Here is a 55,778-nt window from a genome sequence, read left to right as displayed (position 1 = left end):
GAAACACGCCGGCGCGGTCCCATTCGCCGCTGCGCGGAGCCAGCTCGCGCTGGGCGAAGGCGCGCAGCGTGCGCACCAGCGTCTCCTGCTCCGGCTCGAGGGCAAAGTCCAGCGCCACCTCAACGCCCCTCCGCGCGCGCCGCCGCGGTCGCCGCCGCCGCGCCGTTCTCGAGAATGCTGCGCGCGATGTAGGAGGGCTCAACCGCCGCACGGGCGGCGAGGAGCTCGGCCTTGAGCGCTTGGGCCTCGGCCGCGAAGGCCGGGGCGCCGCCGTCCAGCACGAAGTCCACGAGGTGAAGGGCGCGCTGCGGCTCCCCCGCTCCGGCGCGCTCCCGCGCCCGCGTCAGCAGCGCGCGCTCGCCGGCCAGGCCGACCACGTCCGCCGCGATCTCGGTCGCCGGCGCGGGGAAGAGATGCGCGGCATTGCCGTCGAACCAGCCGTGATAGCGGCGGAGTATCCCGTGCACGATGAAGGTCGGACAGCCGTAGGTCGGCGCGAGATAGGGCCGGGCGGCGAGATCGGGCGGCAGCGCGGTGACCTCGCGCAGGATCGCTTCCGGCCACATGCCCGCGTTGAGCCGACGCACCACCTCCCCGTGGAGCCAGCGGAGCGCCCGCGCCGTGTCGAGACAAGCTTCGCGCACGGTGTCTTCACCGATCAAACCCGGCCCGTGCCCGGGGGCCATGGCCACGGGCGCCTTCGCGGCAATGGCCTCGAGCGCCGCCGCCCACTCCACCTCGTAGCGCTGCACCTTGAACGGGTTGCCGATGTTCGGGCAGGACCAGAGGAAGAGATCCCCCGCGCAGGCCACGCGCCGCTCCGGGATCCACACCCAGGTGGCGTCGTCGGTCTCGCCCTTGGCGTGCGCAAGCTCGAGGGTCAGCCCACCCACGCGAAGCTCCAACCGGTCGCGATAGGTCAGGTCCGGATAGTGAAACCGCTCGGGCGCGATGATCCGCCGCCCGGCCGGCACGCGGAACTGGATACGATTGATGTGCTCGGTGTAGCCGGCCATCTCGCGATAGCGGTCGAAGCGCGCGGGCACCGCCTCGTGCGCGACGAGCACCGGGCGCGGCCGCCCGCGCCGCTCGGCCTCATCGAGCAGCGCCCAGACGCCGAACGCGTGGTCCAGATGCCCGTGCGTATAGATCACGTAGCGAATCGGGGCGTCCGAGAGGCTGCGGATCATCTCGAGGAGACGCGGCCCGCGCGCGTGCACGCAGGTATCGACGACGATCAGCCCGTCGCCGGCGTCGATGCAGGTCGCGTTGCCGAACAGCGGGAGAAGGTGCACGCCCTCGGCCAGGCGCTCGGGCGCGTCCTTCGTGTGAAAGATCCCGTCCACCGCGGCATCGTGTCACGCGCCCGTGCAGGCGTCAACTTGACCGCCGGAAGCACTCCGGCTAAGGTCGGCCCACGATGACGCGGCTCCGCGCGGGCGCGCTCGCCGGCCTGGGCCTTGTGGTGGCGCTGGGCGCCACGCTGGGCCAGGCGCCCACGCCGAGCGATGAGCCGGGCGCCAGCCTCGTCGTGCACATCCCGGACGCGATCGCCATGCTGGTGGTCGGGCTGCTCGCGCTGTCCATGGTGCTGTTCTTCTCGCTGCAGCGGCGGCCCCGCCCCGTCGACGATTCGCTCGAGCTCCTGCGGGAGGCGCGCCCGCAACGCCGCGCCGCCCTGGTCGCGCTGCCGTTCGTGCTGCTCCTCACCATCCTCGCCTGCTACACGTGGGCGCGCTGGACGCCCGGCGGCCCTCACCCGCTGGAGGCGCCGCTGGCCGCGCTCGCGGGGCTCCTGGATCTCCTGGCCCATGCGCGCAAGCCGCCCACCTCGGTGCCCATCTACGACTACGCGCTCGGGCTCCTCATTCTCCTCGTGTCGCTCGCCACCTGCGTGCTGATGCTGTTCGTCGTCTTCGCCGAGCGCCTGCTCCGCTGGCGCACGCGGGGCCGGCGCGAGGCGAGCCCGCTCGTCGCCGCCGTCGACGAGAGCCTGGAGGACCTGCGCGCGCAGCGCGACGTGCGGGCCGCGATCATCGGTGCCTACCGGCGCTTCGAGGTGGCGCTGGCGGCGGCGCGCATGCCCCGCGCGGCCTGGCAGACGCCGGCCGAGTTCATGCGCGCGGCCCTCACCCAGGTGGCGGTGCCGGCGCCCGCGGTTCGGCGCCTCACCGCATTGTTCGAGCTCGCGCGATTCAGCGACCGGCCGCTGGGCACGGACGCGCGCGACGATGCGTGCGACTGTCTCGACGCGGTGCGCGCCGCCCTCGATACCGAGCCTCCCCTTCACGCGGAGCCACCCCGTGCGCGCTGATCGCGACGCGCTGATCGTCGCGGTGCGCTGCGCGGTGCTGGGTGGGATCGTGCTGCTGCTCTCGGTGCCCGTCTACGTCTACCTCGAGTCGCCCTGGCGAGCGGTCGTTCCCCGCCTGGCCGCGGCGGGCGTGCTCGGCATCGTGCTGCTCGAGCTGCGCGCGGCCCTCGCGCAGCGCTTCGCGCGCCACGAGGCCTCGGCCCTCGACGCGGCCCGCGTCCCCGCCCCCGGCGACGATGCCACCTCACTGCGTCTGCGCGAGACGGCGGCGGGCCTGCGCGCCGCCCGCCGCAGCCGACGCCACTTCGAGCAGGTCCTCTGGCCGCGCCTCCAGGCGCTCTCGACGCGGCCGCTCACGCCACCGCCCAGCCGCCGCGGCCGCGGCCCGAGCCTGGGCGGGCTGCGCGCCGTCATCGCGGCGCTCGAGTCCCAGCGATGAAGATCGCCGCCGTCGCCGAGCGGGCCCGCGAAGTGGTGGCGACCCTCGGCCGCATAATCGTGGGGAAGGATGAGGTGCTCGAGCGCATCGTCGCCGGAGTGCTCGCCAATGGCCATGTCCTCATCGAGGACTTTCCGGGGCTGGCCAAGACCCTGATCGCGCGCCTGCTCGCCCAGGCGCTGGACCTCGGCTTTCGCCGCATCCAGTTCACGCCGGACCTCCTGCCCAGCGACATCACCGGGAGCTTCCTCTACGACCAGGGCGCGGGGCGCTTCGAGTTCCGACCGGGCCCCGTGTTCACGAACCTGCTGCTCGCCGACGAGATCAATCGCGCCACCCCGAAGACCCAGGCCGCCCTGCTCGAGGCCATGCAGGAGGCCCAGGTCACCGTGGAGGGGCAGTCCTTCCCCCTGACGCTCCCGTTCCTGGTCATCGCCACCCAGAACCCCATCGAGCTCGAGGGCACGTATCCCCTTCCCGAAGCCCAGCTCGATCGCTTCCTCATGCGGGTCGCCGTCGGCTATCCCGCGCCGGAGGCGGAGCACGAGATCCTGCGGGGCCGGCGCGAGCGTCGGACCGATGCGGCCAGCGTGCCCACGCTGGTGAGCCGCGCCGAGCTCCTCGCGATGCAGGAGGCCCTCGAGGATGTGTTCGTGAGCGAGGCGATCGAGCGCTACATCGTGGCCCTGGCCCAGGCCACGCGCGCCGACGCCCGCGTGGCCCTTGGCGCCTCCCCGCGCGGCACCCTCGCGCTGCTCAAGCTCGCCCGCGCCGAGGCGGCGCTGCGCGGTCGCGAGTTCGTACTGCCCGACGACGTGAAGGCGATGGCGGAGCCCGCCCTCGCCCACCGCCTCGTGCTGCGTCCCGAGCTCTGGGTCTCGCGTATCACGCCGGCGCAGGTGGTGGAGGGCCTGCTCCAGCAGGTACCCACGCCCACCGCCGAGCCGTCGTGAGCTGGCGCCCGACCGCCCTCAACCTCTCGCTGGTCACCCTGCTGGGCTGGGCGCTGCTCCTCGGCGTGCTGAGTGGCCGCGCCGAGCTGATCGTGGCCGCGGTGCCGCTGGTGGTCGCGCTCGCCGCCGGGCGTCGCGCGCGGCCGGCGGCCGGCGACTGGCAGGTGACCCGCCGCATCTCGCGGGATCGCCTGGTCGAGGGCGAGCGCGTGACCGTCACGGTGACACTCCGCGCGCCCGGCCCGCGGGAGATGGTCGAGCTCTACCAACCGCTGCCGCCCCACGTCTCAGTCGCGGGCGGACACCATCACGCCTTCGTGGCGGCGGGCGAGGATCGCGAGGTGCGCTGGTCCTTCGAGCTGGGCTGCGCGGGCCGCCAGCGGCTACGCCTCGGCGACCTACACCTCCGGCGCTGGGAGCCGCTGGGGCTCGCCGCCGCCGAGGCCGTGCACCGGGAGATCTCCGAGGTCTCCGTGTATCCGCACGTCACCCCTCTCCGCCGTCCTCCCAGCCCCGGACGCACCCAGACCTATGTGGGCCACCACGTCTCGCCCGCGCAGGGCGAGGGCATCGAGCCCGGCGACATCCGGCCCTTCGTGCCCGGCGATCAGGTGCGCCACGTCAACTGGCGGGCGACGCTGCGGCTCGGCGCGCTGCACGTGACCCAGCACCATCGCGAGCGCAGCGCCGACGTGGTGCTCCTGCTCGACACCCTCGCTGACGTGGGCCCTGCCGGCGACTCCGCCGTCGATCGGGCGGTGCGCGGCGCGGCGAGCCTGGCCGCGGCCTACCTCGGCCGGAAGGACCGAGTGGGGCTCATCGAGTACGGCGGCATCCTGCGCCAGGTGCGGCCGGCGTCGGGGCGCGCCCACTGGGAGCGGCTGCTCGACACGCTGGCGCGCGCCTCGGTGGTGTTCACCTACGTGGCGCGCGACCTCGAGCGCATCCCGCCGCGCGTGCTCCCGCCCGAGGCGCTCGTGATCGCGCTGAGCCCGCTGCTCGACGGGCGCTTCCTGGGCGCGGCGGCCGACCTCACGGCACGGGGTTTCGAGCTGATCCTCGTCGCGGTGTCGCCAATCGCTGCGGCCCGCGCGCTCGTCGGGGGCGGCGCCGTGACCGACCTGGCGGCCCGCCTCTGGGCCCTCGAGCGCCGTGCGGAGCTGGATCAGCTCCGGGCGCGCGGCCTCACGATCATCGACTGGGATGGCGTCGAGCCCCTGGAGGCCGCGCTCGCCGTCTGGCATCGGCCGCGCCAGCGCCGGGTGCGGGCATGACCGCGTCGCTCGCCGCCACCGGGCTCATGGTCCTGCTCGCGGGCGTCGGGCCCGCCCTCTCTCCGTGGCCCGGCGTGAGCGCGCTGGGCATCGCCGCCGTCCTCGTCGGGGGCGCGGGCACGCTGGCGGGCATCGTGCCGCTGGCTACGGCGGGCGGCGCCCTCGCGTTGATGGCCTACGCGCTCGCGCTCGGGCTGGCGCAGCCGGCATCCCATCCGCTCGCCGGCGCCGTGCTCGGAGCCGGCCTCGTGCTGCTGCTGGCCCTCACCCATCTCGCGGCGCGCACCCGTGGCGCCGCCGTCGAGCCGGCGGTGGCGCGCCTGCTGCTGCGGCACGGGGCGCCCGTGCTGGCGGTCGGGGCGCTCGCGGCGGCCGCGCTCGTCGTCGCGGGCGCGCTCGTGGCGGTCGCGCTCCGCGGCGCCTCCCTGCCCGCGGTCGTGGCCACGGCCACGCTGGGCGCGGTGGCCGCGGTGGCCGGCGTGATCGCGCTCGTGACCTCGGCCGGGCGGCCCGCGCCTTGACTTGATCGGGGGCCCCGGCTAGGCTCGTCCCACCGCCTCGCCCATGCGAATCATGGCTGTCCGCGCCTCCTGGCTCCGCGCCCCGATCCCTGCCGCCGCCGCCCACGTCAGCGACTTCGGCCGGAACGATTCGTTCAACATGTGCCTGGTCGAGATCGACACCGACGCGGGCATCACCGGGCTGGGCGAGGCCAAGGCTGCCGTCGGCAATCTTGGCAACTATGCCGCGATCGTGACGCTGATCCGGGAGGAGTTCGCCCCGTTGCTGATCGGCCGCGATCCACGCGACATCACCGGCGCCTGGGATCTCCTCTACAACGGCACGCGCGCCCATTATGCCGCCCGTGAGGGGCGCACCTTTCCCACGATCGGCCGCCGCGGCGTCACGCTGTCGGCGGTGTCGGGTGTCGACATTGCGCTCTGGGACATTCTCGGCCGCTCGCTGGACGTGCCGCTCTGGCGACTCATGGGCGGGCGGTATCGCGATCGCGTCCCCGCCTACGCCTCGGGGGGCTGGGCCCCCGTCGGCGGCATCGGCAAGCAGATGCTCCAGTACGTCGAGCGCGGCCACCGCGCCGTGAAGATGCGCGTGGGGCTCCAGGACGCGAGCGTGGACGACTCCGCGGCCCGTGTCGCCGAGGCGCGCGAGACTCTCGGACCCGGCGTGGGCATCATGGTGGACGCCCACGGCACCTGGAGCGTGCGCGAGGCCCAGCGCTTCGCCCGGAAGGTGGAGGCCTACGATCTCGCGTGGCTCGAGGAGCCGGTGTCGCCCGACAACCTCGCCGGCCAGGCCGAGGTGCGCGCCGTCACCGACATCCCGATCGCCGCCGGCGAGAGCGAGCAGACACGCTTCGCCTTCCGCGAGATGCTCGACGCGCGCGCCGTCGACGTCCTGCAGCCGGATCCCGCCATCGCCGGGGGGATCACCGAGGTGCGGACGATCGCAGCGCTGGCCGCGAGTCAGGGGCTCACGGTCGCCCCGCATCTCTGGGGCTCGGCCATCCTGTTCGCCACCGGCCTGCACCTTTGCGTCTCCACGCCGTGCGCGACCATCCTCGAGTTCTCACGCGGCCACAACCCCCTCCTCAACGACCTGGTCGAGGAGGAGATTGCGTTCGAGGACGGGCACGTTCTCGCCCCGAGGGGGCCCGGCCTCGGCCTCACGCTCCGGCGTGACTTCGTCGAGCGCGTCCGGGTGGCGGTCTGAGCAGGGCGATGGCCGGTCCGCGCATCCTCGTGACCGGGATGAGCGGACTCATCGGCGGCGCGCTGCGCCGGCGCCTGGAAGGCCGCTACGCACTTCGGGCGTTGAATCGACGGGAGCTGGCCGGAGTCGAGTGCCATTGCGGGGACATCGCCGACCTGGAGCAGATCCAGCCGGCCTTCCGGGACGTGGAGATCGTGGTGCACCTGGCCGCGGCGGCGGGCGGCGGCGTGCCGTGGGAGCGTATCCAGCGCGACAATCTCGTGGGCACGTACCACGTCTTCGAGGCCGCGCGCCGCGCGGGGGTGCGACGCGTGATCTTCGCCTCCAGCGGCGCCACCGTCACGGGCTACGAGCTCGAGGAGCCCTACGCGGCCCTCGTCGGCGGGAAGTACGACGGACTCACCACCTGGCCCATGCTCACCCACGAGACGCCGGTACGGCCGGCCGCGCTCTACGGTGTCAGCAAGGTGTACGGCGAGGCGCTGGGCCGGCAGTACGCGGACGAGCACGGCCTGTCGGTGCTCTCGATCCGCATCGGGCGAGTCAAGGCGGAGGACCGCCCGACCACCCCGCGCGACTTCTCCGTCTGGCTCAGCCAGAGGGACGTGGTCCAGATCCTCGAGCGCGCCATCGAGGCGCCCGCCGCGCTCCGCCACGGCATCTTCTTCGCCGTCTCGGACAATCGCTGGAGCTATCGCGACCTCGAGCACGCCCGCCGGGTGCTGGGCTTCGTGCCCCAGGATCGCGCCGAGGACCATCGCTGATGCCCGTCGTCCGCTCCTATCTCGCCGATTTTGCGGAAACGCTTCGCGACAAGGCGGCCGTGATCGACGACCGGCCCGGCGCGCCCGTCACCACCTGGACCTGGGCCGAGCTGAACCGGCAGGCCAATCAGCTCGCCCACGTGCTGCTGGGCTTGGGCGTCAAGCCGGGCGAGAAGGTGGTCTGGTGCGGGCCGAACTCGCCGGGCGTGCTGCGCGTGGTCCACGCGCTGCCCAAGATCGGCGCGGTGATGGTGCCGCTCAACTACCGCTTCACCGCGGACGAGGCCGCCTACGTCATCGGGAACTCGGACGCGACAGTGGTGTACGCCGACGCCGAGCAGGCGGATCTCCTCGCGCGGATCCGCCACGCCGTGCCGCACGTGCGCCACATCGTCGTCTTCGGCGGCCCGGCGGGGCCGGGCATGCTGTCGAGTGACGCGCTGCTCGCGCGCGCGGCGGATGCCGAGCCCGAGGTGGACGTGCCCCCCGGCACGCCCGCGAGCATGCTCTACACCTCCGGCACCACCGGCCGGCCCAAGGGCGCGGTGCGGCTGCCCACCGACCCGAGCCAGGCCCGGCCCCTGCTGGAGGTGTGCGGCAACCGGCCCGAGGACATCTACATCACCACCGGGCCGCTGTATCACTCCGGCCCGCTCGGCTACATGGGCCTGGGCCAGCGGCTGGGCAACACGGTCGTCCTCCAGCGGCGCTTCGACCCGGAGGACTGGCTGCGTCTGGTGGCGACGTATCGCGTCAGCATGACGTTCTCCGCGCCCGCGCCGATCCGGATGATCTGCGCCCTCCCGGACGACGTGAAGCGCCGGTACGACCTGTCGAGCATGAAGCGCATGGTGGCCAATGCGGCCCCGTGGTCGATGGCCCTCAAGGAGGCCTACATGCGCGACTTCGGCGAGGACTCCCTGTGGGAGGTGTACGGCTCCACCGAGCTGGGCGTGGACACCGTGCTGGCGCCCGGCGATCACCGCAAGCGGCCGGGCTCCTGCGGGCGCGCGCTGCCGAGCGTGGAGATCCGCCTCTACGGCGAGGACGGCCGCGAGATCCTCGAGCCCGACGTGCCCGGCGAGGTGTTCGTGAAGAGCCCCAACACCTTCGTCGGCTACTACAAGGCGGAGTCCGCCACCACCGCCGCGCGGCGTGGCGACTTCGCCTCGGTGGGCGACGTCGCCTACCGCGACGCCGACGGCTTCTACTACATCTGCGATCGCAAGAGCGACATGATCATCTCGGGTGGGATGAACATCTACCCCGCTGAGATCGAGGCCGTCCTCGAGCGGCACCCCGACATCGCGGACGTGGCGGTATTCGGCGTCCCCAGCGACGAGTGGGGGGAAAGTGTCCACGCGGTGGTGGTCGCGCGCCCCGGACGCGCGGTCGCCCCGGAGGATGTCATGACGTTCGCGCGCAAGGACCTGGCCGGCTACAAGACGCCGCGCTCGGTGACCTTCGCCGCGGAGATCCCGCGCACCGGCTCCGGGAAGATACTCAAGCGCGTCCTGCGCGAGCCCTTCTGGCAAGGGCGACGCGCGCGGGTGTCGTGAAAGGAGCCTCCATGAAGCGTCTGATCTTCTCTGCCCTCGCCCTGTCGTTGCTCGCCACGCCCGCGCTCGCGCAGGACACTCCGCGCATGGGCGGCGTGCTCAAGGCGGCCATGATCGGCGAGCCGCCGTCGCTGGACCTGCACTGGACCACCGCGGTCATCACCCAGCAGATCACGTGGCACATCTACGAGACGCTCTACACGTACGACAAGAACCTGCAGCCGATCCCCATGCTCGCGGAGAGCCACACCGTGACGGACGGCGGGCGGCGCTACACCATCACGCTCAGGAAGAACGTCAAGTTCCACAACGGCAAGGAGATGACCTCGGCCGACGTGGTGCCCTCGCTCCAGCGGTGGGGGAAGATGTCCACCACCGGCAAGGCCCTCTGGAAGAGCGTGGAGGCGGTGGAGGCCAAGGACCCCTACACCGTGGTCATCCACCTCAAGGAGCCGTCGGGCTCCCTCCTCTTCGGGCTCGGCAGCCCGAACAACGGCGCCGCCATCTATCCCAAGGACGTCATGGCCGCCGCCGGCGAGGGCCAGATCAAGGAGTTCATCGGCACCGGCCCCTACCGGTTCATCGAGCACAAGCCCGATCGCCACATCAAGCTGGCCCGCTTCAAGGAGTACGCGGCGCGGAGCGAGCCCGCCGACGGGGGCTACGGCGGCAAGCGGGTGGCCTACTTCGACGAGATTCTCTTCATTCCGGTGCCCGACGAGGCGGTGCGGCTAGCTGGCGTCGAGACCGGGGAGTACCACTACGCGCAGACCATCAAGGCCGACCAGTACGACCGGGTGAAGTCCCTGCCCGCGCTGGAGCCGCAGGTGGTGAAGCCCTACGGCTGGATCACCGCCGTCCCCAATCACAAGCAGGGCGTGATGGCCAACAAGAAGGTGCGCCAGGCCTTCCTCGCCGCGCTCGACATGGAGCCGATCATGTCGGCGGCCATCGGCAACAAGGCGTTCTACCGGCTCGAGGGCGCGCTCTTCTATCCCGAGCAGGCGGCCTTCCACAGCACGTCGGGGGTGACCGGCTACAGCCAGAAAAATCCCACCAAAGCCAAGGCCCTGCTCGCCGAGGCGGGCTACAAGGGCGAGCCGGTGCGCTGGATCACGACGAAGGAGTACGACTGGATGTACAACGCCGCGCTCGTCGCCAAGCAGCAGATGGAGGCGGCGGGCTTCGTGGTGGACCTCCAGGTGCTGGACTGGGCCACGCTGGTGCAGCGCCGCAACAAGCCCGAGCTCTACGACATCTTCTCGACCGGCTTCACGCTGGGCGCCGATCCCGCGATCGCCACGTCGATCCAGTGCAACTGGCCGGGCTGGTGGTGCAACGAGGAGAAGGAGCGCCTGGTCGCGGAGATGCTCAAGGAGACCGATCCCAAGAAGCGGAAGGCCCAGATCGAGCGCGTCCAGGCCATCTTCTACGACGACGTCGGCCGCGTGAAGTTCGGCGACTACTTCACGTTCCAGGTGACGCGCAAGGAGCTACGCGGCTTCCGCCCCCAGCCCTTCCTCTACTTCTGGAACTCGTGGCTGGCCAAATAAAGTAAGTGACCGTCTACGTCATCCGTCGCCTCATCGCGGTCATCCCCGTGATGCTCGTCGTGGCGACGGTGTCGTTCGTCCTCATCCGCCTGGCCCCCGGCGATCCGGCCAGCGTGATCGCCGGGCCCTATGCGAGCGCCGAGGACATCGCGCAGATGCAGCGGGCGCTGGGGCTCGATCAGCCCCTGCCCGTGCAGCTCGTGAAGTGGTGGGGCCGGCTCGCCCGGGGCAACCTGGGCGACTCGATCTTCCTCCGTCGCCCGGTGATCGAGGCGATTCTCGAGCGCCTGGAGCCCACGCTCCTCCTCACCGCGTGGTCCATGCTCGTCGCGGTGCTGGTCGGGATCCCGGTCGGCGTGATCTCGGCCCGGCATCACAACACGGTGCTGGACCAGTCCTTCATGGCCCTGGCCCTCCTCGGCCTCTCGGTGCCGAACTTCCTCCTCGGCCTGCTCATGATCCTCTGCTTCGGCGTCTGGCTCGGCTGGCTGCCCGTGGCGGGCTACGCCGCGCTGGAGACCGGGCTCTGGCCCAATCTCCGCTCCCTCATCATGCCCGCGCTCGCCCTCGGGCTCGTGCAGTCCGCCCTCATCGCCCGCATCACACGCTCGAGCATGCTCGATGTGCTCCGCGAGCAATATATCCTCTCCGGGCGTTCAAAGGGCCTCTCCGAGCGAACGGTCATCTACAAGCACGCGCTGAAGAACGCCATCATTCCCACGCTCACTGTCATCGGCATCACCTTCGCCCTCCTGGTGGGCGGCGCGGTGGTGATCGAGACCGTGTTCAACATCCCGGGGCTCGGCCGCCTCATCATCTCCGCGGTGCTCCGTCGCGACTATCCCGTGGTCCAGGGGGTGGTGCTGCTGATCGCCGTCACCTACACCGCCATCAATCTCCTCGTGGATCTCGCCTATCTGGCGATCGATCCGCGGATTCGCTTCCGCTAGTCATGCCCGCCACCGGCGAGGTGAAATGGCTCGGCGTCCGCGCCTTCCTGCGCCGCCGCAGCGCGGTGCTGGGGGCCGCGCTGGTGGTGATCAATGTGCTGATCGCCCTCGGCGCCACGCCCATCGCGGGGGTCGATCCCCAGGCCCTGGACGTGAAGGCGCGTCTGGCCCCTCCGACCGTCCAGCACTGGTTCGGCACCGACCACGTGGGGCGGGACGCATGGAGCCGTGTGATCTACGGCGCGCGCCTCTCCATGATCGTGGGCGGGTCGGTGGTCGCGCTGTCGTTCGCGGGCGGCGTGCTGTTCGGTGTGCTCGGCGGCTACTTCCGCGGCCTCGACAACGTGCTGATGCGGATGATGGACGGCCTCATGGCCTTCCCCGGCATCATCCTCGCCATCGCGATGATGGCTTCCCTCGGCCCGAGCGTGCTCAACGTGATCGTGGCGCTGGGCGTGGTGTACGTGCCGCGCGTGGCCCGCATCGTGCGCGGCTCGGTGCTGGTGATCCGCGAGACGCCCTATGTCGAGGCGGCGCGTGCGCTCGGCATCGGTGACGGCCGCATCATCGCGCGGCACGTGCTCCCCAACTGCATGTCGCCGGTGATCGTGCAGGGCACCTTCATCTTCGCGGCGGCGGTGCTCGGCGAGGCCGCGCTATCGTTCCTGGGCGTGGGCGTGCCGCCCCAGATCCCGTCCTGGGGCAATGTGCTCGCGGAAGGCCGCTCCTATCTCCAGCAGGCGCCGTGGCTCACCCTCTTCCCCGGCGCCGCCATCATGGCGAGCATTCTCGGGCTGAACCTCTTCGGGGACGGCCTCCGCGATCTCCTCGACCCCAAGCTGCGCGGCGTGCAGGGCAGCGGCCGCGAGAGCTGAGCCCCCCCGCCTAGCGTCCGCCCCACTCGCCGAGGCACGCGAGCGCGTCGGCCCGCCCCTGCTCCAGCGCCCGGCTCATTGCCGGGCCGTCGAAGTCCAGCGGCCGGAGCCGCAGCGGCGCAGTGGGCACGAGGACCTGCACGTCCACCGCCGGATACTTGAGACGCGCCAGCTCCACGTCCCGCCGGATCTGATGGACCATCGCGGTCTCGAAGGCCTCCTCGAGCACGCGGGCGAGCGTGGTCGACGGCGGCCCGCTCTCGCCGGCGGCGTAGCTCAGCACCACGATCACACGGGGCGGCGGCGTGGGGCCGTCGAGCGCCTCCAGCACGGGCGCGCGGGCCACCAGGCCGCCGTCCACCAGCACCGCACCTCCGACGGGAACGGGCGGGAACAGCCCCGGCACCGCCGAGGCGGCGAGGAGCGCGTCGACGGTGACGGTGCGGTTGTCGAACACGCGCACCGCCCGCCGCTCGAGGTCGGTGGCGACGACGCGCAGCGCCACCGGCGAGGCACGGATCCGGTCCAGGTCCACCGCGCTCGCGATGAGCTGACGCAACGGCGCGGGATCGAGCAGCGAGCCCGCACCGTCGAGCGCGAGCAGGGTCAGCCACCCGGGCAGGAGCCCCGCGAAGAACACGCCGGGTCGCAGCGCGTAGACCTGCTCGCGCGTCACGCCGCGCCACAGCGCCTCGAGGCGATCGAGCCGGCCGTCGGCGAGCGCGGCGGCGGTCAGGGCGCCCGCCGAGGAGCCGGCGGCGACCCGGACGGGCACACTGCGAGCGGCGAGGCCGAGCACCACCCCCGCCTCGTAGGCACCCTTGGCGCCGCCGCCGGAGAGCACGAGCGCGGCGGGCGTCTCGGGCGGGAGCCCCGACGGCATGCACTGGGCGCCCGCGCGTGCGGGCCACAGCGCCGCGAGGGCGATCAGCACCACCGCGGCCCCGCCGCGCCCCGGCGCGCTCATGCGCCGGCTTAGGGGGATGCGGCGCGCCGCGCGCGCCACTCGACAACGATGGACTCCACGTCGAGCGGCGCCATCTGCGTGGCGGGCCCTTCGGCAATCTGGCTGTTCACCCGGGCAATCTCGGCGTTGAGCCCGGCGACGTGTGCCCGCACATCGTCCTCGCGGCGCGCCGCCCACGCCGCGTCGAGGCCGGCCTCCACCTTTCTCAGGAGGTCGAGGGCGGGAGGCAGGATGGAGAGCTTCTCCCGCTTGAGGAGCTTCTTCACCCACCAGTCGGGATCGTAGGGATCGGTGATGCCGGGGATCGGCTGCCCCGCCCCTTCGAGGTGCGCGAACTCGCCGGCCTGCTCGGCCTCGTGGATCATCTCCTCGACCCAGTCGCGATAGCTCTTGCCCGGCGGCTTCTCCTTGGGCATGGGCGATAGTCTACCCGCGCCCGGAGCTTCCGGGTATGCTCGCCGCATGACCCCTCCGGAGACCGACTGGAGCGCCTTTGATCGCATCCGCCACGGCCGCCGTCGCGAGCAGGTCGCCAGCTTCGTCGACTTCCTCCGCCGCGACAGCGTGAGCCAGGAGCCCGAGCGTGTCCGCCTCTGCGCCGACTGGCTCGCCCGCCGCATGGATGCGCTGGGGCTCCATCCGCAGGTGCTCGAGACCGGCGGGAACCCCGCGGTCTTCGGCGAGCGGCGCGTGCCCGGGGCCACGCGCACGCTGCTCCTCTACTGCCACTACGACACCAAGCCGATCCCGCTCGACGGGTGGCTTCAGCCCTCGCCGGTCGAGCCCGTGTTCCGCGCCGGCCTCGCCGAGGCGGGCGCGGCCATCGTCCCCTTCGAGGCGGTGCCCACGGACGCCCTCGCCACCCATCGCGTGTACGCGCGCGGCGCCTCCGACGACAAGGGGCCCATCTGGTGTCATCTGGAAGCGCTCGCCTGCATGGACGCGGCTGGGCTCGCGCCCCGGGTGAACGTGAAGCTCATCTTCGACGGCGAGGAGGAGATCGGGAGCCCGTTCTTCGGCGACTTCACCGAGAAGCATCGCGAGCTGCTGGCCGCCGACCTAGTCCTCGTCACCGACGGGCCCAAGCATGACAGTGGCCGGCCCACCCTCTCGGGCGGGGCCCGGGGGAACATGAAGCTCGAGCTCGAGATCGAGGCCGCCCGCCGCGATGTGCACTCGGGGAACTTCGTGGTACCCAACGCGGCGTGGCGGCTCAACGGTCTCCTCTCCTCCATGGCCACACCCGACGGCACGCCGCTGATCGAAGGGCTGGAGGAGGACGTGCAGCTCCCCAGCGCGGCGGAGCGTGCGCTCATGGCGGACATCCCCGTGGACTTCGCCGCCCTCGAGAAGGATCTCGGCGTGAAGGCCCCCGCGGATCTGCTGGACCGGCTGATGTTCCATCCCACGCTCACGATCCGGGGACTTCACTCGGGCTTTCTCGGCAAGGAGGCCAACACGATCATTCCTCACCGGGCCACCGTGCTCCTGGACGTGCGCCTGGTGAAGAACCAGACGGTGGCGCGCGTGTACGAGCGCATCGTCGCCCACATCCGCGCCCAGGGCTTCACCGTGCTGGAGTCGCCGGATGAGCCGCTACTGGACGCATTGCGTGGAAACACTGTTCGAATAGTCAGCAAGGGTGGCTACGATCCCGCGAAGACACCGCTGGATCTGTCGGTGTGCCGCGAGGTCATCGCCGCGGTCGAGCGCGCGCACGAGGGGGAGCGCGCCCTGCTCCTGCCCACCCTCGGCGGCAGCGTGCCCCTCTTCGCGTTCACCGACATCCTGAAGCTGCCGACCCTCGTCGTCCCTTACGCCAACGCCAACAACCGCCAGCACAGTCCCAACGAGCACCTCAGGCTCGACCACCTCTTCCAGGGGATACGGACGACGGCGGGGCTGCTGCGCGATCTCGGGTAGCGGCCAGCCACGCCGTTGCCTCGTCGCGCAGCCGCGCTCGCTCCGTGGCGGGCAGGCCCGCGGGATCGAAGCGGTAGCGATAGTGCAGGGTGACCAGTCGCGCCAGCACCGCACGCGACTCGGCGACGGGCGGGAGATCCTCCACGCGCCGCAGCCACTGGGCCGGCGGCTCGGCGGGCCGTCGCCCGAGCCCCAGCTCGGTGAGGCGTGCTTCCACCTGATAGAACTCGGAGTCCGTTCCCGCGCGCGTGCGCGGACTCTCCGGCGCGGGCCGCGTCGCCTCGGCGCGTCGCCGGCGGCGCACGAAGAAGAGCCGCCAGATCAGGATGAGCGTCAGCGGAACGAGGAGCCAGCCGAGCCACGTGGTGACGCCGGCGCGACGCTCGCCGTAGCGCCAGCGGTCGAAGCCGTACCCCGCCCAGGCGAAGAGGTCCGACAGCGGCTGCCACCAGGACGCGTGCTGCCCTTCCAGCTCGCCCCAGCCGGGCGGCGTGGTGTCGAGGTCGCGCCAGGCGCCGTCGAGCCACACGAGCGCCCAGGAGTGGGCGTGGCGGGCGCGCACCACCCAGGCGCCCTCGAGCGGGCTCCACTCCTGCACGGAGTAGCCCGTCGCGTACCGAGCGGGAATGCCGGCCGCCCGCAAGAGCAGCACGGTGGCAGTCGCGAAGTACTCGCAGTGCCCGATGCGCGAGCGGCGCAGGAAATCCTCCAGCACGGACACGTCGGCCTCCGGCTTCGGCCGCTCGAGCGAATAGCGGAAGCTTTCGCGAAAGTATCGGTGCAGCGACGCCACCACCGCCTCGGGCGGCTTCCCCACGAGTCCCAGATCGCTCGCCAGCCGCGCGACGGCGGGCCCGTCCACGATGGGGAGCTGCACATCGGGGGCGCCCGGCGCCCCGTCGAGGTGAGATCGCTCGCCGACCAGCGCGGTGTAGGTGATCAGCCCCAATCCCTCGTCCACCTTCACCGCCCCCAGGCGATTCCGCTCGACGCGCACGGCCGCGAGCCGGTCGATCTCGTAGGGGTCGGCGGGTAGCGCCAACACACCGCGGCCGCGCCGGAGGGATGCGGACACGGTGACACGCGCGCGCGGGGGTCCCCCCGCGCCGAGACGCCACGTCGTGCCGTTTCCCTCCGGCGATACCGGGGCGAAGCCCGCGTCCACCGCCAGCCACGACGGCGTGGCGAACACGTTGTAGCTGGCCTCGCGCAGGAGCAGCGGCGGCCGCGCGCCCTCGCCGGGCTCGACGCGCAGCAGGATCCGGTCGGAGAGCTTGAGCCGCCCGATCGAGCCGATGGCCGTGCTGCTCCGGAACGGATCGGTGTCGCGGCGCATCCACTCCGCCAACCACTCGAGCGCCGTGGCCTCCACCGCCCGCTGCGCGCGATGTAGCCCCACGTGCCCCGCCCAGCCCGCCGCCGCCACCATGAGCAGCAGTGCCGCCCACGTCGCGGGCGGCACGCCCGGCGTCCGCACCCGCCAGAGCGCGACCGCGGCCATCGCGACCGCGCCCAGGTAAAAGCCCTCGCCCCGCACGTTGGCGGCGCTCGCGGCGAGAATGCAGATCACCAGATAGGGGTACCGGAGATCCAGCGTGCGCGGGGCGGGCGTGCCGTCGGCGTCGGCCTTCTTCCGCTGGCTCCAGAGGAAGATGCGCACGTCGACGCCGGGCGTTGTGCTGTAGACCTGGGCTGCGATGAGGGGGAACACCATCAACGGGAACCACTGGAAGATGAGAGCCAGCACGCGGGGAGCGTCCGTGGTCGCCCCGAGATAGACCACGAGGCCGACGAAGATCACCGAGCAGAGATCCGACACCCGGTTGAAGTCCGCGCGCGCCAGGTCCCAGCGCCACGGCAGCAGCCGCGCCCCCTCCAGCAGCGCCGCCATCACACACGCCGCCGGCCAGAGCCCCGTCTGCCAGCCCCAAAACACCAAACCTCCAGCGAGCAAAAGACCCGGAGGAGCACTGGCGACGCGAGCGGAGCCAGTGGCTGTGGGGGGGTCTGAGGGAGGAGCGGAGTTCGCTTCCCCCCAGCCCGAATAATCAGAAATCGGCCGCGCGCTCACACGGGTTGACTTCACAGACGCGCCAGCCCTTCCGCAATTCTGCCGACCTCGAGCCAGTGCGGCGCGAGGGCGTGGTCAGTCGCGCTCGGCACGGGCGGCACGCCGTGCGGCGTGATCACGAGGGTCAGCGTGGGGACGCCCGCGCCGCGAAGGGCTTCCACGAAGGCGCGGCGCTCCGCGTCCCAGGCGAGCAGCACGAGAATGGCGCCGGAGAGCGCGCCGTGCCGCTCGAGCACCGCGCCGCGGAGCGCGGCGAAGGGCTTGCCCACGCAGGGCTCGACGCCGGCCAGGATCTCCAGCATGCGGTCCGCGTGGGCCAGGCCGCGGCCGGCGGTGAAGTAATAGGCCTCGGGCCCCACGAACATCAGGTCGAGCAGGGAATCCTGGCTCGGAATTGCGACCGCGAACGAGGCGGCCACCGACACCGCCTCCTCGAACACGACCGCGGCGTCCGGCTGCCCGAACGTGTCGAGCACCAGCGCGTGCCGCACGAAGAACTCGTCCTGGTACTCCTTCACGATGGGCTTCCCCGCGCGCGCCCAGCTCCGCCAGTGGATGCGGCGCAGCGGATCGCCCGGGCGATAGTCCCGGAGCGACGCGAACTCCTCCGAGTCCCCCACCGAGGCGGCCAGCTGCACCCCACCCTGCTGATACCGGCGTGAGCCCGGCAGATCCAGATCCGGCACCGGATAGCGCCGCGGGAGAATGAGCAGCGACTGCGGCGCGCGGATGCCGACGAAGCCGCGGAAGAGGCCGAAGGGGTCGGGGCGCGCCATCGTCACCCCGACGAGACGGAGCCGCCCGCGGCGCACCGGCACCGCGTCCACGCGCACCTCCACCTCACCGCCCGGCAGCACCGGGGGCACGGCCGCCTCGGTGAAGCGCGCGCCCCGCCGCCGCTCGATGAGCCACATCCAGCGCGGGTAGCCCACCGTCCGGTCGAACCAGTTGCGCCGCTCCTCGCCCGGCTCGCGCGTCGCGAGGAACTCGTCGAGGGACGGACGCGGGTCCTCGGTGTCCTCGAGGAGCACGAGCCCGCGCTGGGACCGGCTGCCGTCGTTTCGCACGGTCACCCGGTACCGGAGCGGCTCCCCCGCGGTCGCGAAGCGGGGCATCGTGCGGTGCACGCTGAGCCGCGCGCGAAAGGTCAGGCTCGCGAGGCCCGCGGCGGTGATCAATGCGACGAGGAAGGCGAAAGCCTGGTACGCGAGGGTGCGATTGGTGTCGAGCCCCACCACCGCCGCCGCCAGCACGCTGGTGAGGGCGAGCGACCCGCCGCGGGTGAAGCGCCGGCTCTGCCAGTGCTGCACCACCCAGGTCCAGCGGAACGCGCGAAAAAGCAGGCGCCGCATGCCGCGCCCGGCCCGGCTAGGCGGGCACCGGCGAGGTCTTGACGATCTCCTCCACGATGCTCTGCGCGGTGACGCCGGTGAAGCGGGCCTGCGAATCGACGACCATGCGGTGCGCCATCACCGGCAGCGCGATTTCCTGGACGTGCTCCGGCGTGACGAAGTCGCCGCCGTCGAGTAGTGCCAGGGCCTGCGCCGCCTTCATGAGGGCGAGCGAGGCGCGAGGGCTCGCCCCCAGGGACACGCCGGCGGCCGCGCGCGTGGCCTGCACGAGGTCCACCACGTAGCGCTTGAGCTCAGGGCTGATGCGCACCGCGCCGACCTGCGTCCGCAGGGCCACCACGTCGTCGATGGACACGCAGGGCACAACCTCGTCGATAGGATGTCCCCGCTCCTGGTCCGAGAGGATCGCCACCTCGTCCTCGGGCGCCACGTAGCCGAGCCCGAACTGCAGCGCGAAGCGGTCCATCTGCGCCTCGGGCAAGGGATATGTGCCCCGAAACTCCACCGGATTCTCCGTCGCGATGACGAAGAACAGGGACTCGAGCCGATGCGTCGTCCCGTCCACGCTGATCTGGCCCTCGGCCATGGCCTCGAGCAGCGCCGACTGGGTGCGGGGCGACGCCCGGTTGATCTCATCGGCCAGCAGCACGTTGGTGAAGATGGGGCCGCGGTGGAAGCGGAAGGCCTGATCGCGCTGGTCGAAGATCGACACGCCCAGGATGTCCGAGGGCAGGAGATCGGGCGTGAACTGCACACGCTTGAACTCCGCCCCGATGGAGCGCGCGAGGGCCTTGGCCAGTGTCGTCTTTCCGGTGCCGGGAAAGTCGTCCAGCAGCACGTGCCCGCCGCTCGCGAACGCGGCCAGGAGCTTTCGGATCCCGGCATCCTGGCCCTTCATGACCCGGCCTATGCTGGCGGCCAGGCGCTGGGAGACCTCCCGGGGCGGGCGCGACGCGGACGTCACCTGATCAGGATGCGGCCCTCCTACCTTTTAGGTCAAGAAAACCCCGAATCACACTCTGGCGGTCGGATATCCGTCCGGGTGCGCCAGGTGCCAGCTCCAGGCCGACTCCACGATGGTGGCCAGGTCCGGCCGGGCCGGGCGCCATCCCAGGAGGGTTTGCGCCCGGGAGGCGTCGGCCACGAGACAGGGTGGATCACCGGCCCGCGCGCCCATGAAGCGCGACGGAATCGGCCGTCCCGTCACCCGGCGCGCCACCTCGAGCACCTCGAGCACGGAGGCGCCCTTGCCGTTGCCGAGATTGATCTGCTCCGAGCCCCGCCCAGCGCGCAGGTGGTCCAACGCCAGCAGATGCGCGTCGGCCAGATCGCTCACGTGGACGAAGTCCCGGATCGCGGTGCCGTCCGGGGTGGGATGATCGCGCCCGTAGATGACCACGCTGGGCGCCGTGCCGCGCGCCGCGGCCAGCACATTGGGGATGAGGTGGGTCTCGAGCGCGTGATCCTCCCCGCGCGTCGCCGTGGCGCCCGCCGCGTTGAAGTAACGCAGGGCCACCGAGCGCAGCCCATAGGCGCGGTCATAGGTCTCGAGCATGCGCTCCATCACGAACTTGGTCCAGCCGTAGGGATTGGTGGGCGACTGGGGCGTGTCCTCCTTGAGCGCCCCCGCGCCCGGGTCGCCGTACGTCGCGCAGCTCGACGAGAACACCAGGCGGCGCACGCCCGCCTTCACCAGGGTGTCCAGGAAGGTGACCCCCTGCGCCACGTTGTTGCCGAAGTAGAGCGCCGGCGCCGTCATCGACTCGCCGACATAGGCGAATGCAGCGAAGTGCAGGCAGGCTTCCAGCGCGTGAGCTCGAGCGATACCGGCGACCAGCCCGGCGTCGCCCACGTCACCCAGATAGAAGGGCACGAGCGGCGCCACCGCCGCCCGGTGGTCTCGCGAGAGATTGTCCAGCACCACCACGTCCTCGCCCCGCTCGCGCAGGGCTTCCACCACCACGCTCCCGATGTATCCGGCCCCGCCCGTCACGAGCACCGCCATGGCGAGGCCTCAGGCGGCCATCCGGCCGGTGAGCCGGAGCTGCTCGGCGATCCAGCGATAGGTCCGGGCAAGCCCGTCTTCCAGGCTCACCGTCGGCTCCCAGCCGAGCACCTGACGCAGACGCGTGTTGTCGCTGTTCCGGCCGCGGACGCCCTGCGGCTTGCTGAGGTCGTGCTGCTTGTAGACGCGCTTGCCGGCGATCGCGCTCACGATGTCGACGAGCTCGTCGATGGTGACCATGCGGTCCTGGCCGAGATTGAGGGGTTCCGCGTGGTTCGACTCCATCAGGCGATGAATCCCCTCGACACAGTCGTCGATGTAGCAGTACGAGCGGGTCTGCTTGCCGTCGCCCCACACCTCCACCACCCCCTCGTCCTCGACGAGGGCGAGCTTGCGGCAGATGGCGGCGGGCGACTTCTCGCGGCCGCCGTCGTAGGTCCCGAGCGGCCCGTAGATATTGTGAAAGCGCACCACGCGCGTCTCGAGACCGAAGTCCTCGCGATAGTGCCGGCACACTCTTTCCGTGTAGAGCTTCTCCCAGCCGTATCCGTCCTCGGGATCGGCGGGATAGGCGTCCTCCTCGCGCAGCGGGGTGACGTCGGGGCTGTCCTGAAGGTAGCCGGGATAGATGCAGGCCGACGAGGTGTAGAGGAGACGCTGCACCCGGTTGACCCGCGCGGCGTCCAGCGTGTGCACGTTGATGAGCTGAGCGCAAGCGCGGCGCCCATCGATACGTGCCGACCCATCATGCCCTATAGATCTCCAGAACTATAGAGCCTCGTCCAGAACTATAGAGCCTCGTCCCCCCGGGCGCCCACGCTCGAACATGGCGCTTTCTCGGCAGCAAGGCATGTGCCACGCCCTTGAACGCAGGCAATGGGTGAGCGATGGCGCGGGCGCGCGTAGCCGACCACGCGCGGCCTGGGTAGTCAGGTACTCAAATCGTCAACGTCGCGCCGGAGCGTCGCAGCGAGACATTACCGCGGCAGTCAGCTTTACCGTGTAGAAGCCCAAGCTACCGGCAGTGGGCTGGCAACTTCGGTGGGACGAATACGAGGCGCTCGCATTGCATCCGTGTTAATGATTCGAGCAATATGTCCGAGCCTCGCGCTTACGACCTCATCGTGATCGGATCCGGGCCCGCCGGCGAGAAGGCGGCCGCCCAGGCCGCGTACTTCGGAAAACACGTGGCCCTGGTGGAGCGCGCACGGTACCTCGGGGGCGCTGGCGTCAACACCGGCACGGTGCCGTCGAAGACCCTGCGCGAGACCGCGCTCTACTACTCCGGCATCCGCCAGCGCGGGCTCTACGGCGTGGACTATCAGCTGGGCGACGACCTGACCATCGGCCACTTCATGCACCGCGAGCGCGAGGTCGTGGACTCCCTCCGCGGCGCCGTCGAGCGCAACGTGGCCCGCCACGGGATCGACCTCATCCGCGGCACCGGACGCTTCGAGGACGTCCATACGGTGGTGGTGAGCGGCGCGCCCGCCGGCGAGATACGCCTCCGTGCGCCGGTGATCCTCATCGCCACCGGCTCCGTCCCCAATCGCGGCACCGATTTGCCCACCGAGGATCCGCGCTTCTACGACAGCGACTCGATCCTGACGATGAACCGGCTCCCCCGGCGCCTCGCCGTGGTGGGGGCCGGGGTCATCGGCTGCGAGTACGCGTGCATCTTCGCCGTGCTCGGCATCGCCGTGCAGATGATCGACGGCCGCCCGCGGCTGCTCGGCTTCCTCGACGCCGAGACCGCCGATCGGCTGCGTCTCCAGATGGAGCTGCTCGGCGTCCGTTTCGCGCTGGGCGACGGGGTGACGGCGGCGCGGACCGAGCCGGACGCGGTGCGCCTCGACCTCAAGAGCGGCACCACGCTGGAGGTGGATGCGGTGCTCGTGGCGGCGGGTCGGCTCGGCAACACCGCCGGGCTCGGCCTCGAGGGCCTGGGCATCGCCGTCGACGACCGCGGGCACGTCAAGGTCAACGAGCACTTCCAGACGCGGGTCCCGCACATCTACGCGGCGGGCGACGTGATCGGCTTCCCCGGGCTGGCCGCGACTTCCATGGAGCAGGGCCGGGTGGCGATCTGCCACGCCTTCGGCTTCGCCTACAAGACGGCGGTCTCGCGCGTGCTCCCCCTCACCGTCTACAGCATCCCGGAGGTGTCGATGGTGGGCGAGACCGAGGAGAGCTGTCGCGAGAGCGGGCGCCCCTACTGCGTGGGGCGGGCGGAGTATCGCGGCAACGCGCGGGGCCAGATCGTGGGCGACCTCGCCGGCCAGGTGAAGCTCGTCTTCGACCCGCGCGACCGCCGGCTGCTGGGCGTGCACATCGTGGGCGAGGACGCCGCCGAGCTGATCCACGTGGGGGTGATGGTGCTGCAGGCCCAGGGTAGCATCGACGCTTTCATCGAGGCCGTCTTCAACTACCCGAGCCTCGGAGAGGCCTACAAGTACGCGGCGTACGACGGGCTGGGCGCGCTGGCCCGACGTCGCTCGTGACCGTCGCGCGGGCCCTCGCGCTCGCCATCTTCCTCATGACCTACCTCGGCCTCGCCCTGGGCCGGGTGCCGGGCTTCCGCATCGATCGCACGGGCATGGCCATCGTGGGCGCGGCCGCCGCGGTGGCCACCGGCGCCATCGCCTGGGACCGCGCCGTCGCGGCGGTGGACGCCCACACGCTCATCCTGCTGTTCGGCATGATGGTGGTGGGCGCCTATCTCCGCCTCTCGGGCTTCTTCGCGCTCGTGACGCGCGAGACCGTCCGCCTCGCGCGCACCCCGGTGACGCTGCTCGCGCTCCTCGTCGTCGCGGCCGGCGTGCTCTCCGCCCTCTTCGTCAACGACGTCGTGTGCCTCGTGCTCGCGCCACTGGTCGTCGATCTCGCGCGCCGCCACGGCCTGCCGCCCGTGCCCTATCTCATCGCGCTCGCCACCGCCTCCAATGTCGGTAGCGTCGCGACCCTCACCGGTAATCCGCAGAACATGCTGGTGGGGAGCTACTCCGGGGTGAGCTATCGCGCGTTCCTGCTCGCGCAGGCCCCCGTCGCTCTCGTCGGTCTCGCCGCCGTGTTTCTGGCGGTGTGGGTCACGTACCGGCGGCAGCTGCCCGCCTTCCTGGCCCCGGTGGGCCCGGACGAGCGGCTGGCCCTCCACTATCCGCTCATGTGGAAGACGAGTGCGGTCGTGCTCGTCATGCTCGTGGGGTTCCTGTCCGGCGTGCCGATCGCGCTGGTGGCCATCGCCGGGGCGGCCTACACGCTGATCACCCGGCGCGTGAAGCCGGAGAAGGTCTACGCCGAGATCAACTGGGGCCTGCTCGTGCTCTTCGCCGGGCTCTTCGTGGTCATCGGGGCGGTGGAAGACTCCGGCCTGGCGGAGGAACTCCTCGCCCTGGCCCGCCGGGCCAACCTCCATCAGCCACCCGTGCTCATCGCGGTAACGGCGGCGCTCTCCAACCTGGTATCCAACGTCCCCGCGGTGCTGCTGCTCAAGCCCGTCATCGCGACCCTCGGCGACTCCCAGCGCGCCTGGCTCCTCGTGGCCATGGCCTCCACGCTCGCCGGCAACCTGACCCTCATCGGCTCGGTGGCGAACCTCATCGTGGTGGAGGCGGCGCGCGAGGCGCGCGTCGAGATCGGCTTCACGGAGTACGCCCGCGTGGGCGTCCCCCTCACGCTGGTGACGCTGCTCTTGGGTTGGGCGCTGCTCCGCTGAGCGTCGCTACTCGCCGCTCTGGGCGATGAGCTTGGCCACGAGCCCCGTCCAGCCCGTCTGATGGCTGGCGCCGAGGCCGGCCCCCGTCTCCCCGTGGAAATACTCGTGGAACGGGATGAGGTCGCGCCAGTGCGGATCGCGCTGGAAGGTCTCCACGCTGCCGAACGCCGCGCGGCGGCCGTCCGGCCCACGCAGGAAGATGCGCGAGAGGCGGCGCGAGAGCTCCATCGACACGTCCCAGAGATTCATGCGCCGGCCCGATCGTGTCGGGCATTCGACCGCGAGCCCCTCGCCAAGGAACCAGTGGAACTTCTGCAGCGACTCGATGAGGAGGTAGTTCACCGGAAACCAGATCGGCCCGCGCCAGTTCGAGTTCCCGCCGAAAAGCGGGATCGACGACTCCGCCGGCTCGTAGTCCACCCGGTGCTGCATGCCGTCGAGCTCGAGGACGTAGGGGTGCTCGCGATGATAGCGGGACATCGCGCGGATCCCGTGCGGCGACAGGAACTCGCCCTCGTCGAGCATGTAGCCCAGCACGCGCGGCAGCTGGGGCTGCGTCACGATCGAGAGGAGCCGGCGGATCTTTCCATCGAGCCGCTGCGCTTCCACGATGTGGTCGGCCAGATCCGGACGATTGTCCACGAACCACTGCATGCGCCGCTTGAAGCCCTCGAGGCGGTCCACCTGCTCGGGCTCGAGGGTCTCGACAGCGAACAGCGGGATCAGCCCCACCATGGAGCGAACGCGGAGGGGAACGGGATCGCCTCCGTCGCCGTGGAGCACGTCGTAGTAGAAGCCGTCCGCCTCGTTCCAGAGGCTCACGCCCCCGTCGCCACCCAGATGGTGCATGGCGTGGGCGATGTACATGAAGTGCTCGAAGAACTTGCTGGCCACGTCCTCGTAGGCGGGGTCCTCCTGGGCCAGCTCCAGCGCGATGGCCAGCATGTTGAGCGAGTACATGCCCATCCAGCTGGTGCCGTCCGACTGCTCGATGTGCCCGCCCGTGGGCAGCGGGGCGGATCGATCGAACACCCCGATGTTGTCCAGGCCGAGGAAGCCGCCCTGGAACACGTTGTTGCCCTCGGCATCCTTGCGGTTCACCCACCACGTGAAGTTCAGCAAGAGCTTGTGGAAGACCTTCTCCAGGAACTGCCGGTCACCCTTGCCGCGCAGCCGCCGCTCGATCTTGTAGACTCGCCACGCCGCCCACGCGTGGACGGGCGGGTTCACGTCGCCGAAGTTCCATTCGTACGCGGGGATCTGCCCGTTCGGGTGCATGTACCACTCGCGCAGGAACAGGATGAGCTGCGCCTTGGCGAACTCGGGATCGAGCAGGGCGAGCGGGATCGTGTGGAAGGCGAGATCCCACGCCGCGTACCACGGGTACTCCCACTTGTCCGGCATCGAGATCACGTCTTCGTTGTAGAGATGCGTCCACTCGTGGTCCCGACCGGCGGTCCGCGCGGGCGGCGGCGGCGGCTGGGTCGGGTCGCCGGCGAGCCAGCGGCGCACGTCGAGGTGGTAGAACTGCTTGCTCCAGAGCAGGCCCGCCGCGACCTGGCGCATGACGAGGTGGGCGTCCTCGGAGCGCTCGCCGGGCAGCAGCGCCTTGTAGAACGCGTCCGCCTCTTCGCACCGAGCGCGCATGACGGTGTCGAAGGCCGCCCCGAAGGGACCCGCGGCGGGAGCGCGATCGCTCAGCCGGAGACGTAGCACCGCCTCGCCCCCAGGCGGCACGGTGACGCGGTAGTGCGCGGCCACCTTGGTCCCGACCTGGGCGGGGTTCACCGCCGCCATATGCCCGCCCACGATGGCCAGGCCGATGCCGTCCTTGACGTAGGGCGTGGCGTTGGGGGTGTCGAAGAGGCGCGCCGTGTTGGTCTCGTTCTCGGTGAAGAGAAGCGGCGGCGCGCCCTCGCAGAAAAGTCGGCGCGCGCCGAGCGTGGGATGCTCGGCGTCCACCGTCACGTGATCCGCTCCCCGCACGCCCGCGGCCAGCCGTGGCCGCTTGACGCCCACATCCCAGGCCCACGTGTTGCGGAACCAGAGCGTCGGCGCCAGGTGCAGCTCTACCGCCTCGGGGCCGCGATTCGCCGCGGTGATGCGCACGAGGATGTCGTCGACGGCAGCCTTGGCGTACTCGACGGTCACGTCCCAGTAGCGGTTGCCCTCGAAGACACCGGCGTCGATCAGCTCGAACTCGGGGACGTCGCGGCCCCGGCGCCGGTTCTCCTCCACCAGCCCGGCGTACGGGAAGGCCGCCTGTGGGTACTTGTAGAGCCCTTTCATGTAGGAGTGGGTCGGTGTCGAGTCGAGGTAGAAGTAGTACTCCTTCACGTCCTCGCCGTGATTGCCCTCGGTGCCGGTAAGGCCGAAGAGGCGCTCCTTGAGGATGGGATCGCGGCCGTTCCACAGGGCGAGCGCGAAGCAGAGGCGCTGATGGTTGTCCGAGATGCCGAGAATCCCGTCCTCGCCCCAGCGGTAGGCCCGCGACCGCGCGTGATCGTGGGGGAAGTAGTCCCATGCGTCGCCGTGGGGGCTGTAGTCCTCCCGCACCGTCCCCCACTGGCGCTCGGCGAGATACGGCCCCCAGCGCTTCCAGTGCGCGGTCCGGGCGTCTGCCTCCGAGAGCCGCCGGACCTCTGCGCCGCCGTTCGCCATCGTTCACCCCCTTCTCAGGGAATCAACCGCAGGACGTGGCCGTCGGGATCTCGCACGGTCACGCTCGACGAGGCGCCCAGCGCGGCGTCCGGGAGCTCCACCACGCCCGGCGACAGGAACGATGCTCGCCGTCGCTCCAACCGCGCCGCCGCCGCCCGTAGGTTACCGACGGCAAGGCCCGTATGCCAGTGCATCAGATCGTTCGCGCGGGCATCGGTCGGCATGGGGCGCCCGTCGCCGGGCGTCACATACTCCAATAGCTCGATGCCGGGCCCGGCCGCCGCCCGCAGCGTGGTGATGCGGAGGCGGGCGCCGAACACGTTGTTCAGGTGCTCTTGCTCGGTCCCGTAGTTCTCACTCCTACCGGCGACGGCGAGCCCCAAGGTATCCCGATAGAATCCCAGGCTCGCCTCCGTGTCGGCGACCACGATGGCCGTGTGGTCGATGCCGAGAAAGAGCGCCCCGAACCGCCGCTGCCAGCGCGGGTCGCCCTTGCCGGGCGGGAAGGCGATGACTTCCAGCACGTGGCCGTCCGGATCCTTGAAGTAGAAGGCCTGGATGCCGCCGGCGCTGGGATTCCAGTCAGGCAGCCGCTGGGGCCCCGACGAGGCGTGGCGCACGCGATGCTCGCGCAGCCGACGATAGGCCGCGTCCATGTCGCTCACCACGACCGCGATGTGCTGGAACCAGCGGTCCTGGCTGCGCGAGTCCGGCGGCATGGGGCGCCCCGTCGACGGCGCCAGATACTCCGTTAGCTCGATGCGCTCCTCCCCCAGGCGAAGCCGCGCCATGCGCATGCGGAGGCCGAACAGCCCCTGAAGGTGCTCGTACGCCTCGCCCGTCACCTCCGTCTCCCCTTCCTTCTCGAAGCCCAGGACGCGGGAGTAGAACTCCACCGAGCGATCGAGGTCGGAGACGGTCATGCCGACCACGGTGACCGCGGCGGCGCGCGGCTCACCGACCGCCGTGCCGGGCGCCTGGGCCGAGGCCCCACCAACCTGGCCGAGCAGGACCAAGCACAGCGCGCCCATCGCGTAGCCGCACTTGAAGATGCAGCGCTGCCCATGCGTGTGGTGGAGCTTCGCGCAGATGACGCCGCGCGGTCCGGCCAGGCGGCGATAGGCTTCGGCGGCGAGGAGCATGCCCACAGGGGGCGCGATGAAGTAGAGCCAGAGCGCGTGCCAGACGCGCGCGCCCAGCGCGGAGGCCAGGGTGCGAGCCGGATTCATGCTCATCCCCGAGAGCGGCGCCTCGAGCGTGATGCACGTCGCCACGAGCGCACCGGCGAAGAGCCCGGTGAAGGGCGCGACGGGTGTCGCGTTGGACGCCGCCAGCACCACCGACATGAGCACGAAGGAGATCACCGCCTCCGCCACGAACGCCACCAGGACGCCGGGCGCGCCCGGCTGCGTCGCGGCGTGATTCACGGCGGGGTCATCGAGCAGGCCACCGAGCGCGAGCCCGGCCACGGCGACACCCGCCGCGCCGCCCAGGACCTGGGCCAGCACATAGAAGCCGGCGTCCCAGCGCGCCACCTTCCCGAGGCGCAGGAAGGCGAGCGTCACGGACGGGTTCAGGTGTGCGCCCGAGCGCTGTCCCCATCGCGAGTAGACGAGACCTGCCGCGGTCAGGCCCATGGCGAGCCCCATGAGCACCCGCCGCAGGATCGGGGTCGCGATCGCCTGTCGCACGGGCGAGGCGGGATGCTCGATGAGGGTGACGAAGAGGCAGGCCGAGATCATGAAGAGCCCGAGGCCTGCCGCCTCCATCAGATACTCCGGCCAGTGCCGTCCCAGCGTGTCCCGCATGGCGAGGCTCCCGGGGCGCGCGCTCACGCGAGGCGCGTCTTGAGGTGATCGGCGACCCGCAGCGCGTTGGCCATAACCGTCAGGGCCGGATTCACCGCGCCGCTCGAGGGGAAGAAGCTCGCGTCCACGACGTAGAGGTTGTCCACCTCGTGGGCGCGGCAGAACGGATCCAGCGCGGACGTCTGCGGATCGCGGCCGAAGCGGATGGTGCCGTTCTGGTGCGCGACGCCGGCCAGCGGGATACGCTCCCCGACGAACAGGTTCCGCGCGAAGAGCCCCTGGTGGCACTCGTCACCGTGGATGCCGCACTTGGTCTGCTGCTGCATCAGCCGCTCCAGCGTGGCGATGAGGTGCTGGTGGCCGGCGGTGTTGTTGGGCGTGTAGTGGAGCACGATGCTGCCGTTCCGGTCGAGGGTCACGCGGTTGTCGGGATCCGGCAGGTCCTCGGAGGTGAGCCAGAAGTCGAGCGAATGGCGACCCATGAGCTCGAGGGTCCACCCCGGCGCGAGAGCGGGGGCGCCGGCCTTCAGGGTCTGACCGTCGACCTTGCCCACGAACGAGATGTGGCCCATGGGGAAGTCCCAATCTCGGGATCCCCAGTAGAAGTCGTTCAGGGCCAGCGTCTTCTGGAACACCGTCGGATTCGGGCAGCGCGACAGCGCCAGGTGGACGGAGTTCACGTGCCCCATGTAGTGCCGGCCGACCACGCCCGAGCGGTTGGCGAGCCCATTCGGATGCATGCCGCTCGCCGAGCGGAGCAGGAGCGCCGCCGAGTTGATCGCGCCGGCCGACACCACGACGATGTCCGCCGAGTGCACCTCCTGCCGGCCGTCGCGCCCCACCACGATGCGCGTCACCTCGCGCCCGGAAGCGCTCGTCTCCAGACGCTCCACGTAGGCTCCGGTGAGGAGCATCACGTTCGGATGCTCCAGCGCGGGGTCCACGCAGACCACCTGCGCGTCGGACTTGGCGTTGACCAGGCACGGATGTCCGTCGCACGTGGCGCAGCGAATGCACGCACTCTTCCGCGGGCTCCGCTCGTTCAGCATGATCCCGAGGGGCACGGGGAACGGCTGGAGGCCTTGACGCATGAAGTCCTCGGCGAGGGCCTGGATGCGGGGCTCATGGCTCACCGGCGGATGCGGGTACGGCGCGCTGGCGGGGGGCTCCGTGGGATCCGCCCCGCGCTGGCCGTGCACGTGGTAGAGGCGCTCGGCCTGCGTGTAGTAGGGCTCGAGCTCGTCGTACCCGATGGGCCAGGCGGGGGAGATCCCGCCCCAGTGCCGTACCTCGCCGAAGTCCTCGCGGCGCAGGCGGAACAGCGCTGCGCCGTAGAACTTCGTGTTGCCGCCCACGTAGTAGTTGGTATGAGGGTGGAGCTCCCGCCCCTGCGCGTCGCGCCACACCTCCTTGGTCTGGTACTTCCCCTCGAGGTTCACCGCGCGCGTGCTCCAGTTGTCGCGCTCGCGCGGCACGTAGCCGCCGCGCTCGAGAAGCAGGATGCGCTTGCCGGTGGGGGCGAGGGCATAGGCCAGGGTGCCGCCACCCGCTCCGCTGCCGATGATCGCCACGTCGTAGTGCGCCATGTCTAGCCTCCGCGCGCGAACTCGGGATAGAGCGTCATTCCGCCGTCGACGAAGATGGTTTGTCCGTGGATGTAGTCCGAGTCGTCGGAGGCGAGGAACACCGACACCTTGCCGATGTCGTCGGGCTGGCCGATGCGGCCGTAGGGGATCAGCTGCAGCAGCTCCTTGAGCGCGGCCGGCGTCTCCCACGCGGCGCGGTTGATGGCGGTCTGGATGGCCCCCGGCGCGATGGAATTGACGCGGATCCGGTGGGGCGCCACCTCTTGGGCGAGCGATTCCATGAACGCCATCACCCCGCCCTTCGACGCGGCGTAGTTGACGTGGCCCGCCCAGGGAATGCGCTGATGGACCGACGAGATGCAGATGATCTTGCCCGCCGCCCGCGACACGTCCTTGCGGATGCCCCGCTCGATCATGCGCCGCACCGCCTCGCGCGAGCAGAGGAACATGCCGGTGAGGTTGACCTCGATCACGGTGTTCCACTGCTGGAGGGTCATGTCGGCGAAGGCGGCGTCCTTCTGGAGCCCCGCGTTGTTGACGAGGATGTCGATGCCGCCCCATGCGCCCGCCATCTCGGCGAACATGGCCTGGACCTCGTTCTCGCGCGAGACATCCGCGCGGATGGCGAGCGCGCGTACGCCGCGCGCGCGGATGTCCGCGGCCACGCGCTCGGCCACCTCGGGATTGGTCACGTAGTTCACCACGACGTCCGCGCCGGCCGCGCCCAACGCGCGCGCCACGCCCTCGCCGATCCCCGAGCTGGCCCCGGTCACCAGCGCGGTCTGTCCCTTGAGCAGCTGTGCGTTCATGGTCTCCCCCGGCATGTCCCTTGGACACACCATCAGGCCGTGGCGGTGCGATCGAGCAGGAGCTCGGCCCAGCGCGCGGGGGGAATGGCCTGGGCGGCGGCGGCGACCCGCGGATCGAATTGTTTGCCGGCCTCCGCCCCCACCAGCGCCAGGGCCTCCGACACCTCCCACGCGTGCCGATCGGGACGATCATGCGTGAGCGCGTCGATCGTGTCCACGACGGCGAAGATCCGCGCGGCCAGGGGGATCTCCTCCCCACCTAGGCCCTGCGGATAGCCTCCGCCGTCCCAGCGCTCGTGGTGGCTGCTCACGACGTCGAGCGCCGGCGTCAGCAGCGCCACGGGCTCCAGGATCTCCACGCCAGCGACGGGATGCCGCTCGACAACGGTCCGCGCCGCCGGCGACAGGGGGCCGGGATGGGCGAGCACTGCCTCGGGCGTCTGGACCTCACCGATGTCATGGAGCCGCGCGCCCAGCTCGAGCGCCTCCAGCTGGGCGGGCGTCAGGCCGAGGCCTGCCGCGACCGCGCCCGAGGCGGCGGCCAGGCGGTCAAGAGATCCTGTCCGGCCGTCGCGCGCTTCGAGCGCCCGCGTGAGCACCTCCACCACGCTCCGCTGGGACACTCGCAGCCGCTCCACCATGAGGTGCAGCACGTTGGCCAGGAGACCGATCTCGTCGCGCGTCCGGACGGTCCGGCGCGGCATGAGATCGCCTTCCACCACGCCGTGCGCGAGAGCCTGCAGGTCGGCGAGCGGGCGGGTGATGTGTCGGGCCAGCGCCACGCTGGCGATCAGGGCGAGCGCGGCCCCCACGAGGGTGCTCCAGTAGAGCCGCCGCCGCACGGCGTCGCGGGCGCCCAGGTAGGTATTGGCGCGGAAGTCTACCGCCAGCACCGCGACGATCGTCTGCGAGCCGTCGCGAATCGGCGCGAAGGCGCTGATCCACGCGCCGTCCGCGCCAGTGTAGATGTCCGTGAAACCCGGCGTGCCCTCGACGAAGGCGCGACGGACGACCTCCTGGATGCCGGGCTGGAGATGATAGTCCGACCCCACCGCGCCCAGGCCGTTGCCGACGACGCCGAGGCGCGCGTGATCGGCCTGGACATCGGTCAGCGTGTAGAGCGATTCGTCGAGTCCGTTGGCCTCCTGGATCAGAAGCAACCGATCGCGGATGGCCGCGTGGGCGCCTCCATCCCGACCGAGCCGAGCGTGAAGATCGCCGTCCACGAGCAGGCTCCCCGTGCGTGCGATGTTGAGGAGCAGGGCGCCGAGCGACCGCCGCAGCTCGGCATCCTCCGCGCGGTATTGCACGAAGCCGCTGACGAGGATCCCGGCGCCGGCCAGGAGCGCGAAGGCCGCGGCCAGCCGGACGGCGAGGCGGCGCCAGAGGGGCAGGCGGACGGCTGGAGCTTTCATGGGCGTCACCTCGGGGCCCCGGCCCCTTCCTCCATCGACAGCTCGGACACGTCTCGCTCGAAGAAGAGCTCGACCGTCCAGTCGAGCACGACGCGGAGCCGCTGAGCCAGGGTCGGAAGCTTCAACATATAGACCGTCTTCCACATGAGCCACGCGGGGAAGCCGTAGAGCTTGAGCCCGCGCAGGTCCGCCACGGCCGTACGGCGGGAGAGGGGCACCATCTCGCCCAGGAGCCGGAAGGCAAAGGGTCGAGCGGGACGCCCGGTCAGCTGCGCCTCGATCACCTGCGCCAGCGCCCGCCCCTGGCGCAGCGCCACCTGCGCCGTGGCGGGATAGGGCTGTCCCGAGTGGGGGTCGATCTGGGCGGCGTTGTCGCCGAGGGCGTACACACCCGGCGCGCCCTCCACTTCGAAGCGCTCGTTCACGATGAGACGCCCGTCCTTCGACTTCGGCAGGTCGACCGCCGCGACCACGGAGCTCACGCGGTTGCCCGCGGTCCAGATGACGCAGCGGCTCTCGAGGAGGCGGCCGTCGGCGAGCGTGAGGCCTTCGGGCGAGACGCGCGCCGCCCGGCCAACCTCGAGCTCGATCCCCCGGGCGACCAGCCGCGCCTTCGTGTAGGCGGCCAGATCGGGCGCGGTCTGGGGCAGCACGGCGCTCCCCACCAGGACGAGCCGCACATCCTCCGGACGGATCGTCGGGTAGTGGCGCACCAGGATGCCGCGCGCCAGCTCCTCCACCGCCGCCGCCAGCTCCGTCCCGGCGTGACCCGCGCCCACGACCACGAAGGTGAGGAGATGGCGGCGTGTCCACGGATCCTCCGTGAGGGCGGCGGCCTCGAAGAGGTCGATCAGGTGATTGCGGATGCGGATGGCGTCCCCCGCGCTCTTGAAGGTGAGCGCGTGCTCGGCGGCCCCTGCGGCCAGTGCGGTGTTGGGGCTGGCGCCGAGCGCGATGACGAGGCGGTCGTAGTATACGCGCTGCCGCACCACCGAGCGATGGTGACGCACCGTCACCTGCCGTCGCGCCAGGTCCACCGCCTCCACCTCCACCTCCCCGAACTCCACGCCCCACCGACCGCAGAGGGGACGCAGGGGATGCACCACGTGGCGGCTCTCCACCGCGCCGGTCGCGGCCTCTGCGAGCATGGGAGTGAAGAGGAGGAAGTTGCGGTTGCTTAGCAAGGTCACGTGGACAGGGAGCTGGCCGGAGCAGCGCCGCCCCAGCTCGAGCGCCGCGGTCACCCCGGCGAAGCCACCGCCCACCACGACGATGCGCGGCGCGAGCGACGTGGAGGGCCGGGCCAGGATACGCCCGCTCGCCCGCGCCCCCTCGGCTTTCCCGATTTCCATGGCCCCTTGGACTCGCCGCGGGGTACGCCGGGTTCGCCGCGGGCCCTGATCCGTCCCCGCGGATCTCCCGACCGCTTCGGGGCGTCCAAGGCGCGGAGGAGGACACGTCATGGCCCTGCTGGTCGCGGGAATGTTGGCCGCCTTCGCGGTGGGTTTCGTGCTCTGCGCCGTCTTCACGGTCGGGAGGTCGGCGGATTTGACGGCGCCGTGACAAATCCCCGGCTCCGTTCGGTGAACCTTGCGGGGAAGCCCACGTGTCCAAGAGGAAGCAGTCGGCCCCAACCCATGAGGAGGAAACGCTCATGAACAAGACGTCCAAGGCCGCCGTGATCTCCGCCGTCGCCGCCGCCCTCAGCCTGCCCTACTTCTCGCTGGCTCAGGCCGGTCCGGCTCCGGTGCCCAAGTTCGAGTCCGAGAAGTGCTACGGCGTGGCGAAGGCCGGGAAGAACGATTGCCAGACCGCCAACACGTCCTGCGCCGGCACGTCCAGGAAGGACAACCAGGGCGACGCCTGGATCTATATGCCGAAGGGCTCCTGCGACAAGATCGTGGGCGGCAGCCTCCAGGCCAAGCGGGCGTAGGGCGCGCCCTCACCGCGGGACGGGTGGCGCATGCGCGGCATGACGGGCGGGACGCCGGCCAGGGCCGGCATCGGGCTCCGCGCCCCGCATGTCGACGAGATCCTCGCCACCCGTCCCGACCTCGGCTGGCTGGAGGTCCACGCGGAGAACTACATGGGCGGCGGCCCCGCCCTCGCCACGCTGGAAAGGCTCCGCCGGGACTATCCCGTCTCGCTCCACGGTGTCGGGCTCTCGCTCGGAAGCGCCGAGGGGTTGAACCTCGAGCATTTGGCCCGGCTCCACGCGCTCGCCGACCGGCTGGCCCCTTGCCTCGTGTCCGAGCACCTGGCCTGGAGCGTCAGCGGCGGCGTGTATCTCAACAATCTCCTGCCCCTGCCCTGGACTGACGAGGCGCTGATCGTTGTAAGCGACAACGTGCGGCGCGCGCAGGATCGGCTGGGGCGGCGCCTCCTCGTCGAGAACCCGTCGAGCTATCTGCGATTCCTGGACTCGCCGATTCCCGAGGCGGAGTTCGTCGCCGAGCTGACGCGCCGCACCGGGTGCGGGGTGCTCTGCGACGTCAACAATCTCGTCGTGAGCGCGGCCAACGTCGGGCTCGAGCCGCTCGCCTATCTGGATGCGTTGCCGGCCGACGCGGTCGATGAGATCCATCTGGCCGGTCATGCCGAGAACGACGCCGATGGCGTGACCGTCCTCATCGACGACCACGGTTCGCGCGTGCGGCCGGCCGTGTGGGACCTCTACGACGCGGCGCTTGCCCGCTTCGGCAGCGTCCCGACCTTGATCGAGTGGGACACCGACCTGCCGGCCCTCGCCGTGCTCCAGGACGAGGCCACGGCGGCGGAGCGCCGGCTCGCGGCGTCGAGCGACGCGCGACACCATGCTCACGCTGGCTGAGCTGCAGCGGCTCATGGCCGCCACGCTACTCGGCGGCGATGCGGAAGCCGTCGGCGTCGTGGTGGCGCCCGACGGCCTCTCCCCCGAGGCGCGCCTGGCCATCTACCGGCACCACGTGCGGACGAGCCTCACTGCCGTGCTCAAGGACGTCTACCCCGTCGTGTGCCACCTGGTGGACGATCGCTTCTTCGGCTACGCCGCCGACGCCTACCTCCGCGGCGAGCCGCCCGCGGAGCCTCGGCTCTTCGTGTACGGCGCGGGCTTCGCGGACTTCCTCGCGGGCTTCCCGCCTTGCCACGGGCTGCCCTACCTGCCCGACGTCGCGCGCCTCGAGTGGGCGCTGCACGCGGCGTATCACGCGGCGATGGTGGACGCGCCCGAGGCGCCGGCGCTGGCGGCCGCGCTCGGGGCGCTCACCCCGGACGAGACGGCACGCGTCGTCTTCACCGTCGACCCGTCAGCCCGGTACCTGGCCTCACCGTATCCCGTCGATCGCATCTGGCGCGCCAATCAGCCCGGCGCCGACCCCGAGGCCCGCGTCGAGCTCGACGCCGGGCCCGTCCACCTCGAGGTGCGGCGCGTCCGGAACGAGGCTGTGCTCCGCAGTCTCGCCCCCGCTGAATGGACGCTGCGCGCACGGCTCACCGCGGGCCAATCGCTCGAGGACGCGGGCGCCGAGGCCCTGGCGGCGGACGCCCGGCTGGATCTCGCCGCCGCCCTCAGCGCGCTCTTCACCGAAGGCTTGCTCGTCGACTTCACGCTCAACCCAGTACGAGAGGAGACTCATCCATGCTGAACACGCAGACCATGTCCGCCGTCCCGGCCTCGGGGCTCCGCGCACGCATCGCCACCCTCACCGGCTTGCTGGGGCGGGTGCCACTCGGCGTCCTGCAGCTCGCATTCCGCCTCGCCATCGCCACCGTGTTCCTCAAGGCGGGGCTCAACAAGCTCGCGTCCTGGGAGATCACGGTGCAGCTCTTCCGTGACGAGTACATGGTGCCGGTGCTGCCGCCGGAGATCGCCGCGACCATGGCCACCACCTTCGAGATCGGCTGCTCCGTGCTGCTCGTCGCCGGCCTGGCGACACGGCTGGCCACGCTGCCACTGCTCGGCATGATCTGCGTGATCCAGCTCTTCGTGTATCCGGGCGCCTACTCCGAGCATCTGACCTGGGCCTCGATCCTGGCCTTCCTGTTGACTCGCGGCGGCGGCCCGATCTCGCTCGACCGCCTGCTCGGTCTGGAGCCCACGCAGAATTGACACCCTCGTGACAAGCAGCCGCCCCGGTGAGAGCACGATGAGACCCGTGGCAGTGAACTCACCGTGTCCCCTGGGAGGGTGACGACATGCGAATGGCTTCGAGCGTAGCGATGGCGCTGGCAGCGACGATGGCGTTCGGCTCGGGAGTCTGGGCGCAGGCCCCGGCGATGAGCGACAAGGACAAGATGATGGAGAAGGACAAGATGATGGAGAAGTCCGGCGCCATGCCCATGGAGAAGGGCAGCATGGAGAAGGGCAAGGCGATGGGTGAGAAGGGCAAGATGATGGACAAGGGCGCGATGGATGGCGATAAGATGCCCGACAAGAGCATGATGCAGGACAAGGACAAGATGGAGAAGAAGCCCTAGCATGGCGCGCCGACCTCTCGCGTCCCTGCTCCTGGCCATCGGCCTCTTCGGGGCCGGCTCGCCGGCCGGCGCATTCACGGTCCGCGCCGGCGACGCGGCGCCCGAGATTACCGGCGAACGCTGGATCAACAGCGCGCCCTTGTCCATGGCCGGCCTCCGCGGCCGGGTCGTGCTCGTCGAGTTCTGGACGTTCGGCTGATACAACTGCAAGAACGTGATCCCGCAGTTGCGGGACTGGCATGCGAAGTACCAGGGTAAGGGACTCACCATCGTGGGCGTACACACGCCGGAATTCAGCTGGGAGAAGCCCTACGAGCGGGTGGTGGCCGCGACGAAGGAGCTCGGCGTGGCCTATCCAGTGGTCCAGGACAATGACCTGGCGATCTGGAAGCGGTTCACGAACCGCTACTGGCCCGCCGCGGTCGTCGTGGACAAGAAGGGCGTGATCCGCTTCACCCACGTCGGCGAGGGCGGATATGCCGAGATGGAGCGGCTCATCCAGGCGCTCCTCGCGGAGCCGTGAGGCGCCGGGAGCTCCTGCTCTTCGGTTCGGTGCTTCTGGCGTCGGCCATCCTCGCCGCGCTCGCCGCGCTCTCGCTCCGCCAGTGGGAGGCGTCCGCGCAGCGCCACATCCGCGACCAGGCCCGGGACATGGCCACGATGGCGGTGGAGAAGATCGAGATGGCGGTGCTGAAGGCGGAAGAGGAGGCGCTGGCCCGCCTCCAGACCGCACAGCGCGACCGGGCGACGCTGCCCCAGCGAATGGACGCCTGGAAGACGGAGACGCCGATGTTCGAGGAGGTGTACCTCTTCGACCGCGGCGGCGTCCAGCGTTACCCGCCCTCCACCGCGGGGCCGTCGCCGCTGGATGCGCTCCGCGCCGAGATCCCGCCCCCGATCTGGGGTCGCGGCGGCCGCCGCCACGTGGCGCTCGGCGACCGCGTCGCCCTCGTGGCCGTCCTGCCCGGCGAGCCGCCGCTCGATTCGCTTCTCGCCGTCCTCGTCCGCAGCGAGCCTGCGCTGCGCCGCGACGTCCTCGAGAAGACGCTGGCCGGCCTCGAAGGCCAGAGCGTCCTCGCCGTGCTCGACCGGGACAACCGCGCTGTCTACGTGCCGCGGCCGCTCGACCGCACCGAGCACGTGCTCACCGTGGACTTCGGCGAGACGCTGCCGTCGTGGCGGCTGGCCCTTTACGAGCCCGCGGGCCTCTCGCCCCGGGATGCCGTGCGGCGGCAGGCGTGGCTGTTCGCCGCGGCGTTCGGACTCCTCCTGGCCGTCATCACGCTGGGACTGGGCGCCACCTATCGCCTGGTGCGCCGGGAGTCGGAGATGATCCGCCTCAAGTCCGACTTCGTGGCCAATGTCTCCCACGACCTCAAGACGCCGCTGGCCCTCATCCGCATGTTCGGCGAGACGCTCGAGATGAACCGCGTCCCCGACGAGGCGACGCGCCGCGAGTACTACGGGGTCATCACCCGCGAGAGCGAGCGCCTCTCGCGCCTCATCGACAACGTGCTGGACTTCTCGCGCATCGAGGAGGGCCGCCGTCGCTATGTGCTTGCGGCGGGCTCCATCGAGCCCGTGATCTTCGAGGTCATGGAGGCCTTCCGCCATCCCCTGACCCAGCTCGGCTTCAAGGTCAGCGTGGAGGTGGAGCCGGATCTCCCCGAGGTCGACCTGGACGCCGAGGCCATGCAGCAGGCGGTCGCCAACCTGGTGGACAATGCCATCAAGTACTCTGACGCGCGGCGGCACCTGACCGTGACAGCGCGCCGCGCGGACGACGCCGTCGCCGTGGCGGTGGCCGACGAGGGCATCGGGATCCCGCCGCGGGAGCAGGAGCGCATCTTCGACAAGTTCTACCGCGTGGGCCACAGCGACACCCAGGGCCGGCGCGGGAGCGGCGTGGGACTGGCGCTGGTCAAGCACATCGTAGACGCGCACGGCGGCCGCGTGGGCGTCGAGAGCCGGGTGGGCGAGGGCAGCCGCTTCACCATCATCCTGCCGGCGGCGGGCTCGGCGCCGTCGGTGGGAGCACGCTGACGTGCCGCGCATCCTCATCGTGGACGACGAGCCCGAGATGGTACGTGGGCTCCAGGACAATCTCCGCTTCGAGGGTTATCAGACCCTGACGGCGGCCGACGGCGCGCGCGCGCTCGCCCTCGCCGTGTCCGAGACGCCCGATCTCATCGTGCTCGACCTCATGCTGCCCGGACAGAGCGGCTGGGAGGTGTGCCGGGCACTGCGACAGCGTGGGCTCGACATCCCCATCATCATGCTCACCGCACGGGGCGAGGAGGCGGACCAGGTACGCGGGCTCGAGCTGGGCGCCGACGACTACGTCACCAAGCCCTTCAGCCTGCGTGAGCTGCTCGCCCGGATCCGCGCCGTCCTCCGCCGCCCGGGGCCAAGGCACGCGATGGAGAGCTTCGTCTTCGGCGAGGCCCGGTTCGAGCCGCGTACCCGCCGGGCCTGGAAGGCGGGCCGTGAGGTAGGGCTCACCCGGAAGGAGTTCGAGCTGCTCCGCTACCTCGTCGAGCACCCCAGCGAGGTCCTCACTCGCGAGCGACTCCTCAACGCGGTCTGGGGCTACGAGCGCTTTCCCACGACCCGCACGGTCGACACCCACGTGCTGCGGCTCCGGCAGAAGTTCGAGACGGACCCCGAGCGGCCCGCCCACATCCTGACCGTCCACGGTCAGGGCTATCGCTTCGAGCCCTAGATCTCGCCCCGGAGCACGCGCTCGCGAAGGAAGTCCCGGAGGCGCGAGCGCAGCTCCGGCGGCATGTCCTCGGGGACGGCGCGTGCGGTCAGGTCCCGCGTCCTCCGGTAGGTTCGGAGATAGGCCCGGCACGGGGCGCAGTCGGCAAGATGCCGCTCGAGCTCGGCCAGCAGCCGTTCGCCGAGCGTCCGATCGAGGTAGTCCACGAGAAGGTCGATGGCCTCCTGGCACGTCAGCGGCGCCCTGGACTCTGGCTGCACACCGGTTAGACACAGGGAGCCGGGCCGGGGGTTCGCGGGTAGAATCGTTGCCGGTCGGGAACCCTAAACCATGAATGAACCGAGCGGAAGGGACGAGGCGGAGGCTCAGGCCGAGCGCTATCGGGCCCTTCTCGAGATCAACAACGCCGTGGTGGGCAAGCTCACCCGGGACACCCTCTTCGCTGCGGTGGCCCCGGCCCTCCGGCGGATCCTCCCCTTCGAGCGCATCGCGATCTTCCTCCACGATCCTGCCCGCGACGTCCTGCGCCTCTTCGTGCTCGAGTCCACGGTGCCCTCCCCTTACTTCGCGGTGGGGCTCGAGATGCCCGCCGGCGCCAGCCACATGGGCCATGTGTTCAAGGCGCGCCTCCCCCTGCTCCGCCGCGACCTCGAGGTCGAGCGCGAGTACCCCGCCGAGGACCTCGCGTTGGCCGACGGCATCCACTCCTTCATCAGCGTGCCCCTGATCGCCGGGGGACGCGCCATCGGCACCCTGGCCATCGCCAGCACCACACCGAACCGCTACTCAGAGGCGGACAGCGGCTTTGTCATGGAGGTCGCGGGACAGGTGGCGCTGGCCGTGGCCAACATGATCGCCTATGAGGAGATCACCGCGCTCAAGGCCCGGCTCGAGCGCGAGAACGTGTACCTCCAGGAGGAGATCCGGCAGAGTCACAACTTCGTGGAGCTCGTTGGCTCCAGCCCGGTCCTGCTGGCGCTCCTCGAGCGGGTGGAACAGGCGGCGCCCACCGAGGCCACCGTCCTGATCCTCGGAGAGACGGGAACCGGCAAGGAGCTCATTGCCCGAGCGGTTCATGGCGCGAGCCCCCGGCGCGAGCGGCCCCTGGTCAAGGTCGATTGCACGTCGCTCTCCGCGGGCCTGGTGGAGAGCGAGCTCTTCGGCCACGCCAAGGGCGCCTTCACCGGCGCCATTGACCGACGCATCGGGCGCTTCGAGCTGGCGGACCGGGGGACCATCTTCCTCGACGAGGTCGGGGAGCTGCCGCTAGAGGCGCAGGCCAAGCTTCTGCGGGTGCTGCAGGAACAGCAGTTCGAGCCGGTCGGCAGTAACCGCACCGTGAAAGTGGACGTGAGGGTCATCGCCGCCACCAACCGGGACCTCGAGGGCGCCGTGCGCGACGGTCGCTTCCGCGCCGATCTCTTCTATCGCCTCAACGTGGTCCCGCTTCACGTCCCGCCATTACGGGAACGGCGTCAGGATATTCCGCAACTTGCGGCCTTCTTCCTGGCACGTTACGCGAAGACCTTCGGCCGCCCCGCGACCGCGCTGTCTCCCGCGAGCCTCGAGCGGCTCGCCCTCTATGACTGGCCCGGCAACGTTCGCGAGCTGCAGAACGTCATGGAGCGCGCCGTGGTGCTGAGCGCGGGGCCTTTGCTGGAGCTTCCGCCCGATCTGTTCCGCGCCTCGCCTCCGGCCGCGGGAGCCGTGGCGGCACCGCCACCGCCCACGGGGCCGCTCGTCTCCCCGGCCATTCCGCCACCTCCCGAGCCCGCCACGCTCGAGGAGGTGGAGCGGGCCCACATCGTCCGCATCTTGGAGAAGGCCAACTGGGTGGTGCAGGGACCGAGAGGAGCCGCCGCCATCCTCGGGCTCCATCCCAACACCTTGCGCAGCCGGATGGATCGCCTCGGCATTCGTCGCCGCTCCGAACCCTCGTAGGACAGCTCCGCCCATCGGGAGCCGGCCACGACATCTCGTGGCGCGGCGCCGCAAAACGACCCCTTTTGGCCGGCATGCCTCTTGCCTCACATGGGTGCATGCTGCGCATCTCGATACGGATGGATGGCAACGCGGGCGCGCGCGTGGACCTCGAGGGCCAGATCATCGGCCCCTGGGTCGGTGAGCTCTCGCGCGTGTGCAGGCCCCTCCTGGACGCCGGGAAGCCCCTCACCCTGGACCTCGGCGCCGTGTCCTTCGTCGGGCGCGACGGCATCGAGCTCCTCGCCCGCCTGAAGGGGAACCGCGTCACGTTGCGGAACTGCTCCCGTCTGCTCCACGAGCAGCTCAAAGCGAGGGAGGCGAATGGACACTGAGAGCGAGGCCCAGCTCATCAACCGGCTGCGCGCGCGCGACGCGAGCGCGCTCGAGGTGCTCATGGAGCGGCATGCCGGTCGGCTCTATCGCCTCGCGTATGGCATCACGAGAAATGACGCCGACGCCGAGGAGGTCGTGCAGGACGCCTTCCTCGCCCTGTTCCGGAAGATCGACGGCTTCGAGGGGCGCGCGGCGCTCGGCAGCTGGCTCTACCGCGTCACCGCCAACGCAGCCCTCATCAAGCACCGCGGCAAGCGGGCCCAGCTGGAGGTCTCGCTGGAGGATCAGCTGCCCACCTATCTCGCCGACGGCCACCGCGAAGGCGATCGCTCCTTCCTCCTCGCCGACTGGTCGGAAACGCCCGAGGAGACCCTGCTCAACGGCGAGGCGCGCAAGACGCTCGAACGCGCCCTCGACCGCCTGCCCGATCACTATCGCGCCGTGGTCGTGCTCCGCGAGGTGGAAGGTCTCGACAACGAGGAGGTCGCGAAGATCCTGGGCGAGTCGGTGCCCACGGTGAAGTCCCGCCTCCATCGCGCCCGGATGGCGCTGCGCGAGGAGCTCACCCGCGCGCTGGGACCGCGGCTGGACGCCTGAGCGCGGGTGCGGCGGGGCGCGGGGCGAACGCGTGCAGGAGGAAGAGCAGCGCCGCCGCGCCCAGCAGGAACGGCCCGATCACCGGGAGGCCGTATCGGTGGGCGAGCACGCCCCCGAGCCACGGTAGGGTCGCCGCGCCGAGATAGGCCGCCGCGACCTGGAAGCCGATCGCGTTGGCGGTGTCGGCCTCGCCCAGGCGTCCGGGCGTCTCCGACACGAGCAGCGGATAGATCGGGGCCAGCGCGACTCCGAGCGCGAGCAAGCCGGCGCCGCTGCCCCAGCCACCGGGCGCCAGCCAGAGCGCGAGGGCGGCGATGGGCGCGCCGGCAATCGCGACGCGCAGGAGGGTCGTCGCAGGGACGCGCTCGGCAAGCCAGCCGAACGCCACTCGACCCGCCGTGAGCGCGCCCCAGTATCCGGCGACCCACAGGCCCGCCGTGACCGGAGCGATGCCGCGGCCCTCGGTGAAGAGGCTGTAGGTCCACTGGCCGGCGACGACCTCGACGCCCGTGTAGACGAAGAAGAGCGCCGCGTTGAGCCAGACGACCGGGCGCCCGAGTGTCGCCGCCGGGCTCCGCGCGCCTGCCGACGCCGATCCGGGACCGGCGCGCCCCTCCATCTCCCAGAGCCGCCGTGTGAGCACGAAGACGGTCGTCAGCGCTGCCAGCGAGGCCCCGAGGACCGCATAGCCTACGCGCCAGGAGCGGCCCCCGGCCAGCACCGCCGTCATCAGGAGCGGGCCCGTCATGGCGCCCACCCCGTAGGCGGCATGGAGCCAGCTGAGCCGCCGCGGGGGGAAGCGCAGCGCCGCGAAGGCGTTGATGCCGGCGTCGATCGCGCCCGCGCCGAGACCCGCCAGCACGCCCGCCGCCATCATCAGGCGCCAGCGTGGCGCGAGCGCACAGACGGCGGCGTGCGCCACCATGAGCGCGCTGCTCCACACGAGCAGACGTCCGATCCCGAGACGCGCGACCAGCCAGCCGCCGCTGAAGCTCGAGGCGAGGTAGCCGACCATCGTCGCCGCGAGCAGCACACCGAGCTCCCCCAGCGGCAGACCAAAGGTCGCGCGCACCGAGGGCCAGGCCACGCCCAGCACACCGTCCGGCAGCCCGAGGCTGGCGAAGGCGAGCAGCGCGACGGCGAAGAGCATCAGCCGCTCACGGCCGTATCCCGGGCACCCCGAGACGCATGCGGTAGAGACCGTGCCGCGCCGTCATGTATAGGGTGCGGCCGTCCCCGTCGCCCCAGGCGAAGTTGGCGGGCAGCTCGGGAAGCTGGATGGTGCCGAGATGCCGTCCTTCGGGCGAGATGACCCAGACGCCGCCGGGACCCGAGACGTAGAGATTTCCCCGCGCATCCACCTTCATGCCGTCCAGGGCCTCCTCGCCCGGCGCGCCGGTCATGTCGAAGAACACGCGGCCGTCGGCGAGCCCACCGTCGGGTGTGACCGCGTAGCGCATCACGACCTTCCTGTTCTCGTCCCAGTTCGTCACGTACAGGAAGCGCTCGTCCGGCGAGAACGCGAGCCCGTTGGGGCCGGCGAGATCGGTGCCCACGAGCCGGAGCGTTCCGTCCGCGTAGCGGAAGACCCCGCTGTACGGCAGCTCCCTTCGTGGATCGGCGTGGAAGCGCGGCAGGCCGAACGGCGGATCCGTGAAGTAGAGCGCGCCGTCGGACTTCAACACGAGGTCGTTCGGACTGTTGAGCCGCCGGCCCTCGAAGCGGTCGGCGAGCACGGTCAGGGCGCCGGTCCTTTCCAGCCGCGTCACGCGACGGTTGCCGTGCTCGTTGATGAGGAGGCGGCCGTCGCGGTCGAGGGTGAGCCCATTCGAGCCGGGTTGCCCGTACTCCCCGATGTCGGGACCGGTATACCCGCTCTTCGCGCGGTACACGGCCAGCCCCGCGTCCTCCGACCAGCTGTAAATCGTGTTGGCGTTCGGATCGCTGAAGAGGAGATAGCCGCCGTCCCGCACCCACACCGGCCCTTCGATGAACTGGAATCCCTCCGCGACCCTCTCGACCCGCAGCGCCGCGGGGACGATTGCGTCGAGCCCAGCGTCCCGCCGGAGCACCCGGGCCGGCACCTCGGGAAAGCGGGGCGCCTGGTAGAAGTCCAGCGTGGCCGACCGGATCCACAGAAAATTCGCGGGCGGATCGGAGAGCGGCCCATTGACGCCGAAGACGGCGAGCTGAATCGTCTGGCCCGGCCGGACATCGCGTCCGATGATCACGCGGTTGGGCGCGTTGAATCCGCCGATGAGCGAGCCGCCCACCTGCCCAAGGCGCCGCGGGAGCCGCCCATCCACCCAGACCTCGGCGTAGTCGTCCACCACGACCTCGAGCACCACGGTCGCGCCGCGGGGATCGAAGGCGCCGATTCGGTCGGGGACGGTGACCGTGACGCGGTACCAGCCTAGCGCCAACCGCCCGTTGCCGCGCCGCTCGCGGATACCCGCCGCGTCGATGACAGTCCAGTCGCGGTCGTCGAGGTCGCGCGCGCCCGCGTGCGGGGCCACGTCCAGTGTCGCCACGGGCGGACCCGACGGCCGCAGATCCGGGCCCGGTCCGCGGAACTCCACCTCGACCAACCGGGCATCGCGATACCGCCACTGCCCATGCACGAGGGCCACGCCGTCGGCGGTCGCCAGGTCCACCACCGCATCGGGGCGATTCTCGGTGGGATTGAGGGCATGAGGTCCGGCCTCGGCCGTAGCGGCCGCCAGGAGCAGCGCGACCGCGATGACTGCGCGCCCGCGCGCGATCATTGCGCGCCTCCGCCCATCGAGATGGGCTTGACGACGAAGTACGTGAGCGGTCCCGACACTTCCTTGAACCAGTGGGGTACGCCGGCCGGAATCACCACGACGTCACCCTTGCCGATGCGCCGCGTCTCTCCACCCCGTATGGTCGCGCCGCGCACCTGCCCAGGCTCGGTGACCTTGCCGTCCACCACCGTGCCGCCCGTGACCACGGTGGCGCTCCCCTCCAGCACGTAGACGACATCGGTCTCCCAGTCGTGCACTTCGACCTGGCCGGGCCCCTCGCGGCGGCTCGCGTGAATCTTGTAGCCATCCACCTCGAGGAGAGGCATGCCCTTGGCGAAGGCGGCGGCCACCGCACCGCGCTCGATGTAGGTGATCGCGGGTGCGGGGGAGGCCGCGACGCTGAAGCTCCGGGCCGCTGCGGCGCCGATCACGGCGAGCTCCTCGTCTTGCTGCGCGCTCGCGGCGCCGCTCACACCGATGGCGCCCACCACCTGGCCATCGACCACGATCGGCACTCCGCCCTGTAAGGGGGTAAAGTCGTGGAGCGCGAGCATGGGCGTCCGCCCGCCGCGGATGATCTCCTCGAAGGCGCGGGTGGGGCGTTGGAAGATGGCCGCCGTCCGCGCCTTGCCGATGGAGATCTGACCGCTTGCCGCGAATGTCCCATCGAGGCGCTCGAGGGCGAGGAGATTGCCGCCCTCGTCGACTACCGCAAATGCTCCCCCCGCCCGTTGACGGCGCGCCTCGGCTGCTGCCGCCGCGATCACCTGCTTGGCGCCCTCCAGCGTGAGCCCCCGCTTGGCGACCACGCCTTCGGCGTGCGCCGGCGCCGCCGTCAGGAACAGCGCGAGTGCTGCCACGATCGTCCTCAGCCCGCTCATGGGGATGTCCTTTCTCGGCTGCGCGCGTCGCGGAGGTCCCGAGATGCGCCGGGCCGCCGCGACGTCGCGACGGTTGCGGTCTACTTGGCGGCCATCACCGGCGAGGCGACCGCCGTCTCGCCGAGTACCACTTCGGCCCACGCGCACCAGATCTGCACCTTGGCGATGCTGGGCACGTACTCCGGCACGGTGATGCTGGTGTTGATCCGGTCGTCCTTGAGCTTGAGCCGGTCCAGCAGATACACCGTCCCCTTGGTATCCACCACTTGCCAGTGCGGATCCGGAGAGCCCGGGACCTGGAAGTCCGCCGACAGCGTCAGCGTCGTCTTGCTGCCCTGCTGAGACACTGTCACCGTGCCGCCGTTCACCGCCTTGCCCGCGAAGGGGCCGCTCGTCTGATCCGCGGCCACCACGCTGCCTGCCGTCATCGCCATCAGCGCCACGACCACCAGCGCCACCACGCCCGCCGTCCGACCACGCCACATCCGCATGCCTCGTCCTCCTCGTTGGTTTGGGGTTGGATCCCGATCCTCGGTCACCTGCTTGGACACGGGCCGAGGTCGTTGCGCCGCGACCGGCGGGGCGTTAGCGGAGCGCGGCGGCGCCGGCAAGCGCGATGGCTTCGTCCACTGCCGGCGTGTCGCCGCTCACTCCCACGGCCCCGATGACCTTGCCATCGAGCCGAATCGGCACACCGCCTTGCAGCGGCGTCGCGTCGGCGAGGGCGAGCGCGGCCACGCGGCCCGCGCGGATCTGCTCCTCGAACTCGCGGCTCGGCCGCCGGTAGATGGCGGCGGTGCGGGCCTTGCCGATGCCCACGTTGACGCTGGCCACCTGTGTGTCGTCGAGGCGGTGCAGCAGGATCAGGTGACCGCCGTCGTCCACCACCGCGATCACTACGCCCACCCCGCGCTCCCGCGCCGCGGCCTCGGCCGCCGCGGCCACGCGCGTGGCGGCCTGGAAGGACAGCGTCTTCTTGTCCACGGTCTGGGCCGACGCGGGCGGGTTCACCGCGCCTGCCGCGAGCAGGCCTGCGGCACTCACGCCGAGCATGGTGCCCCGCACGGCGCGTCCGAAGGCGCTCATGCCGCGGTCCCAGCGCCGGCCAGCGCGAGCGCCGACGGCTGCTGCCACGCCCGCCACACCCGGTCAGGGCTCCCGAGATCGCTCCACGCGACGCCCGTGACAGGCAGGACGGCGAGGCGCGACGTGCTCGGCGTCAGCACCTGGCGCGAGAAGTCGGCCGCCGGCAATGCCGCATACGCCGCGCGGACCGCGGCCGCCTCGACCGCGCCCCCGAAGGCGGGCGCCACGTTGTCGAGGGCGCCGTAGAGCGCGGGGAGCGCGCACGCGATGGCGGCGAGAAAGGTCTCCACCGCCCCCACCATCACGAAGCTGTTCCAGAGACATCCGCGCCGGCGAAGGCTCTGGGCGAGATCGGCGGGAGGCTTCTCCCAGAAGCGCGTGACGCAGTAGAGATCGCGTGGCCCAGCGGGTGACACGAGGTCGCCGGGCTCGATCCAGCCGTACTCGGACTCCGGGCTATCCGGGATCATGCCGAGCAGCACGAGCCGATCCGGCCGAGCCGCCGCCGCCTCGAAGGCCGCCTCGACCCAAGTCATGAAGCGTGCGTCGTCCGAGACGTGATGGTCGGAGGGCAGCACCGCGACCGCGGCGGCGGGCGCACGCGCGGCGAGCTTCAGCAAGGGGTAGAGAATGCCGGGCGCGGTGCCGCGATTGTCGGGCTGCACCACGAGCTCCGCCGGGCGCAGCCGCGCCATCACCGGCGCGTAGAACGGCTCGTGGCGGCGCGTGACGACCGCCATGCGGTGCGGGGGCGTGATGACCCCGTCCAGGCGGGCCCACGTCGCCTCGAGCAAGGTGCGCCCGCCCATGACGGGGCAGAACTGCTTGGGGCGGTCGTCGCCACACAGCTCGCGGGTCAGCGGACGGAGCCGCGCTCCGTCGCCCCCGGCGAGCACCAGTGCCCACCGCTCTCCGCGACCTTCGCCCGGCGGTGCCGCCGCCCGGTTGTGGTCCTCGCCCATGTCATCGGCCTTTCTGCGCGCCTCACTGATTCAGCCGCGCGCTATGCCTTAGACACGGGGAGCCGCCGGGGCGGTTCTGGACTAGAGCTCTCACCGGAAGTGACACGCCGCCGCGCGCAGCGCGCCGCGCCGCCAGCCTGAATAGGCCGCCATACCCCTTACAGATGGGTGCTTCCGCGGCTGACTCGGCGGCCTTTACAGGCGATGTATGAAGCCCTTTACAGTTTCCAGGGTTAGCACTTTTTCAGGGGCCATAACATGCTGATATTGTTGTAGTTGTAGAACTGGCACGAGGCCTGCTGCCCCTCCTTGCATGACTCAAAGAAGCCAGCGGCTGGCTCAGGGAAATCAGCGGCGAACGGGCGAAAATCAACAGGTGGGGGGAATGGAGCCAATGATGAGAACTGCAAGGGTGCTCATGGGAGTAATGGTCGCGCTCGCCGCGGTCATCGGGTGGTCGTCGGCTGCGACAGCCACCACGTTCGATGTCACCGTCAACGTCGGTTGGGTTGACGCGTCGGGGACGTGCAGCTCTGGGACTACTTGCTTGGGCTTCGCCGGCACCGGCGGGTTCGCTGGCACGTCCACGCGACTGAACTGGGACAACGCCACCACCGCCATCGACAGCTACCTCTCGATCGGCGCGCTTCCCACCTTTGTTCCCTTCCCGGCAAACTCCCCTGCAAGCGTTGGTAGCATACCCGCGGGGACCGGAACAGGCACGATCACCGACAACGGCACCGTCATCGAGACGGCCCAGATTCGGCACACTAACAACGCGATCCCGCAAGAGGATAACTTCCTCGCCACGATCCAGCTGAACACAGAACTTATCCTCAGCTCGGGCGGTACTACGATCCTCGATTTGCCCTTCAATCCTCTGGTCACGTTCCTGGAGACGAAAAACCAGGCGCCGTGCACCCAGACGACGAACACGCTCGGGTCGACCTGCGATGACCAGTTCACCTTCAACGAAAATCTCGGCACTCTCGATGTTCCGTTCTCGTTCGGGGGAGAGGATTTCATTCTGCACGTCGCGGGACTGGTCGATGCTAATCATGACCCTGCCTGCGAGGCGGGGGCAGGGACTACGCTCAATTGCCTGACCGCGGAAGGCCAGCAGAATGACCGGTTCGTGATCGCCTTCCTCGAGAACGTGACGACCCCCCAGGTGCCGGCTCCGGCTGGTCTGCTGCTCCTGGGAGTGGGCCTCGTGGGCATGGTGATCCGCAAGCGGCTGGCCGCCTAGCTAGCACGCCGCACGCGCGTAGGCTCTGAAGTCCCGTTGGGGGGTGGCCCGGTCGGGCCGCCCCCCAACTCGTTTTTGTGGTCTGACGGCCCCCCTGCTCCCGCGTCGCCCTATGCCAAATCCAGTAAGAACATCATCGCTCCCGAGGTAGCATCGGTGAGGACGCTGCCATCCGGGGGGAGTGATCATGCGCATTGAGCATCCCTCGCTGACGAGCTGGACATTCGCGCTGCGGGGGTTTCAGCTCTATCGCTTCTTGAAGGACAAGTGGCCGGCCTTCATGTTCGAGGACCCGTTGTCGAGAAGGCTGTGGCCATGGCTCTACATTCGATTCCCTCGCTATCAATTCATCGTGTTCGACGGTCGGAAGATGGTCGCGGCCGCCAACAGCGTTCCCATACATTTCGACGGGGAGCTTTCAAAGCTCCCCGAAACGGGGTGGACCTGGGCCATCGAAAAGGCGTTCGTCGACCGACGGGAGGGCCGGGCCCCCAACACTCAGGTGATGCTCTCGATCGTGGTTGCGCCAGACGCCCGAGCAAAGGGCTTCAGTACGAATATGATCGAGACCGTGAAGGCGATCGGGAAGAACGAAGGCATGAAATTCGCGCTGGCCCCCGTCCGACCCAGCAGGAAGAGCGAGTTCCCGATGCTGTCAATGGAAGAGTATGTGCGAAAACAGACGGAGGATGGACGCATCTTCGACCCGTGGCTCCGCGCCCACGTCGCAACGGGGGGCAAGATCCTGTCCGTATGCAATCAATCCATGACCATCCCGGGCTCCATAAAGACCTGGTCGCGCTGGACCCACCGGAGCTTCACGCAAAGCGGAAGCTTCGTCGTGGACGGGGCGCTGGCTCCGGTCACTATCGAAATCGAGAAGAACCTTGGAACGTACGTCGAGCCAAACGTCTGGGTTCTGCACGAGTACGGCGCCAACGGGGCAAATACGTAGCCTCGGGGCTAGTGGCCGCCGCCGAGGAAATGATCCCGGCGGTTCATCTGCCAGCAAGATTCGTCATGCGCCGCGCACAGCGGGTGCTGTTCCCCGTACGAGATGACGCGGAGGCGGTTGCCGCTCACGCCCTGACTCAGGAGATAGGCCTGCGCGGCCTTGGCCCGGCGATCGCCGAGGGCGAGGTTGTATTCCTGGGTGCCGCGCTCGTCGCAGTGCCCCTCGATCAGGACCTGCACGCTCCCATTGGCCTTGAGCCACTTGGCGTTCGCGTCCAGGACCTTCGCGTCCTCGGGCCGGATGTCGTAGCGGTCGAAGTCGAAGCGGATGTCCTTGAGGGTCGCCATCTGGCTGAACTCACTGGGGTGCATCGTCGCCGCGCTCTTCCCGCCGCCCGCGCCGGGCTGCGCCGAGGACTGGCTGCCCTGCCCCGCGGCGGCCATCGAGCCGGAAGAGGCGGCCGATGCGGTACCGCTGGGAGCGGGGGCGGCTCCGACGGCCGAGCCGGGACGCTTTGGACACCCGGCCGCGCCCAGCGCCGCCACCGTCAGGACCGTGACCATCAGGACCGAGCCACGCGTGATCGTCATCTCGTCGTCTCCTGGGGCGCCGCGCTCCGGCGGGCCCGCTGCCGACCGTTATCTCGCCGTCGGGCGCCGCCGCGTCCGCGCACCCGCGCCCTTACCCCTCCCGATGAGCCGCCGCAGGACGGCCACCAGCGCCGGTCCCTCCATGCGAAGCTCCGACAGCGACGCCCCCGCGATGCTGCGCACCAGACGGCTCCCTTTCGGGGTCAGTTGCACCACCACCGACCGCCGGTCCGGACTCATCGTCCGCCGCTCGAGCATGCCCCGCCGTACCAGCCGGTCCACCAGCTCGACCGCGCTGTGGTGCGCCACCTGCAACCGCTCCGCGAGCGTCCCGATCGTCGCGGGGCGCCGCCCCTCCAGTCCCTTCACCTGCAGCAGCAGCACGTACTGCTGCGGCTCGACACCCTTGGCCCGCGTCGCCAGCTCCCGAATCCGGAGGAAGCGGCGAATCTGATACCGCAGCTCGGCCAGTGTCCAGTAGTCGATCGGCGGCGATGGCACCGCGCCAATCATATCGTGAACCGATATGTTTCCACTCACAAAGTCGGCGGGCGTGGGCGTGAGTGAGAGCGGGCAGATGGTGCGGGGCGGCGATCAGGCCGGAGGCGGCGTCGGCGCGCCAGCCGGCGCGTCCGCGCGGGCGCCCGCCAGCTCTTCTCGGATGATGCGGCGCAGGGTTCGCCGCGAGGCGGCGGCGAGCCAGCGGCCCCCGAACCACGCCAGGGCGACGAGGGCGAGGAGGGCGAAAGCGGCCACGCCCCACTGCACCTCCTCGCGGTGGAGGTAGCCCTGCTCCCGATGCTTGATGTCGCAGTCCTCGCGCACCCGCTCCACGTCCGGAAACCCCGGATGGATGCGGTTGGCCGCGCTCATGTTCCGGTACGCCCGGTAATGGAGGTCGCGCAGGTAGAGGTCCACACCATGGTTCCAGAGCCGCGTGAACATGCTGTCGCCCAGCGGCGTGAAGCCTGCCTGGCGCGCGGCGTCGTGGATGGTCTCCACCGGGATGGCGAAGTTGAAGCCTTGCACCACCTGGTCGCCCTGGAGGGAGGTGAAGGTCGCCGCGCCGATCACGTACCCCCGGTCGTCGAACATCGGGCCGCCGCTGTTGCCCTGGATGATCGCGGCGTCCGTCTGGATCACGCGCTGCCCGCCGATGTCCTCCTTGAAACCCGAGATCCGACCGGTGGTGATGGTCGGCTCGAAGAGGGTCGCGCGGCTCAGGAGCTCGTGGGACGCCACGACGCCGGGAAAGCCGATGACGAAGAGGCTTTGGCCGAGGTGGAGATCGGTGCTGCGGGCGGCGAGCCGCGCCACCGGTAGCTCGCGCTCCTCGATCTTGAGGACCGCCACGTCGCGGCCGCGCATGCTCTCGCCCGTGCGCACGTAGGCGGGCGGCGAGTAGTACTTGAGGGCGGCGGGATACGCCCGCCCGTTCGAGAGGTTCACGGTGATCGCGCGCTCGACGGCGAACCCGTCCCGGTTCATCGGCTCGGCAGCAAGGGCGCGGATGCGCTCGACGCGCGTGGCCGGCGCCAGCGGCTCCAGCTCCGGGGCGCAGGCCTCGGCGATCGCCTTCTCGAGGAGCTCGGCCCCGAAGGCCCCGTCGCGCCCCTCGTGATAGGGCTGCACCACGTGGCCGTTGGTCACGATCCAGCCGTCGGGATGCACGATGGCGCCGCTGCCGAGCTCCCCGATGGCGGCCGGCCGCACCGTCACCGCCGGCCCCTCGCTGCAGCGCACCGTGGCGGTGCCGCCCACGCGCACGCCGACCATGACCACCGCCGGCTTGGCGCGAAACACCGCGGACTGGAGCTCGGTCTCGGTCGCGCCGAAGGCGCCTCGAGGCGCGACCGTCCCCCCGATCAGCCCCAGCCCCAGAATCCCGAGCGCTGCCCATCGCGTCGGCATCGACATGCGCGTATCCTCCTTCGTGGCGCGAACCGCGTCCGGCATTACGGGCATCCAACGTCTCAGGAGGATCTCACATGGCCGACGAGTTCGAATACATCTCACGGACCCGGCTGGTCTACCGGGACGGCTACCGCCACGCCTACCTCGGCGAGGTGCCGGAGCCCGTCGTGTACGGGGTGCAGGGCGCGCTGCGCCAGTACTACGGCGTCAAGGAGGGGCCGCCCATCGCGTCGACACTCGATCACATCGTGGCGGGCGTGGCCGGCTGAATGTACGGCACGCTGCGCGGCGCCCTGGCAGGGCGCAAGATCGAGTTCGACCGCGAGTCGTACACCGCCACCGCGGAAGGCCGCATCCGCGGGATCGGACGCACCATTCGCATCACCGCGATCCACGTGCACTACGACATCACGCTGCCCGCCGCGGCGCGGGAGGCCGCGACCCGGACCCTCGCCGTGCATCCGGAAGGATGCCCCGCGCACCAGAGCGTGAAGGACGCCATCGCAATCACGTGGGACGCCTCGCTGCGCATGGACGGCGCCACCGTGACCGTGCGAGGCGAGGACGCGGAGCGCGCCGCGTCCTGAGCGGCCGGACCGCGCCGTCTAGCCGGCGGCGCGGCCCAGCAGGGTGCGCGCGGCCGCGACGAGGGCCGGCGCGTCGATGCCGTAGTGGCGGTAGAGATCCGCCCGCGTGCCCGACTGGCCGAAGTCGTCCACGCCCAGCGGGATCTGCGGCACGCCGAGCGCGGCGCCCAGGAACGCCAGGCCGTGCGAGTGGCCGTCCAGCACCGACACGATGGGCACGCCCTCCTCGTCGGCGCCCACCAGCCGCTCGAGGGCGCCGCGACGCTGCCGGAGGCCGCGATAGAGGAGATCGGGGCTGGTGGCGATGAACACGCTCGCGTGAATCCCCTCGCCGGCCAGCGTCCGCGCGGCTGCGACCGCGTCGGGCGCCATCACGCCCGCGGCGAACAGCGACACCGCGTTCTCCTCGGGATCCCACCCGGACGCCCCCCGCGCGTCGAGCAGGCGATAACCCCCGGCGAGGACGCCGGCGCGCGTGGCCGCGGTCGGCGGCGGCGCCAGGGCCTGGTCCACCGGCTTCGTCGAGAGGCGCAGGTACAGGCTCTCGCCCTCGCCGCGGGCCATGCGGGCGAGGCCGTCGAGGAGAATCCACTCGACCTCGCGCCCGAAGGCCGGCTCCCAGTACGTCATCCCCGGCAGGGCCACGCCGATGCCCGGCGTGATCACGGACTGATGCGCGCCGCCCTCGGGGGAAAGGCTCACTCCCGACGGTGTCGCGGCCACCACGAAGCGCGCGCCGGAATAGAGCGCGTGGTAGAGCGCGTCCAGCCCGCGGGTGACGAACGGGTCGTAGAGAGTGCCGATGGGCAGCAGCGTCTCACCCGACAGTGAGCGCGTGAGCCCGAGCGCCCCCAGCAGCAGAAAGAGATTGTGCTCGGCGATGCCGATCTCCACGTGCTGGCCCGCGGGCGCCTCGCGCCACTGCATGGCCTGCGGGATCTCCGCGAAGGGGCTCGGGCGGGCCGCCGTCGCGTAGACCTGCTTGCGGTTGATCCAGCCCGCGAGATGGGTGGTGATGGCGACGTCGGCGGACACCGTCACCACGCGCTCGCCCGCGGGCAGGCGCGCGAGGCCGGCGAGCACGCGGCCGAAGGCCTCCTGAGTCGAGGTGGTCCCCGCATGCTCGTCGCCCAGCGACTCTGGCATCTCGATGGCACGCGCGCGCGGCGGGGGCGCCTGATAGAGCGGTGGGCGGGCGCGGATGAACGCGGCCTCCGCGCTGTCCTCCGGGAAGCGCGCCCACTCCTCCCCGGGGCGGATCCCGGATGCGGCACGCAGCGCCTCGATCTGGCTCGCCGACAGGAGCGCGCCGTGATTGAGGGGATCGGCGGCCAACGGCAGCGCCCAGCCCTTGAGCGTGTCGGCCAGGATCACCGCGGGCCGGTCGCGCTCGCGGTCGGCCTCCTCGTAGGCGGCGAGGATGGCGCCCAGGTCGTGGCCGCCGAGATCGCCCAGGAGCGCCTGCACCTCCTCGTCGGAGCGCCCGCCGAGCGCGCGCTCCAGCGCGGACGAGGGGGCGCCGTCCGGGCCTGTGACGAGCGCCTTGCGGGCCGCCGCCGCGGGCAGGCGAAGGAGCGCGTGATACTCCGCGTTCGGCATGGCCTCGAGGCGCCGCGCCAGGGCCTCACCGCCGGGCGCCTGCCGCGCGGCGGCCAGTCGTCCGCCCCAGCGGCACTCGATCACGCGCCACCCGGCCGCCGCGAACATGTCACGGAGCTGGTGGCGCCGCGAATCCGGTACCACGCGATCGAGGCTCTGACGATTCATGTCGACGATCCACCGGACCGTCCCCAGCGCGGCCAGCGGCTCCTCGAGCAGCGCCTCCCATACGTTGCCCTCGTCGAGCTCGGCGTCGCCCACCATCACGATGAAGCGCTCCGGCCCGCAGGGTGCGCCGTGATCGGCGAGGTAGCGCGCGGCGAAGGCGCCGAAGGTCGCCTGCACCGCCCCGAGCCCCATGGAGCCGGTGGAG

55 protein-coding genes and 1 pseudogene (1 of these 56 running past the window's edge) are annotated in these 55,778 nt (G+C 70.8%); 30 read left to right on the top strand and 26 right to left on the bottom strand.

What is annotated here, in order from left to right; all coding sequences use genetic code 11:
- Together VFX14_18210 and VFX14_18205 are read right to left on the bottom strand one after the other, a co-directional pair.
- Positions 1 to 118 carry the beginning of an acyl-CoA dehydrogenase family protein gene (locus tag VFX14_18210; protein HEU5191624.1) on the bottom strand. The gene continues 1,037 nt to the left of window position 1, outside the view, so 118 of the gene's 1,155 nt are visible here — the first part of the coding sequence; the start codon lies at positions 116 to 118; its stop codon lies off the left edge, out of view.
- Between the two features lies 1 nt (position 119).
- Positions 120 to 1,346 (bottom strand): alkyl sulfatase dimerization domain-containing protein, encoded by a 1,227-nt coding sequence (locus VFX14_18205; protein HEU5191623.1) that lies wholly within the window; start codon positions 1,344 to 1,346, stop codon positions 120 to 122.
- Positions 1,347 to 1,420: 74 nt separating this feature from the next.
- Between VFX14_18205 and VFX14_18200 the strand changes: the two genes are divergently transcribed.
- Genes VFX14_18200 through VFX14_18150 form a run of 11 tightly spaced genes read left to right on the top strand, consistent with a single transcriptional unit; the run spans position 1,421 to position 12,412 of the window.
- Positions 1,421 to 2,314: a DUF4129 domain-containing protein gene (locus VFX14_18200; GenBank protein HEU5191622.1), complete on the top strand. Its 894-nt coding sequence runs from the start codon at positions 1,421 to 1,423 to the stop codon at positions 2,312 to 2,314.
- Positions 2,304 to 2,753: a hypothetical protein gene (locus tag VFX14_18195; protein ID HEU5191621.1), complete on the top strand. Its 450-nt coding sequence runs from the start codon at positions 2,304 to 2,306 to the stop codon at positions 2,751 to 2,753. The genes VFX14_18200 and VFX14_18195 overlap by 11 nt, the downstream gene beginning before the upstream one ends.
- A complete protein-coding gene (locus VFX14_18190; GenBank protein HEU5191620.1) occupies positions 2,750 to 3,706 on the top strand; it encodes a MoxR family ATPase in 957 nt (318 codons plus the stop codon). Before VFX14_18195 ends, VFX14_18190 begins: the two co-directional genes overlap by 4 nt.
- Positions 3,703 to 4,980, top strand: a complete 1,278-nt coding sequence (locus tag VFX14_18185; protein ID HEU5191619.1) for a DUF58 domain-containing protein — start codon at positions 3,703 to 3,705, stop codon at positions 4,978 to 4,980. Before VFX14_18190 ends, VFX14_18185 begins: the two co-directional genes overlap by 4 nt.
- Entirely contained in the window at positions 4,977 to 5,501 is a 525-nt protein-coding gene (locus VFX14_18180) for a hypothetical protein (protein ID HEU5191618.1), read from the top strand. Before VFX14_18185 ends, VFX14_18180 begins: the two co-directional genes overlap by 4 nt.
- Positions 5,502 to 5,544: 43 nt before the next feature.
- On the top strand, positions 5,545 to 6,711 hold the full coding sequence (locus VFX14_18175; protein ID HEU5191617.1) for a mandelate racemase/muconate lactonizing enzyme family protein: 1,167 nt from the start codon (positions 5,545 to 5,547) through the stop codon (positions 6,709 to 6,711).
- Positions 6,712 to 6,719: 8 nt separating this feature from the next.
- A complete protein-coding gene (locus tag VFX14_18170; GenBank protein HEU5191616.1) occupies positions 6,720 to 7,475 on the top strand; it encodes an NAD(P)-dependent oxidoreductase in 756 nt (251 codons plus the stop codon).
- Positions 7,475 to 9,034 (top strand): AMP-binding protein, encoded by a 1,560-nt coding sequence (locus tag VFX14_18165; GenBank protein ID HEU5191615.1) that lies wholly within the window; start codon positions 7,475 to 7,477, stop codon positions 9,032 to 9,034. The genes VFX14_18170 and VFX14_18165 overlap by 1 nt, the downstream gene beginning before the upstream one ends.
- Before the next feature lie 11 nt (positions 9,035 to 9,045).
- On the top strand, positions 9,046 to 10,587 hold the full coding sequence (locus tag VFX14_18160) for an ABC transporter substrate-binding protein (protein HEU5191614.1): 1,542 nt from the start codon (positions 9,046 to 9,048) through the stop codon (positions 10,585 to 10,587).
- 5 nt (positions 10,588 to 10,592) lie between these two features.
- The gene (locus tag VFX14_18155) at positions 10,593 to 11,537 is read left to right on the top strand and encodes an ABC transporter permease (protein ID HEU5191613.1); all 945 of its coding nucleotides are present in this window, start codon (positions 10,593 to 10,595) and stop codon (positions 11,535 to 11,537) included.
- 2 nt (positions 11,538 to 11,539) lie between these two features.
- Positions 11,540 to 12,412, top strand: a complete 873-nt coding sequence (locus VFX14_18150; GenBank protein ID HEU5191612.1) for an ABC transporter permease — start codon at positions 11,540 to 11,542, stop codon at positions 12,410 to 12,412.
- 10 nt (positions 12,413 to 12,422) lie between these two features.
- Here the strand turns inward: VFX14_18150 and VFX14_18145 are convergent, their stop codons facing one another.
- On the bottom strand, positions 12,423 to 13,379 hold the full coding sequence (locus VFX14_18145; GenBank protein ID HEU5191611.1) for a patatin-like phospholipase family protein: 957 nt from the start codon (positions 13,377 to 13,379) through the stop codon (positions 12,423 to 12,425).
- Between the two features lie 8 nt (positions 13,380 to 13,387).
- A complete protein-coding gene (locus VFX14_18140) occupies positions 13,388 to 13,795 on the bottom strand; it encodes a DUF1992 domain-containing protein (GenBank protein ID HEU5191610.1) in 408 nt (135 codons plus the stop codon).
- Positions 13,796 to 13,841: 46 nt separating this feature from the next.
- Here VFX14_18140 and VFX14_18135 point away from each other — a divergent pair, with 46 nt between their 5' ends.
- A complete protein-coding gene (locus tag VFX14_18135) occupies positions 13,842 to 15,302 on the top strand; it encodes a M20/M25/M40 family metallo-hydrolase (GenBank protein ID HEU5191609.1) in 1,461 nt (486 codons plus the stop codon).
- On the opposite strand, the gene VFX14_18130 is transcribed toward VFX14_18135, so the two are convergent.
- The 5 genes and pseudogenes from VFX14_18130 to VFX14_18110 all read right to left on the bottom strand — a co-directional run bounded on the left by VFX14_18130 (position 15,238) and on the right by VFX14_18110 (position 21,432).
- On the bottom strand, positions 15,238 to 17,238 hold the full coding sequence (locus tag VFX14_18130; GenBank protein ID HEU5191608.1) for a transglutaminase domain-containing protein: 2,001 nt from the start codon (positions 17,236 to 17,238) through the stop codon (positions 15,238 to 15,240). The genes VFX14_18135 and VFX14_18130 overlap by 65 nt on opposite strands.
- Before the next feature lie 146 nt (positions 17,239 to 17,384).
- On the bottom strand, positions 17,385 to 18,725 hold the full coding sequence (locus tag VFX14_18125) for a DUF58 domain-containing protein (GenBank protein ID HEU5191607.1): 1,341 nt from the start codon (positions 18,723 to 18,725) through the stop codon (positions 17,385 to 17,387).
- A gap of 16 nt (positions 18,726 to 18,741) precedes the next feature.
- Complete coding sequence (locus VFX14_18120) at positions 18,742 to 19,623, bottom strand: MoxR family ATPase (protein HEU5191606.1); 882 nt, start codon at positions 19,621 to 19,623, stop codon at positions 18,742 to 18,744.
- Positions 19,624 to 19,737: 114 nt separating this feature from the next.
- The gene (gene galE / locus VFX14_18115) at positions 19,738 to 20,730 is read right to left on the bottom strand and encodes a UDP-glucose 4-epimerase GalE (protein HEU5191605.1); all 993 of its coding nucleotides are present in this window, start codon (positions 20,728 to 20,730) and stop codon (positions 19,738 to 19,740) included.
- A 9-nt stretch (positions 20,731 to 20,739) separates the two neighbouring features.
- Positions 20,740 to 21,432 (bottom strand): annotated as a pseudogene (locus tag VFX14_18110) (NAD-dependent epimerase/dehydratase family protein).
- 392 nt (positions 21,433 to 21,824) lie between these two features.
- Here VFX14_18110 and sthA point away from each other — a divergent pair.
- A complete protein-coding gene (gene sthA, locus VFX14_18105; protein ID HEU5191604.1) occupies positions 21,825 to 23,231 on the top strand; it encodes a Si-specific NAD(P)(+) transhydrogenase in 1,407 nt (468 codons plus the stop codon).
- Positions 23,228 to 24,445 carry an anion transporter gene (locus VFX14_18100; GenBank protein ID HEU5191603.1) on the top strand — a complete coding sequence of 406 codons (1,218 nt, stop codon included), beginning with the start codon at positions 23,228 to 23,230 and terminating at the stop codon, positions 24,443 to 24,445. Before sthA ends, VFX14_18100 begins: the two co-directional genes overlap by 4 nt.
- Positions 24,446 to 24,451: 6 nt before the next feature.
- Here VFX14_18100 and VFX14_18095 read toward each other — a convergent pair whose 3' ends face one another.
- From VFX14_18095 to VFX14_18070, 6 genes are read right to left on the bottom strand one after another with little or no spacing between them, the layout of a single operon-like run.
- The gene (locus VFX14_18095) at positions 24,452 to 27,106 is read right to left on the bottom strand and encodes a glucosidase (protein HEU5191602.1); all 2,655 of its coding nucleotides are present in this window, start codon (positions 27,104 to 27,106) and stop codon (positions 24,452 to 24,454) included.
- A 14-nt stretch (positions 27,107 to 27,120) separates the two neighbouring features.
- Entirely contained in the window at positions 27,121 to 28,941 is a 1,821-nt protein-coding gene (locus VFX14_18090; GenBank protein HEU5191601.1) for a VOC family protein, read from the bottom strand.
- Positions 28,938 to 30,500 carry a GMC family oxidoreductase gene (locus VFX14_18085; GenBank protein ID HEU5191600.1) on the bottom strand — a complete coding sequence of 521 codons (1,563 nt, stop codon included), beginning with the start codon at positions 30,498 to 30,500 and terminating at the stop codon, positions 28,938 to 28,940. Before VFX14_18085 ends, VFX14_18090 begins: the two co-directional genes overlap by 4 nt.
- Before the next feature lie 2 nt (positions 30,501 to 30,502).
- Complete coding sequence (locus VFX14_18080) at positions 30,503 to 31,309, bottom strand: SDR family oxidoreductase (protein ID HEU5191599.1); 807 nt, start codon at positions 31,307 to 31,309, stop codon at positions 30,503 to 30,505.
- Positions 31,310 to 31,341: 32 nt separating this feature from the next.
- Positions 31,342 to 32,724 carry an HD domain-containing phosphohydrolase gene (locus VFX14_18075; protein ID HEU5191598.1) on the bottom strand — a complete coding sequence of 461 codons (1,383 nt, stop codon included), beginning with the start codon at positions 32,722 to 32,724 and terminating at the stop codon, positions 31,342 to 31,344.
- A 5-nt stretch (positions 32,725 to 32,729) separates the two neighbouring features.
- The gene (locus VFX14_18070) at positions 32,730 to 34,076 is read right to left on the bottom strand and encodes an NAD(P)/FAD-dependent oxidoreductase (protein ID HEU5191597.1); all 1,347 of its coding nucleotides are present in this window, start codon (positions 34,074 to 34,076) and stop codon (positions 32,730 to 32,732) included.
- Positions 34,077 to 34,378: 302 nt separating this feature from the next.
- Between VFX14_18070 and VFX14_18065 the strand changes: the two genes are divergently transcribed.
- The 9 genes from VFX14_18065 to VFX14_18025 all read left to right on the top strand — a co-directional run bounded on the left by VFX14_18065 (position 34,379) and on the right by VFX14_18025 (position 39,904).
- Complete coding sequence (locus VFX14_18065; protein HEU5191596.1) at positions 34,379 to 34,657, top strand: DUF2282 domain-containing protein; 279 nt, start codon at positions 34,379 to 34,381, stop codon at positions 34,655 to 34,657.
- A gap of 30 nt (positions 34,658 to 34,687) precedes the next feature.
- Positions 34,688 to 35,554 (top strand): DUF692 domain-containing protein, encoded by an 867-nt coding sequence (locus tag VFX14_18060; GenBank protein HEU5191595.1) that lies wholly within the window; start codon positions 34,688 to 34,690, stop codon positions 35,552 to 35,554.
- Positions 35,538 to 36,350: a DNA-binding domain-containing protein gene (locus VFX14_18055; GenBank protein ID HEU5191594.1), complete on the top strand. Its 813-nt coding sequence runs from the start codon at positions 35,538 to 35,540 to the stop codon at positions 36,348 to 36,350. The genes VFX14_18060 and VFX14_18055 overlap by 17 nt, the downstream gene beginning before the upstream one ends.
- Positions 36,344 to 36,814, top strand: a complete 471-nt coding sequence (locus VFX14_18050) for a DoxX family protein (protein ID HEU5191593.1) — start codon at positions 36,344 to 36,346, stop codon at positions 36,812 to 36,814. Before VFX14_18055 ends, VFX14_18050 begins: the two co-directional genes overlap by 7 nt.
- An 86-nt stretch (positions 36,815 to 36,900) precedes the next feature.
- The gene (locus VFX14_18045) at positions 36,901 to 37,182 is read left to right on the top strand and encodes a hypothetical protein (protein ID HEU5191592.1); all 282 of its coding nucleotides are present in this window, start codon (positions 36,901 to 36,903) and stop codon (positions 37,180 to 37,182) included.
- 1 nt (position 37,183) lies between these two features.
- Positions 37,184 to 37,381 carry a hypothetical protein gene (locus tag VFX14_18040; protein ID HEU5191591.1) on the top strand — a complete coding sequence of 66 codons (198 nt, stop codon included), beginning with the start codon at positions 37,184 to 37,186 and terminating at the stop codon, positions 37,379 to 37,381.
- A 15-nt stretch (positions 37,382 to 37,396) separates the two neighbouring features.
- Positions 37,397 to 37,705, top strand: coding sequence for a hypothetical protein (locus VFX14_18035; protein HEU5191590.1), 309 nt, complete (start codon positions 37,397 to 37,399; stop codon positions 37,703 to 37,705).
- A complete protein-coding gene (locus tag VFX14_18030; GenBank protein ID HEU5191589.1) occupies positions 37,702 to 39,225 on the top strand; it encodes a HAMP domain-containing sensor histidine kinase in 1,524 nt (507 codons plus the stop codon). The genes VFX14_18035 and VFX14_18030 overlap by 4 nt, the downstream gene beginning before the upstream one ends.
- A gap of 1 nt (position 39,226) precedes the next feature.
- Positions 39,227 to 39,904: a response regulator transcription factor gene (locus tag VFX14_18025; protein ID HEU5191588.1), complete on the top strand. Its 678-nt coding sequence runs from the start codon at positions 39,227 to 39,229 to the stop codon at positions 39,902 to 39,904.
- On the opposite strand, the gene VFX14_18020 is transcribed toward VFX14_18025, so the two are convergent.
- On the bottom strand, positions 39,901 to 40,164 hold the full coding sequence (locus tag VFX14_18020) for a zf-HC2 domain-containing protein (GenBank protein HEU5191587.1): 264 nt from the start codon (positions 40,162 to 40,164) through the stop codon (positions 39,901 to 39,903). The genes VFX14_18025 and VFX14_18020 overlap by 4 nt on opposite strands.
- A gap of 70 nt (positions 40,165 to 40,234) precedes the next feature.
- On the opposite strand from VFX14_18020, the gene VFX14_18015 reads away from it, so the two are divergent.
- The 3 genes from VFX14_18015 (at position 40,235) to VFX14_18005 (ending at position 42,817) form a co-directional block, all read left to right on the top strand.
- A complete protein-coding gene (locus tag VFX14_18015; GenBank protein ID HEU5191586.1) occupies positions 40,235 to 41,845 on the top strand; it encodes a sigma 54-interacting transcriptional regulator in 1,611 nt (536 codons plus the stop codon).
- A gap of 98 nt (positions 41,846 to 41,943) precedes the next feature.
- Entirely contained in the window at positions 41,944 to 42,219 is a 276-nt protein-coding gene (locus VFX14_18010) for a hypothetical protein (protein ID HEU5191585.1), read from the top strand.
- A complete protein-coding gene (locus VFX14_18005) occupies positions 42,209 to 42,817 on the top strand; it encodes a sigma-70 family RNA polymerase sigma factor (GenBank protein HEU5191584.1) in 609 nt (202 codons plus the stop codon). The genes VFX14_18010 and VFX14_18005 overlap by 11 nt, the downstream gene beginning before the upstream one ends.
- Here VFX14_18005 and VFX14_18000 read toward each other — a convergent pair.
- The 6 genes from VFX14_18000 to VFX14_17975 form a co-directional block, all read right to left on the bottom strand.
- Positions 42,783 to 43,967 carry an MFS transporter gene (locus VFX14_18000; GenBank protein HEU5191583.1) on the bottom strand — a complete coding sequence of 395 codons (1,185 nt, stop codon included), beginning with the start codon at positions 43,965 to 43,967 and terminating at the stop codon, positions 42,783 to 42,785. The two genes, VFX14_18005 and VFX14_18000, sit on opposite strands and share 35 nt — an antisense overlap.
- Before the next feature lie 7 nt (positions 43,968 to 43,974).
- Positions 43,975 to 45,582 (bottom strand): SMP-30/gluconolactonase/LRE family protein, encoded by a 1,608-nt coding sequence (locus tag VFX14_17995; protein HEU5191582.1) that lies wholly within the window; start codon positions 45,580 to 45,582, stop codon positions 43,975 to 43,977.
- Positions 45,579 to 46,463: a heme-binding protein gene (locus tag VFX14_17990; protein ID HEU5191581.1), complete on the bottom strand. Its 885-nt coding sequence runs from the start codon at positions 46,461 to 46,463 to the stop codon at positions 45,579 to 45,581. Before VFX14_17990 ends, VFX14_17995 begins: the two co-directional genes overlap by 4 nt.
- Positions 46,464 to 46,543: 80 nt before the next feature.
- Positions 46,544 to 46,954, bottom strand: a complete 411-nt coding sequence (locus VFX14_17985; GenBank protein ID HEU5191580.1) for a hypothetical protein — start codon at positions 46,952 to 46,954, stop codon at positions 46,544 to 46,546.
- A gap of 94 nt (positions 46,955 to 47,048) precedes the next feature.
- The gene (locus VFX14_17980; GenBank protein HEU5191579.1) at positions 47,049 to 47,549 is read right to left on the bottom strand and encodes a heme-binding protein; all 501 of its coding nucleotides are present in this window, start codon (positions 47,547 to 47,549) and stop codon (positions 47,049 to 47,051) included.
- A complete protein-coding gene (locus VFX14_17975) occupies positions 47,546 to 48,511 on the bottom strand; it encodes a sugar phosphate nucleotidyltransferase (GenBank protein HEU5191578.1) in 966 nt (321 codons plus the stop codon). The genes VFX14_17980 and VFX14_17975 overlap by 4 nt, the downstream gene beginning before the upstream one ends.
- A 427-nt stretch (positions 48,512 to 48,938) precedes the next feature.
- On the opposite strand from VFX14_17975, the gene VFX14_17970 reads away from it, so the two are divergent.
- Both VFX14_17970 and VFX14_17965 read left to right on the top strand, forming a co-directional pair.
- Complete coding sequence (locus VFX14_17970) at positions 48,939 to 49,760, top strand: THxN family PEP-CTERM protein (protein HEU5191577.1); 822 nt, start codon at positions 48,939 to 48,941, stop codon at positions 49,758 to 49,760.
- A 187-nt stretch (positions 49,761 to 49,947) separates the two neighbouring features.
- Positions 49,948 to 50,715, top strand: a complete 768-nt coding sequence (locus VFX14_17965; protein HEU5191576.1) for a GNAT family N-acetyltransferase — start codon at positions 49,948 to 49,950, stop codon at positions 50,713 to 50,715.
- Between the two features lie 8 nt (positions 50,716 to 50,723).
- Here VFX14_17965 and pal read toward each other — a convergent pair whose 3' ends face one another.
- The 3 genes from pal to VFX14_17950 form a co-directional block, all read right to left on the bottom strand.
- Complete coding sequence (gene pal, locus VFX14_17960; protein HEU5191575.1) at positions 50,724 to 51,305, bottom strand: peptidoglycan-associated lipoprotein Pal; 582 nt, start codon at positions 51,303 to 51,305, stop codon at positions 50,724 to 50,726.
- Between the two features lie 48 nt (positions 51,306 to 51,353).
- The gene (locus VFX14_17955; protein HEU5191574.1) at positions 51,354 to 51,806 is read right to left on the bottom strand and encodes a MarR family transcriptional regulator; all 453 of its coding nucleotides are present in this window, start codon (positions 51,804 to 51,806) and stop codon (positions 51,354 to 51,356) included.
- Between the two features lie 93 nt (positions 51,807 to 51,899).
- Complete coding sequence (locus VFX14_17950; protein HEU5191573.1) at positions 51,900 to 53,222, bottom strand: S1C family serine protease; 1,323 nt, start codon at positions 53,220 to 53,222, stop codon at positions 51,900 to 51,902.
- A 71-nt stretch (positions 53,223 to 53,293) separates the two neighbouring features.
- Here VFX14_17950 and VFX14_17945 point away from each other — a divergent pair, with 71 nt between their 5' ends.
- The gene (locus tag VFX14_17945; protein ID HEU5191572.1) at positions 53,294 to 53,488 is read left to right on the top strand and encodes a hypothetical protein; all 195 of its coding nucleotides are present in this window, start codon (positions 53,294 to 53,296) and stop codon (positions 53,486 to 53,488) included.
- A complete protein-coding gene (locus VFX14_17940; GenBank protein ID HEU5191571.1) occupies positions 53,489 to 53,806 on the top strand; it encodes an OsmC family protein in 318 nt (105 codons plus the stop codon).
- 18 nt (positions 53,807 to 53,824) lie between these two features.
- On the opposite strand, the gene VFX14_17935 is transcribed toward VFX14_17940, so the two are convergent.
- Positions 53,825 to 55,778: pyruvate dehydrogenase (locus tag VFX14_17935; GenBank protein ID HEU5191570.1), on the bottom strand; the 1,954-nt coding region annotated here is incomplete at its 5' end.

The organism is Candidatus Methylomirabilota bacterium (genome assembly GCA_035764725.1).
Classification (GTDB): Bacteria; Methylomirabilota; Methylomirabilia; order Rokubacteriales; family CSP1-6; genus DASRWT01.
This window is presented reverse-complemented; position numbering and strand designations above follow the sequence as displayed.

Bases quoted from the DNA above. Each gene is read 5' to 3' on its own strand.
- VFX14_18200 (HEU5191622.1), top strand. From the start codon at position 1,421: ATGACGCGGCTCCGCGCGGGCGCGCTCGCCGGCCTGGGCCTTGTGGTG.
- VFX14_18190 (HEU5191620.1), top strand. From the start codon at position 2,750: ATGAAGATCGCCGCCGTCGCCGAGCGGGCCCGCGAAGTGGTGGCGACC.
- VFX14_18180 (HEU5191618.1), top strand. From the start codon at position 4,977: ATGACCGCGTCGCTCGCCGCCACCGGGCTCATGGTCCTGCTCGCGGGC.
- VFX14_18175 (HEU5191617.1), top strand. From the start codon at position 5,545: ATGCGAATCATGGCTGTCCGCGCCTCCTGGCTCCGCGCCCCGATCCCT.
- VFX14_18170 (HEU5191616.1), top strand. From the start codon at position 6,720: ATGGCCGGTCCGCGCATCCTCGTGACCGGGATGAGCGGACTCATCGGC.
- VFX14_18165 (HEU5191615.1), top strand. From the start codon at position 7,475: ATGCCCGTCGTCCGCTCCTATCTCGCCGATTTTGCGGAAACGCTTCGC.
- VFX14_18160 (HEU5191614.1), top strand. From the start codon at position 9,046: ATGAAGCGTCTGATCTTCTCTGCCCTCGCCCTGTCGTTGCTCGCCACG.
- VFX14_18150 (HEU5191612.1), top strand. From the start codon at position 11,540: ATGCCCGCCACCGGCGAGGTGAAATGGCTCGGCGTCCGCGCCTTCCTG.
- VFX14_18145 (HEU5191611.1), bottom strand. From the start codon at position 13,379: ATGAGCGCGCCGGGGCGCGGCGGGGCCGCGGTGGTGCTGATCGCCCTC.
- VFX14_18140 (HEU5191610.1), bottom strand. From the start codon at position 13,795: ATGCCCAAGGAGAAGCCGCCGGGCAAGAGCTATCGCGACTGGGTCGAG.
- VFX14_18135 (HEU5191609.1), top strand. From the start codon at position 13,842: ATGACCCCTCCGGAGACCGACTGGAGCGCCTTTGATCGCATCCGCCAC.
- VFX14_18125 (HEU5191607.1), bottom strand. From the start codon at position 18,725: ATGCGGCGCCTGCTTTTTCGCGCGTTCCGCTGGACCTGGGTGGTGCAG.
- VFX14_18120 (HEU5191606.1), bottom strand. From the start codon at position 19,623: ATGAAGGGCCAGGATGCCGGGATCCGAAAGCTCCTGGCCGCGTTCGCG.
- galE (HEU5191605.1), bottom strand. From the start codon at position 20,730: ATGGCGGTGCTCGTGACGGGCGGGGCCGGATACATCGGGAGCGTGGTG.
- sthA (HEU5191604.1), top strand. From the start codon at position 21,825: ATGTCCGAGCCTCGCGCTTACGACCTCATCGTGATCGGATCCGGGCCC.
- VFX14_18095 (HEU5191602.1), bottom strand. From the start codon at position 27,106: ATGGCGAACGGCGGCGCAGAGGTCCGGCGGCTCTCGGAGGCAGACGCC.
- VFX14_18085 (HEU5191600.1), bottom strand. From the start codon at position 30,500: ATGGCGCACTACGACGTGGCGATCATCGGCAGCGGAGCGGGTGGCGGC.
- VFX14_18080 (HEU5191599.1), bottom strand. From the start codon at position 31,309: ATGAACGCACAGCTGCTCAAGGGACAGACCGCGCTGGTGACCGGGGCC.
- VFX14_18075 (HEU5191598.1), bottom strand. From the start codon at position 32,724: ATGAAAGCTCCAGCCGTCCGCCTGCCCCTCTGGCGCCGCCTCGCCGTC.
- VFX14_18070 (HEU5191597.1), bottom strand. From the start codon at position 34,076: ATGGAAATCGGGAAAGCCGAGGGGGCGCGGGCGAGCGGGCGTATCCTG.
- VFX14_18065 (HEU5191596.1), top strand. From the start codon at position 34,379: ATGAACAAGACGTCCAAGGCCGCCGTGATCTCCGCCGTCGCCGCCGCC.
- VFX14_18060 (HEU5191595.1), top strand. From the start codon at position 34,688: ATGCGCGGCATGACGGGCGGGACGCCGGCCAGGGCCGGCATCGGGCTC.
- VFX14_18055 (HEU5191594.1), top strand. From the start codon at position 35,538: ATGCTCACGCTGGCTGAGCTGCAGCGGCTCATGGCCGCCACGCTACTC.
- VFX14_18050 (HEU5191593.1), top strand. From the start codon at position 36,344: ATGCTGAACACGCAGACCATGTCCGCCGTCCCGGCCTCGGGGCTCCGC.
- VFX14_18045 (HEU5191592.1), top strand. From the start codon at position 36,901: ATGCGAATGGCTTCGAGCGTAGCGATGGCGCTGGCAGCGACGATGGCG.
- VFX14_18040 (HEU5191591.1), top strand. From the start codon at position 37,184: ATGGCGCGCCGACCTCTCGCGTCCCTGCTCCTGGCCATCGGCCTCTTC.
- VFX14_18015 (HEU5191586.1), top strand. From the start codon at position 40,235: ATGAATGAACCGAGCGGAAGGGACGAGGCGGAGGCTCAGGCCGAGCGC.
- VFX14_18010 (HEU5191585.1), top strand. From the start codon at position 41,944: ATGCTGCGCATCTCGATACGGATGGATGGCAACGCGGGCGCGCGCGTG.
- VFX14_18005 (HEU5191584.1), top strand. From the start codon at position 42,209: ATGGACACTGAGAGCGAGGCCCAGCTCATCAACCGGCTGCGCGCGCGC.
- VFX14_18000 (HEU5191583.1), bottom strand. From the start codon at position 43,967: ATGCTCTTCGCCGTCGCGCTGCTCGCCTTCGCCAGCCTCGGGCTGCCG.
- VFX14_17995 (HEU5191582.1), bottom strand. From the start codon at position 45,582: ATGATCGCGCGCGGGCGCGCAGTCATCGCGGTCGCGCTGCTCCTGGCG.
- VFX14_17990 (HEU5191581.1), bottom strand. From the start codon at position 46,463: ATGAGCGGGCTGAGGACGATCGTGGCAGCACTCGCGCTGTTCCTGACG.
- VFX14_17985 (HEU5191580.1), bottom strand. From the start codon at position 46,954: ATGCGGATGTGGCGTGGTCGGACGGCGGGCGTGGTGGCGCTGGTGGTC.
- VFX14_17980 (HEU5191579.1), bottom strand. From the start codon at position 47,549: ATGAGCGCCTTCGGACGCGCCGTGCGGGGCACCATGCTCGGCGTGAGT.
- VFX14_17975 (HEU5191578.1), bottom strand. From the start codon at position 48,511: ATGGGCGAGGACCACAACCGGGCGGCGGCACCGCCGGGCGAAGGTCGC.
- VFX14_17970 (HEU5191577.1), top strand. From the start codon at position 48,939: ATGGTCGCGCTCGCCGCGGTCATCGGGTGGTCGTCGGCTGCGACAGCC.
- VFX14_17965 (HEU5191576.1), top strand. From the start codon at position 49,948: ATGCGCATTGAGCATCCCTCGCTGACGAGCTGGACATTCGCGCTGCGG.
- pal (HEU5191575.1), bottom strand. From the start codon at position 51,305: ATGACGATCACGCGTGGCTCGGTCCTGATGGTCACGGTCCTGACGGTG.
- VFX14_17950 (HEU5191573.1), bottom strand. From the start codon at position 53,222: ATGTCGATGCCGACGCGATGGGCAGCGCTCGGGATTCTGGGGCTGGGG.
- VFX14_17945 (HEU5191572.1), top strand. From the start codon at position 53,294: ATGGCCGACGAGTTCGAATACATCTCACGGACCCGGCTGGTCTACCGG.
- VFX14_17940 (HEU5191571.1), top strand. From the start codon at position 53,489: ATGTACGGCACGCTGCGCGGCGCCCTGGCAGGGCGCAAGATCGAGTTC.